At 42.4% G+C, this 45,215-nt stretch carries 36 protein-coding genes and 1 pseudogene; 19 read left to right on the top strand and 18 right to left on the bottom strand.

All coding sequences use genetic code 11. The features are described from left to right. Nucleotides 1-122: 122 nt before the first annotated feature. The gene (locus tag VB836_RS11025; protein ID WP_407659643.1) at nucleotides 123-1,037 is read right to left on the bottom strand and encodes a M23 family metallopeptidase; all 915 of its coding nucleotides are present in this window, start codon (nucleotides 1,035-1,037) and stop codon (nucleotides 123-125) included. Nucleotides 1,038-1,158: 121 nt separating this feature from the next. Here VB836_RS11025 and VB836_RS11020 point away from each other — a divergent pair, with 121 nt between their 5' ends. After that, nucleotides 1,159-3,492: a cation:proton antiporter domain-containing protein gene (locus VB836_RS11020; RefSeq protein WP_323219387.1), complete on the top strand. Its 2,334-nt coding sequence runs from the start codon at nucleotides 1,159-1,161 to the stop codon at nucleotides 3,490-3,492. A gap of 7 nt (nucleotides 3,493-3,499) precedes the next feature. On the opposite strand, the gene VB836_RS11015 is transcribed toward VB836_RS11020, so the two are convergent. Next, nucleotides 3,500-3,712, bottom strand: a complete 213-nt coding sequence (locus VB836_RS11015; protein WP_046280047.1) for an Hfq-related RNA-binding protein — start codon at nucleotides 3,710-3,712, stop codon at nucleotides 3,500-3,502. Nucleotides 3,713-3,805: 93 nt separating this feature from the next. Beyond that, nucleotides 3,806-5,038 (bottom strand): RNA-guided endonuclease InsQ/TnpB family protein, encoded by a 1,233-nt coding sequence (locus VB836_RS11010; RefSeq protein ID WP_323219386.1) that lies wholly within the window; start codon nucleotides 5,036-5,038, stop codon nucleotides 3,806-3,808. Nucleotides 5,039-5,305: 267 nt separating this feature from the next. Here VB836_RS11010 and dapF point away from each other — a divergent pair, with 267 nt between their 5' ends. The 3 genes from dapF to VB836_RS10995 all read left to right on the top strand — a co-directional run bounded on the left by dapF (nucleotide 5,306) and on the right by VB836_RS10995 (nucleotide 8,732). After that, on the top strand, nucleotides 5,306-6,166 hold the full coding sequence (gene dapF, locus VB836_RS11005; RefSeq protein ID WP_046280048.1) for a diaminopimelate epimerase: 861 nt from the start codon (nucleotides 5,306-5,308) through the stop codon (nucleotides 6,164-6,166). 165 nt (nucleotides 6,167-6,331) lie between these two features. Then, nucleotides 6,332-7,474 (top strand): hypothetical protein, encoded by a 1,143-nt coding sequence (locus tag VB836_RS11000; protein ID WP_046280049.1) that lies wholly within the window; start codon nucleotides 6,332-6,334, stop codon nucleotides 7,472-7,474. A 178-nt stretch (nucleotides 7,475-7,652) separates the two neighbouring features. Continuing rightward, entirely contained in the window at nucleotides 7,653-8,732 is a 1,080-nt protein-coding gene (locus VB836_RS10995; RefSeq protein WP_323219385.1) for an RNA-guided endonuclease InsQ/TnpB family protein, read from the top strand. 128 nt (nucleotides 8,733-8,860) lie between these two features. Here VB836_RS10995 and VB836_RS10990 read toward each other — a convergent pair whose 3' ends face one another. Next, nucleotides 8,861-10,126 carry an HhoA/HhoB/HtrA family serine endopeptidase gene (locus tag VB836_RS10990; protein WP_323219384.1) on the bottom strand — a complete coding sequence of 422 codons (1,266 nt, stop codon included), beginning with the start codon at nucleotides 10,124-10,126 and terminating at the stop codon, nucleotides 8,861-8,863. A 425-nt stretch (nucleotides 10,127-10,551) separates the two neighbouring features. On the opposite strand from VB836_RS10990, the gene VB836_RS10985 reads away from it, so the two are divergent. Beyond that, nucleotides 10,552-11,220: an SAM-dependent methyltransferase gene (locus VB836_RS10985; protein ID WP_323219383.1), complete on the top strand. Its 669-nt coding sequence runs from the start codon at nucleotides 10,552-10,554 to the stop codon at nucleotides 11,218-11,220. 196 nt (nucleotides 11,221-11,416) lie between these two features. Here the strand turns inward: VB836_RS10985 and VB836_RS10980 are convergent, their stop codons facing one another. Then, nucleotides 11,417-11,992 carry a Uma2 family endonuclease gene (locus VB836_RS10980; protein WP_323219382.1) on the bottom strand — a complete coding sequence of 192 codons (576 nt, stop codon included), beginning with the start codon at nucleotides 11,990-11,992 and terminating at the stop codon, nucleotides 11,417-11,419. Nucleotides 11,993-12,071: 79 nt separating this feature from the next. On the opposite strand from VB836_RS10980, the gene VB836_RS10975 reads away from it, so the two are divergent. Beyond that, nucleotides 12,072-12,710: a Uma2 family endonuclease gene (locus VB836_RS10975; protein WP_046279184.1), complete on the top strand. Its 639-nt coding sequence runs from the start codon at nucleotides 12,072-12,074 to the stop codon at nucleotides 12,708-12,710. A 163-nt stretch (nucleotides 12,711-12,873) separates the two neighbouring features. Here the strand turns inward: VB836_RS10975 and VB836_RS10970 are convergent, their stop codons facing one another. Both VB836_RS10970 and VB836_RS10965 read right to left on the bottom strand, forming a co-directional pair. Continuing rightward, nucleotides 12,874-13,968, bottom strand: coding sequence for a sensor histidine kinase (locus VB836_RS10970; RefSeq protein WP_323219381.1), 1,095 nt, complete (start codon nucleotides 13,966-13,968; stop codon nucleotides 12,874-12,876). Nucleotides 13,969-14,097: 129 nt separating this feature from the next. Beyond that, the gene (locus tag VB836_RS10965) at nucleotides 14,098-14,811 is read right to left on the bottom strand and encodes a response regulator transcription factor (RefSeq protein ID WP_046280660.1); all 714 of its coding nucleotides are present in this window, start codon (nucleotides 14,809-14,811) and stop codon (nucleotides 14,098-14,100) included. A gap of 927 nt (nucleotides 14,812-15,738) precedes the next feature. Between VB836_RS10965 and VB836_RS10960 the strand changes: the two genes are divergently transcribed. Next, entirely contained in the window at nucleotides 15,739-16,089 is a 351-nt protein-coding gene (locus tag VB836_RS10960) for a hypothetical protein (RefSeq protein WP_323219380.1), read from the top strand. Between the two features lie 151 nt (nucleotides 16,090-16,240). Here the strand turns inward: VB836_RS10960 and VB836_RS10955 are convergent, their stop codons facing one another. Further along, complete coding sequence (locus tag VB836_RS10955) at nucleotides 16,241-16,885, bottom strand: pentapeptide repeat-containing protein (RefSeq protein WP_323219379.1); 645 nt, start codon at nucleotides 16,883-16,885, stop codon at nucleotides 16,241-16,243. A 382-nt stretch (nucleotides 16,886-17,267) separates the two neighbouring features. Here VB836_RS10955 and VB836_RS10950 point away from each other — a divergent pair, with 382 nt between their 5' ends. Beyond that, nucleotides 17,268-17,993, top strand: a complete 726-nt coding sequence (locus VB836_RS10950; protein ID WP_323219378.1) for an HAD family hydrolase — start codon at nucleotides 17,268-17,270, stop codon at nucleotides 17,991-17,993. 14 nt (nucleotides 17,994-18,007) lie between these two features. Further along, on the top strand, nucleotides 18,008-19,135 hold the full coding sequence (locus VB836_RS10945; protein ID WP_323219377.1) for a TIGR03364 family FAD-dependent oxidoreductase: 1,128 nt from the start codon (nucleotides 18,008-18,010) through the stop codon (nucleotides 19,133-19,135). A 3-nt stretch (nucleotides 19,136-19,138) separates the two neighbouring features. On the opposite strand, the gene clpX is transcribed toward VB836_RS10945, so the two are convergent. The 3 genes from clpX to tig form a co-directional block, all read right to left on the bottom strand. Next, complete coding sequence (gene clpX / locus VB836_RS10940) at nucleotides 19,139-20,482, bottom strand: ATP-dependent protease ATP-binding subunit ClpX (protein ID WP_323219376.1); 1,344 nt, start codon at nucleotides 20,480-20,482, stop codon at nucleotides 19,139-19,141. Nucleotides 20,483-20,494: 12 nt separating this feature from the next. Next, complete coding sequence (gene clpP / locus VB836_RS10935) at nucleotides 20,495-21,214, bottom strand: ATP-dependent Clp endopeptidase proteolytic subunit ClpP (RefSeq protein WP_046280654.1); 720 nt, start codon at nucleotides 21,212-21,214, stop codon at nucleotides 20,495-20,497. Nucleotides 21,215-21,553: 339 nt separating this feature from the next. Continuing rightward, the gene (tig, locus tag VB836_RS10930; RefSeq protein WP_323219375.1) at nucleotides 21,554-22,996 is read right to left on the bottom strand and encodes a trigger factor; all 1,443 of its coding nucleotides are present in this window, start codon (nucleotides 22,994-22,996) and stop codon (nucleotides 21,554-21,556) included. Between the two features lie 315 nt (nucleotides 22,997-23,311). Here tig and VB836_RS10925 point away from each other — a divergent pair, with 315 nt between their 5' ends. The 3 genes from VB836_RS10925 to VB836_RS10915 all read left to right on the top strand — a co-directional run bounded on the left by VB836_RS10925 (nucleotide 23,312) and on the right by VB836_RS10915 (nucleotide 27,402). Continuing rightward, a complete protein-coding gene (locus tag VB836_RS10925; RefSeq protein ID WP_323219374.1) occupies nucleotides 23,312-24,355 on the top strand; it encodes an aspartate-semialdehyde dehydrogenase in 1,044 nt (347 codons plus the stop codon). A 123-nt stretch (nucleotides 24,356-24,478) separates the two neighbouring features. After that, nucleotides 24,479-25,369, top strand: a complete 891-nt coding sequence (gene dapA / locus VB836_RS10920; protein ID WP_323219373.1) for a 4-hydroxy-tetrahydrodipicolinate synthase — start codon at nucleotides 24,479-24,481, stop codon at nucleotides 25,367-25,369. Between the two features lie 158 nt (nucleotides 25,370-25,527). Continuing rightward, nucleotides 25,528-27,402 (top strand): ribonuclease J, encoded by a 1,875-nt coding sequence (locus VB836_RS10915; RefSeq protein ID WP_323219372.1) that lies wholly within the window; start codon nucleotides 25,528-25,530, stop codon nucleotides 27,400-27,402. Between the two features lie 484 nt (nucleotides 27,403-27,886). On the opposite strand, the gene VB836_RS10910 is transcribed toward VB836_RS10915, so the two are convergent. Continuing rightward, entirely contained in the window at nucleotides 27,887-30,640 is a 2,754-nt protein-coding gene (locus tag VB836_RS10910; RefSeq protein ID WP_323219371.1) for a phycobilisome rod-core linker polypeptide, read from the bottom strand. Between the two features lie 416 nt (nucleotides 30,641-31,056). Here VB836_RS10910 and VB836_RS10905 point away from each other — a divergent pair, with 416 nt between their 5' ends. Then, nucleotides 31,057-32,298, top strand: coding sequence for a class I SAM-dependent methyltransferase (locus VB836_RS10905; RefSeq protein ID WP_323219370.1), 1,242 nt, complete (start codon nucleotides 31,057-31,059; stop codon nucleotides 32,296-32,298). 117 nt (nucleotides 32,299-32,415) lie between these two features. Next, entirely contained in the window at nucleotides 32,416-33,069 is a 654-nt protein-coding gene (locus tag VB836_RS10900) for a GerMN domain-containing protein (RefSeq protein ID WP_323219369.1), read from the top strand. Nucleotides 33,070-33,241: 172 nt separating this feature from the next. Here VB836_RS10900 and VB836_RS10895 read toward each other — a convergent pair whose 3' ends face one another. From VB836_RS10895 to efp, 4 genes are all read right to left on the bottom strand, one after another. After that, nucleotides 33,242-33,583 (bottom strand): hypothetical protein, encoded by a 342-nt coding sequence (locus VB836_RS10895; RefSeq protein WP_323219368.1) that lies wholly within the window; start codon nucleotides 33,581-33,583, stop codon nucleotides 33,242-33,244. A gap of 204 nt (nucleotides 33,584-33,787) precedes the next feature. Then, on the bottom strand, nucleotides 33,788-34,036 hold the full coding sequence (locus tag VB836_RS10890; RefSeq protein ID WP_323219367.1) for a hypothetical protein: 249 nt from the start codon (nucleotides 34,034-34,036) through the stop codon (nucleotides 33,788-33,790). Nucleotides 34,037-34,651: 615 nt separating this feature from the next. Further along, nucleotides 34,652-35,188, bottom strand: a complete 537-nt coding sequence (accB, locus tag VB836_RS10885; RefSeq protein ID WP_046281532.1) for an acetyl-CoA carboxylase biotin carboxyl carrier protein — start codon at nucleotides 35,186-35,188, stop codon at nucleotides 34,652-34,654. A 132-nt stretch (nucleotides 35,189-35,320) separates the two neighbouring features. Next, nucleotides 35,321-35,878, bottom strand: coding sequence for an elongation factor P (efp, locus tag VB836_RS10880; RefSeq protein WP_046281533.1), 558 nt, complete (start codon nucleotides 35,876-35,878; stop codon nucleotides 35,321-35,323). A 190-nt stretch (nucleotides 35,879-36,068) separates the two neighbouring features. Between efp and VB836_RS10875 the strand changes: the two genes are divergently transcribed. Both VB836_RS10875 and VB836_RS10870 read left to right on the top strand, forming a co-directional pair. Further along, nucleotides 36,069-37,211 carry a peptidylprolyl isomerase gene (locus VB836_RS10875; protein ID WP_323219366.1) on the top strand — a complete coding sequence of 381 codons (1,143 nt, stop codon included), beginning with the start codon at nucleotides 36,069-36,071 and terminating at the stop codon, nucleotides 37,209-37,211. Between the two features lie 147 nt (nucleotides 37,212-37,358). Beyond that, nucleotides 37,359-37,676, top strand: coding sequence for a hypothetical protein (locus VB836_RS10870; RefSeq protein ID WP_046281535.1), 318 nt, complete (start codon nucleotides 37,359-37,361; stop codon nucleotides 37,674-37,676). A gap of 14 nt (nucleotides 37,677-37,690) precedes the next feature. Here VB836_RS10870 and VB836_RS10865 read toward each other — a convergent pair whose 3' ends face one another. Further along, the gene (locus VB836_RS10865) at nucleotides 37,691-41,179 is read right to left on the bottom strand and encodes a GAF domain-containing protein (protein ID WP_323219365.1); all 3,489 of its coding nucleotides are present in this window, start codon (nucleotides 41,177-41,179) and stop codon (nucleotides 37,691-37,693) included. Nucleotides 41,180-41,237: 58 nt separating this feature from the next. Then, nucleotides 41,238-43,166 carry an AAA-like domain-containing protein gene (locus VB836_RS10860; protein WP_323219364.1) on the bottom strand — a complete coding sequence of 643 codons (1,929 nt, stop codon included), beginning with the start codon at nucleotides 43,164-43,166 and terminating at the stop codon, nucleotides 41,238-41,240. Between the two features lie 353 nt (nucleotides 43,167-43,519). Here VB836_RS10860 and VB836_RS10855 point away from each other — a divergent pair, with 353 nt between their 5' ends. The 3 genes and pseudogenes from VB836_RS10855 to VB836_RS30495 all read left to right on the top strand — a co-directional run. Then, a complete protein-coding gene (locus VB836_RS10855; RefSeq protein WP_323219363.1) occupies nucleotides 43,520-44,464 on the top strand; it encodes an Npun_R2479 family HD domain-containing metalloprotein in 945 nt (314 codons plus the stop codon). Between the two features lie 67 nt (nucleotides 44,465-44,531). Continuing rightward, nucleotides 44,532-44,882, top strand: a complete 351-nt coding sequence (locus tag VB836_RS10850) for a hypothetical protein (protein WP_046281538.1) — start codon at nucleotides 44,532-44,534, stop codon at nucleotides 44,880-44,882. 218 nt (nucleotides 44,883-45,100) lie between these two features. Beyond that, nucleotides 45,101-45,215: pseudogene (locus VB836_RS30495) on the top strand (transposase); the annotation flags it as partial.

Here is a 45,215-nt window from a genome sequence, read left to right as displayed (position 1 = left end):
ACGCCTCCCGAGAGACTGACCTCTGCTTAAGTGGGGAAACCCAGTTGAGTAAGTCAACTCATAGAAAGAGGAAACCCAAACAGTGATGTTTGGAATCTCCGTCGTTTACGGCGGAGAGGATGTCAATCTACCCCAACTGATCGCCAAGGTACCGGATCAACGGCTTGAGCATGAACATACAATCCCCAGTGTAAATGTGGCCCTGTAGAAATCCCCGTTGAACCCACTCCGCCAATCACTTGACCTGCTTTCACCATATCCCCTTCTTTGACATCAATGCGACTGAGATGAATAAAAATACTGGTGACACCTTGACCATGATCAATTCCTACTGTATTACCATGCAGTTCAAACCCTTGAGACTCTAACCCCACCAACGCCACACGACCCCCCGCAGGCGCAACGACGGGAGAACCCGTTCCGGCGGCATAATCAACGCCTCTGTGATAATAATCTTCGGCAAATTCACCGTTATAATAGCGACGCACTCCATAAATCGTACTGACATAACCCTCACTCGGTCGCAGAAACGGGCCGTTCCAGTATTTTTCCGGCGTTACGAGGGCTTTAAAGGCATCCACTCGGTCAAACTCAAAATCAGTCCCCTCAATACTATTCTGCTCGTCAGAAAGCCAAATAGACTGGGTAGGGAAACTGCGATCGCGCACTTGTACGGTGATACTCTGTTGTTGAGTTCCGTCGCTAATTTGCAGTTGTCGAGTTCCCGCCTGATCGAGTGGTGTAGTCGGAATTAACGCTCGATAACGATTTCCACTCAGGGGAAACATCGGATAAGTCTTGCCATTTAATACAACGCTTGGGTTAGAACTCCCTGAATTTGCCGCCGCATTCAGGGTAACAGACAGGGTATCCCCTAACTGCGGAGAAGAGGGTGTCACCTGCACTTGAAAAGAAGCGGTTGCTGGAATGGCGATCGCCAAACAAGCCGTTATCAAGGCTAGCATCAAACTTTTCAGCCAACGTGATCTTCTCAAACCTCCTGTTCGAGAAGGGGAAAACTCGAATACATTTAAGATTTTCATTGAAAACACTGGTCACTGATAACTGTTCACTGTTCAAATAGCACTCCCATCATAAAGTTGCTACTCTAATATTTAATTAACACGTTGTTACATTTTGTCGCTAGATTGAAAATCCGTGCCAGAAGACTTTAGATTAATTGTTGATTTAGTTCTCGTTCTTGCAGCCGCTACAGCCGGAGGGTTGCTAGCCTCACTTCTCAAACAACCCGCCCTACTCGGTTATCTCATTGGTGGGATCGTCGTTGGCCCTTCTGGACTAGGTTTGATTAAACAATTAGTTCAAGTGGAAACTCTCGCTCAATTTGGGGTAGCGTTTTTGCTGTTTGCTTTGGGTGTGGAGTTTTCCTTCGCTGAACTGAAGAAAGTTCAAGCTATCAGTTTAGGAGGTGGGGGTTTACAAATTACCCTAACGATTATTTTAACGGCCGTTGTTTCCGTCGTTATGGGTTGGGTGAGTTCTCCAGTTCAAGGGATATTTTTAGGGGCAATTTTATCGCTGTCCTCAACGGCGGTTGTGCTTAAATGTTTGATGGAAGGCAACGAAACCAGTACCCCTCATGGTCAAGTCATGTTGGGAATTTTAGTGGTGCAGGATTTAGCACTAGGGCTAATGTTAGCCGTTTTACCTGCTTTAGATCAACCCATCGAAGCTTTGGGTTTAGCAGTCGGGCGATCGCTATTATTAATCGGATTATTTGCGGTGGGTGCCGTCGCAGCCGGAATTTGGATTATCCCCTCATTATTGCGTTTTCTGGCTCGTACTGAAAGCCGTGAATTGTTTTTATTAGGAGTAGTCGCTCTCTGTTTAGGAATTGCGTTATTAACTGAACATTTAGGATTTTCGATTGAAATGGGGGCATTTGTCGCAGGTTTGATGATTTCTGAGGTGGAATACGCCGATCAAACCTTGACTTATGTTGAACCCTTGCGGGATATTTTTGCAGCTTTATTTTTCGTCGCTGTGGGAATGTTAATCGATCCGGTTTTCCTCTGGGAACATTTAGAATTAATTTTAGGATTGGTTTGTCTGGTTGTCCTCGGAAAATCGCTGTTGATTATTCCAATTGTTCGCAGTTTTGGTTATACGATTAAAACCTCAATTATTGCGGGATTAGGATTAGCTCAAATTGGGGAATTTTCTTTTGTTCTCGCCAGTGCAGGGCAGACTTTAGGCTTAGTTTCTCGTCGAGTTTATCTGCTAATATTAGGAACAACAGCCGTTACTTTAGTGATTACGCCGTTTGTTTTGAAACTGATTCCGCGTCTATTAGACTGGATGGAAAATGTACCTTGGTTGTTTGCACTTTTAGAAGAAACCGCTTTACCCATTGCCATTTCTGACGATTTACCTCAACGAAATCATGTGATTGTTTGTGGGTATGGACGAGTCGGACGAAACTTGGTACAAGTCCTTAGAAATCATAACTATCCGGTTGTGGTGATTGATCATTCTGAACGAGCCGTTCAAGAGTTACGCAATGCTAAAATCCCCTATTTATACGGGAATGCAGCGAGTTCTCATGTGTTAGAAACGGCAGGTGTTGATCGCGCTGCTGCAATGGCAATTGCCCTTTCTGATCCGATGAATACTCGACTCTGTTTAAAGCGATCTTTAGGGTATTCACCCGCTCTCGATATCACCGTAATTGCCTATCGGGATCAAGATATCGAATTATTGTATCATTTAGGGGCAAAAGAAGTCGTTCAGCCGGAATTTGAAGCGAGTTTAGAATTATCAACTCATTTGTTAGTGAGTATGGGATTACCTCTCAAAGACATTCAACAGCAAACCCAAAAAATTCGCAATAGTCATTACCTTGATTTGCGCCCGGAAGAATCTCCTGAGAAAATTTCGCGTAACTTGCAGGAAGCCGCGCAAAATATGAATAGTAAATGGTACAGTTTACCCGAAGATTCTCCCCTAGAAGGAATGACGATTCAACAAACTGATTTACGTCATCTCAGTGGGGTGAGTGTGATGGCAATTCGGCGATCAAACGGCGAAGAAGTTGATTATCCCGATAGTAATACTCCCCTCAACAAAGGCGATCGCTTATTATTAGTCGGAGAACCGGAAGCCTTAGCTATTTTGGATCAACTGGCGAAAGGAGAGGTGCAACTTCCGTCTGAAAGTGTCTCTTGTCAGTGGTTGATCATTCTCGAAAATAGTCCGGCGGTGGGTAAAACCTTGGCTGATATTGATTTACTTAGTCGTTATAGTGTGCAGGTGCAAGCGTTACGCCGTCAGGGTAAATTCTTACGTTGGCCCCACCCCTCGATCGATTTGCAAGCGGGTGATCACTTGTTGCTGTGTGGTGGCTTTCAAAATCTCAATCAGGTGCGTTGTGATCTAATTCCAATTACGCCGCCTGTGAACAGCCAAAACGTGACGACTCCGACAAAGATTGAAAGTGAACCTTTAGAGGTTAAACAACCCGCCACTCTCTGAGTTGGGGTTAACTTTTGGGTTTGAGATAGGCGATCGCTTGTCGCCAAACTAAAATCGGTTGCTGACCTTCATCTTGCAGGCAAATACAGTTATGATCTTGCCAAAATACGGTTCCAACTAGAATATCATTCGTCAGCAGCTTGATTTCTACAGGCTGTTTGTCTTGGGTATAGGTTTGAACTTGTCGAATACTCGGTAAACCTGTGTCAAAGTCAGACATGGTGAGTTCGGGGTTTGAGGTGTAGATTTTCTGATTTCATTGACATCCTCCCTCTCTAAATCAGAGATTATAGAGAGGGATTCCCAAACATCGCTATTTGGGTTTACTGCTTTTGCGGCACTTATCTAGGCTGTTATCAACCCCCGACAGTACGCCTACACAGTCAATTTCTTCTACGATCTGCCCAACCGCAGTGACACCTCGGTTACAAATCACTTTTGCTGCTGCAACATCACGGTTGATTTCGTACTGGCATTCGGGGCATTTGTGAATACGTTCAGCTAGGTTTTTTTTGCCTGTATGCACTCCACAATTTGGACAGATTTGACTGGTATATCTGTAGTCAACCTTGCCAAAATAAACCCCCCTTTTCCAGCATACCCAAGCGAGTATATTGAAGAACTGACCGAACCCTGCGTCTAAAGTATGTTTACCTAACATTCCTTTAGCCCAGGTTCTAAAGTCTAAGTCTTCAACAAATATCATTCCAGCTTGGTCGCACAAATGAGCAGCCAGTTTGAAGTGAAAGTCTTTTCGAGTGTCTGAGATTTTTTTATGAAGTCTTGCTATCTTCTGGTTGAGTTTCTGTCTATTCGATGACCCCTTTGTTTTTAATTTAAGTCTACGTTGCAGTAATTTCAACTCGCTATGTAGTTGGTTTAAAAACTTCGGTCGTTCAATCAACTCACCATCAGAAGTTGCCAAGAACTTATCAAGTCCAACGTCAATCCCTAGCGGATACCCCGAAGCCGGGGTGTCTGGGATATTTACAGGACTTTGCAGAGATAACATGGCAAAATACCCACTTGCCCGCCTAACTACCCGTACCTGCTTTAGCTTGAATCCCTCGGTCATGGGACGAGATAATCTCATCCGAACCCATCCAATTTGAGGGAGTTTTATCCAATCATTAGAAACTGGATTTTTCTGAAATTGAGGAAATACGAATGACCGCATTCGGTACTTATTTTTAAAGCGAGGAAAACCGTAACCCTGCTCTTTCATCTTGTTAAATGCTCTCTCTAAAGTCTTCAAGACTTGCTGTAAAACTTGAGCATTTACTTTCTTAAGTTCTGGGTTGGTTTTCTTTGTTTTGGTTAGATTCGCGGCTTGTACGTTGTAGTTGGGGTAAGGGGTATCTGCTGAGATGATGTATTCTTGTTGCAATGAACAAGAATTAATTGCACACTTCCTACTATTTATCCAGTCTTTCCGCTCTCTTAAGGCATAATTCCACACCTTTCTACAGACCGCCAACATTTCTTCAATGATGACGATCTGTTCTTGAGAGGGGATTAACTTGTATTCGTAGGTTAGTGTCAGCATCTGAGCATAATACCATGCTTCTACCCCGCCATGTTAACCCGTTAGACTTTAGGAAAGGAAAACTTGAGACGGGCTTTCCCAAAACCGAGTCTTTTTTGTTGGTCGCAATTCACCTACGACCAAATCGAAGATTCTGGTCGCAGACAAGATTGCTCCATTACGATAGGCAATCATACACCAGTTATCCGTCACCCTCACGGGTGAGTGTAAACTGTCTGGCTCTCTCCCTATCTGCTAGACTAATCTTTGTGAGCCGTGGAGGATGCAATGGCTATTGAGTTTAGGAAATACCAGGGTTTGGGTAATGATTTTATCTTGATTGATAATCGTCATCAGTCAGAACCGATTGTTACTCCTGAAATGGCAATGCAGATGTGCGATCGCTATTTTGGCATCGGGGCGGATGGGGTGATTTTTGCCTTACCGGGAACCTCAAACACGGACTATACGATGCGGATCTTTAACTCAGATGGTTCAGAACCGCAAATGTGTGGAAACGGGATTCGCTGTCTGGCTAAATTTATCGCCGATTTAGAACGTCGTGACGGTAAAATTAACAGCACAGAATCTTCTCTAAGTTACAAGATTGAAACCTTGGCGGGTATTATCACCCCGGAGATTCTCCCAGATGGACAGGTCAAAGTCGATATGGGGAAACCTCGACTACTCGCCGCAGAAATTCCCACAACTTTGGTTCAAGCCGACGAAAAGGCTGTTAACGTGCCTCTAGTTGTCGCTGAACAGTCCTGGCTCGTCACTTGTGTCAGTATGGGTAATCCTCACTGTATTACCTTTGTTGAAGACGTGGCGGCGATTCCCTTAGCTCAAATTGGGCCGCTATTTGAACATCATCCGGCATTTCCTGAACGAACCAACACTGAATTTATCCAAGTGGTTAAACCGGATTATCTGAAAATGCGCGTTTGGGAACGAGGAGCGGGTGCAACCTTAGCTTGCGGAACAGGCGCCTGTGCCGTGGTTGTGGCGGGGGTATTAACGGGAAATAGCGATCGCCTCGTAACAGTAGAATTACCCGGAGGATGTCTAGAAATTGAATGGTCAGCCTCTGACGAACGGCTGTATATGAGTGGGCCGGCTGAATGGGTGTTTACAGGTCAGTGGCACTGAGATCACTAACAATTGGAATTTGAGACTGATATATTGAGGAAAGACCAAAAATTAAAAAAAGCTGGAATTATTAGCAACTCAAAATCAGTCTCAAAATTATTGATGGGTTGATGGGGTGAATCTCAAGGCTGAAATTTCAAAATTTATTATATTGGCAGAATAGCTATGGGTGGAGGGATATATCTGATCCAAGATGATGATCAGCTTGTGGAAATGATGGAGCAAGCTTACGACTCAGAAGATCAGCTTCAAGAATTGTTGGAAAGTTATCCGAATTTGTTAGCTGGGGATGAAATTGATCGGGCAACATCAAGACGATGGTTAGTGATTTCTCGGGAAGTGACGCTTCCGGCGGAGGAAGAATCGACTGGACGTTGGTCACTCGATCATCTATTTCTTGATCAAGATGCAATTCCGACTTTAGTGGAAATTAAACGCTTTCACAATGCCGAGACTCGTCAAAAAATGCTCGGTCAAATGTTGGACTACGCGGCAAATCTCGGGATTTATTGGCCTGTAGAATCAACGATTGCTCAATTTGAAGCCAATTGTCGCGATCAAGGTCGTGATCCGGAGCAAGTTTTTGAGGAATTTTTAGGTTCAGAAGCTGATGAAGAACGGTTTTGGCAAAAGGTAAAAACTAACATTCAAGCGGGAAAAATTCGTCTGATTTTTGTAGCGGATGAAATTCCTGCCCCCTTAAGACGTATTGTTGAATTTCTCAATGAACAAACTGATCCGGTGGAGGTTTGGGCGTTGGAAATTAAGCAATATGTTTCCCAAGAGGGTTTAAAAACATTAGTTCCCCGTGTTATTGGTCAAACCGCAGAAGCCCAACAGAAAAAATCAAGTGCAACGGGTGAAAGACGGCGTTGGGATGAGAATTCTTTCTTTGAAGAATTGAAGATCAGACGCGGTATTGATGAGGTGGAAATGGCTCGAAAAATTCATGCTTGGGCGCGGAAACAGCCTGAAACTGATGTTCAATGGGGAACGGGAGATATTTATGGGGGTTTTGCTGCAATTTTACATCAAAAAGGTAGAAAACCTCATAAGTTATTTAGTGTTGATATTTCGGGCCGCTTAGAAATTTCTTCGATTAAATATGGTTCTCAACCGCCTTTTGATCGAGAGGAAAAATGGGTGGAACTACGCGGACAATTGAGTTCAATTGGTTTATCACTTCCGGTTGATAAAACTGAGTTTAGATCGCCGGGAATTCGCTTATCGACTGTTCAAGATGACACCGCTCTCAAGCAAGTTTTGGATACGTTTGATTGGGTTGTTTTGCAAATTAAAAATTCCTGATAACCCGATAATTATTCATTTTAAAAAGGGCGCAAAACAGTTTGCAAAACAGGGCGCAAGCAAAAAAGGGCGCAAGCTTTGCGCCCCTACGAAAATGGGGTTAAGATTGGGGAGCAGTAACTTAGTAGACAATTTATGGTACAACACGGTACTATCCGTAAGATCAGATAATAGATCTATGCAACGAGCCTATCATACCAAGTTAAAACTGAACAACAAACAGAAGACTTTAATGGCGACCCACGCCGGATATTCTAGGTGGGTTTGGAACTGGGCGTTAGCGATGTGGAATGAAGCTTACAAACAGGGTTTAAAACCTTCAACGAATAAGCTAAAAAAGTTCTACACCAATCACATTAAGCCAAACTATCCCTGGCAGTCAACCCTAAGTTCTAGAGTTTATCAATTTGCTTTCATGCACTTGGGAGAAGCATTTAGCCGATTTTTTCAAGGCATTGCCAAACATCCTAAGTTCAAGAAAAAAGGCAGAAATGATAGCTTTACTCTCGATAATTGTGGCCAAGTAATGAGGTTTTCAGGGAGGAGGTTAAAACTTCCTTTTATTGGATGGGTTAACACTTACGAACCCCTTCCCGAAATTCAGACTAAACGAGTCACAATTAGTCGAGTCGCTGATTCTTGGTATCTGTCTGTAGCCTACGAATTTGAGCCAGAACCGACTGTAAAATCAAGAGAATACCTGGGTGTTGATGTTGGGGTTAAGGTATTAGCGACCTGTTCAGATGGTACTGTTTTTGTTAACCCAGCAGCCCACAAAAAAGCTCAAAAAAATCTAGCCCGACTTCAACGCGAACTCTCAAGAAAACAGAAGGGTTCAAATAACAGGAACAAAGCTAGACTGAAACTCGCAAAAGCTCATCAAAGAATTGTCAACATTCGCAAAGATACAATTCAAAAATTAACCTCATGGCTATGCAAAAACCACGCAGTCATCGGGTTAGAAGACTTGAATGTTTCTGGGATGTTGAAAAATCATAAATTAGCGGGTGCTATAGCCGATTCTGCTTTTTATGAAATTCGCCGCCAAGTCGAGTATAAGTCCTCGTGGTACGGTTCAAGAGTAGTGTTTGCTGATAGATTCTATCCGTCAACTAAAACCTGTTCAAATTGCGGTCACGTTCAAGAAATGCCACTGAAAGAACGGGTTTTCAATTGTAAGAATTGCGGTGTAAGCCTTGACCGTGATTTGAATGCCAGCCTAAATTTAGAACGTTTTGCCGAAGGCTATTCGGTTTAAGCCTGTCTGACCGGGTACTGCCGACAGTCCGGGGTGATGCAGCGCAAAGTCCGATCTCGGCGGTTTCCGTCGAGAAGGAACTTTGCAAGACAGGAACGAAACATTAATACGGTTTATACCGTGTTATATCAGTTTTCGATAGCAGACAATGCACCCGCACGCACATTGAGATTGAGGGGTTTACCGTTGCGACTTAACTCTAAGTTTAACTGACTGCCAACTCTTTCTCGGTTAACAGCTTGCTGAACTTGCTCGGAGGCTTTGACGGTTTCGCCGTTAACTTTTTCAATCACATCTCCTGCCCTCAAACCTGCATTCTCTGCGGGAGAATTGGGGACAACTCCCATAATTAAAACGCCTTGATCTTGATTAATTATGATTCCACTATTCGGATCACTGTTTAATTCATTCTTTAATTCTGGCGTTAAAGTTAACATTTGAATCCCTAAAAATGGATGTTCAACTTTGCCATTTGCGACTAATTCGGCGGCAATTTGTTGTACCGTATTAATGGGAATGGCAAAACCGAGTCCTTGAGCGCCTTGTAAAATTGCAGTATTTACGCCAATCACTTCACCGTTTTGATTGAGAAGTGGACCGCCGGAATTTCCCGGATTAATCGCTGCATCGGTTTGAATGAATTCTACTCGTTTATCGGGAACTCCGATTTGAGCGCTGGAACGTCCAGTTGCACTAATAATTCCAGTGGTTACGGTACTATCTAATCCTAATGGGTTTCCAATTGCGATCGCCCATTCTCCGGGTTGCAATTGTTCAGAATTTCCCAGTTTAACGGTGGGTAAATTCTCCGCTTCAATGTGAATAACCGCAACATCTGTTACGGGATCTTTCCCCACAACTTTCCCTTCAAATTGACGACCATCTTTGAGAGTAACTGTTACTTTACTCGCTCCATCGACAACATGAGCGTTTGTTATAATTTCACCTTTTGAGTCAATAATAAAGCCTGAACCTGTACCGGATTGAATTTGTCTCTCGGGAATATTGGGGATTTGTTCACCGAAGAAACGACGGAAAAAGGGATCGTTTAAAGCTTCAGGAACTTGATTTTCGACTGTTCGTTGAGCATCAATTCTTACAACGGCAGGGCCGACTTGTTGGACAACAGCCGCAACAAAATTAGAGGGAACTTGAATGGCATTTGCCGGACTAGAAATTGTTTCTGCCAATGGAAGAATAGAAGATTTTGTGATAGTTTCTGCACCCGATTTAGCAGTAAAAAATTGGGTTCCTCCAATCGCTAATCCGGCTCCTAATGCAATTAAGGTCGTTGAACTGACTAATTTTTGCACAATAGAGTTTGATGATTTGTTATCCTGAGATTTATTGTTAAAACCAGAAGAAAACTCAAAGTCTTTAATTTTGGTGGTCATAGTTATTTAGTCTATATAATGTCGTTGTTTTCTGCGATAACAGTATTAGGAAAAGTCAGCCCAAGGGTGTGAGGAGCTTGTCGAGGAACGTTTTGTGTTTTGGGCTGACATTTCTTAAGATAGGGGATGAATGTGACAGGGGTATGACAGGGAGTTGACAATTTTGTTACATCTGGCTCTAAACTCGTCGAACCCTTGTAGAATGGGCTTTTGTAGGAGTTAGGGTTCGTCAAATTGCTTCCATCTTTCCTCAGTTTAACGAGTTTGATCGTTTGATGCACTCTACCCGTCGAACCCTTGTAGAATAAGCTTTTGCAGCGAGTAGCAGATTTTTAGTCAATTTTTTCCTGGGCTAACACGCTTAATTTTATCCTTGTAAATCCTTTAAACTTCTGATAAAATATCTCTATTTTAGATGAAAAAATATGAGATATTTTGATTCGCTCGTTGAAAAATTTAAACAAGAACCTGAGTTAGAAACAGCTTTTGGTCAGCATATTCATTGGGGATTTTGGCAAGATCCACAACAAGCTACAGGAGAACTAAAGGACTTTGGCCAAGCTGCAAATAATCTCTCAAAACTGGTGTTAAAACTGGCTCAAGTTCCAGAAAAAGCTAACATTCTAGATACTGGGTGTGGTTTTGGAGGAACGATTAATTTACTCAATCAAACTTACAGTCATTTAAAACTGTTTGGTCTTAATATTGATCAGGTTCAAGTTGAGAAGGCGAAAGAAATCATTCAGCCTAAAAATGGCAATTCTGTAGAGTTTATTCACGGAGATGCTTGTCAGTTTCCTGATTTTTCCCAGAAATTTGACATCATCATAGCTTTAGAATGTATTTTTGCTTTTCCCAGTCGAGAACGGTTTTTTGATCAAGCTCATCATTTTCTCAAACCCGGTGGAAAATTAATTATCGTTGATTTTTTGATGAGTCCGAAAATATTGTTATTTTGGTCATTTTTTGAAACGCAAATCCTTAGCCGGATGATTACGAATACCTATGGCTCAAAGGCTACGCAAGTGGTGCAGTTTATAGGACTCGATAGTTACAAAAAAATTGCTCAAAAAACAGGATTTCATCTCGTTTAAAAACTGGATATCACCGGAAATGTTCAACCGACATACAAAGCAATCAATAAATTAATTATTGCCAATTCACAAGATTGGTTAACTGCCAAAGGATTAGAGTTTTTTAGTTTGGCAAAACTCATCACCTATGAAATTTTTATTTTTAATACAACAGATACAATTAATAAAGTTTAATCAGATCTGGCATTAACAGGTATTAAGCGGGAAAACTCAACCAACTGAACAAAGTATTAACTGAGAGTTGTAAATCTTCCAACACTTCAAGAACAGGTAAAACTTGTTCACTTTCAAAAAATTCTGGTTGTTGGTTGGGCTTAAAAACTAACACCAATCGTTCTTGAGGTTCCACTAACCAACCTAACTTTGTTCCCTGTTTAAGACAAAATAAAATATTATTAATCACCCGAGTTGTACTTTGATCGGGTGATAAAATCTCTATTATCCAGTCGGGTGGGATGTTAATATCGTTACTCATTTCACCTTGTTCATCTAGGGGAATATTTGCCCACTCAAACACAACAATATCCGGCACAATTGAACGTTTCCCAAACGAACAGCGTAACTCGGGGAAAGCACAGGCTAACTTTTGTTCTTCTCCGACTGTGCTAATGGCATTCATTAGACGACCTTGGAGTAAGCTATGTTTTCCTTTTGGCATGGGTTTTTGATAAATTTTGCCGTCGATATACTCGCTGGCGGGTGTCGTTTCGGGTAAGGCTAAAAATTCATCAACAGAGAGGTTTTGGGTTTGGGGTTTATCGGAAATTACCATAAGTATTTTATTTTGAACTCATACTACGACTCGGAGAAATGATAGAATTATATTAGCATAAATTGAGGTAAAATTAACGATGAGTCAAGCTACATCAGAGCGTCAAATTTTATCAACGCCTAAAGCTTTGAGCCTAGAAGAATTTCTAGATTGGTATCCCGATGGCTACGGTCGTTTTGAATTGCACGGAGGAACAGTTATCGAAATGCAACCTACAGGAACTCACGAACAAGTCGCAGGTGAAATAGCAGCAGAGCTAACGTTAGAGATACGCCGTCTTAAATTGTCCTATTTGATTCCTCGACAATGTATTATTAAACCCATTGGTTCCGAAAATACGGGTTATAGTCCTGATATTGCGGTCATTGATAAACAGGCTTTAACTGAGGAACCCCTGTGGAAAAAACGCTCAACTTTAACCCGAGGCGAAAGTTTGAAATTAGTTGTAGAAGTGGTGAGTACAAATTGGCAAGATGACTACTCCGTGAAATTGGGAGAATATGAAAAACTGGGAATTGCTGAATATTGGATTATTGATTATTTAGGATTGGGGGGAAGGCGATATATTGGCAATCCCAAACAACCGACAATTTCAGTTTATCAAATGAGCGAAGGCGAATATATGGTAAAATTATATCGGGGAAGCGAACGCATAGAATCTCTCATTTTTCCTGAGTTAAATTTAACAGCAGAAGATATTTTTCAAGTTGGGCAGTAATTTAAGATTTGATTAGTATTTTTCGTTATCGAAGCCGGTTTCTCAGCCTGATTGAGATGATCATTCTGTAGGGGCGGGTTCGACAATATCTTTACTACTACTCGGAGATTTAGATAAACCCGCCCCTCCCCATAACAGAATTAATAAACGGACATCATATTATCTAAGTTATCGGTAAACAAAAACGGAATGTACTCCCTTTTCCGAGTTCACTTTCAACTTCTATTTTACCGCCTTGTAGTTCAACTAAACGTTTTGTAATGGCTAACCCGATTCCGGTTCCACCCCATTGACGCGAACGCGATCTTTCTCCTCGCCAAAACCGTTCAAAAACATGGGGTAAATCCGTTTCTGAAATTCCAAAACCCGTATCAATAATAGCAATCCAAACTAAGTTTAATTCTTGCCAAGCTTGAATGGTAATTGAACCTGTGTCAGTATAACGAATTGCATTTCCTAACAGATTCACTAAAATTTGTTCAGTTCGATCTAGATCAGCCAAAACAAGCGGTAAATTCGACTGATAATCTAATTTTAAAACAGGCCCATCTTCTAACAGTTGATCGCCAAAACGAGCAACTAAAGACTCTAAAAGTGGACGGAGGTTGATCGGTTGAGGATTGATCACCAAATATCCGGCTTCGGCTTTAGAAAGTTCTTGTAAATCATTCACTAATCGTTCTAAGCGGCGAGTTTCTCGAATTAAACGCTGATAAAGTTCATCAGAAGGTTCAATTCTCCCCTCTGACATTTCTTCTAAATAGCCTCGTACAACCGTTAAGGGTGTTCTCAATTCGTGGGTCATATCACTAATTAATTCTCGGCGTCGCTGTTCAATTCCCTCGATACTTTCCGCCATTCGGTTAAAGCTTAAACTGAGTAGATTCAGTTCAGGAATTTCACTTTTTACCATGCGTTCATCTAAGTTTCCGGCTGCAAACTTTTGAGTAATTTCTCGCATTTGAGTTAAAGGTTGAGTAATCCGTTTAGCCACCCAATAACTCAACGCACCCGCCGCCGTTGCACCCACACCAACCGACCATAAGGTACTACGATTCCAAGTGATTTCAAATCCCCGAACCAGATAGGTTTTCACAGAACGAACATTAAAAAACTGGGTTTGTTCAAGGCGTTCGAGTTGTAAAACAAATAGACGAGGTGAGTAGACTTTACTCATTAAAATAAAACTACCCAATCCAACTCCCATGACTAACAGATGAGACAACAGTAAACGCGATCGCAAGTTCAGTTTAGCCATAATTAATTATTTCCATTCTCCCAGAGTCAGGGCGGGTTGGGTTCAGTTTACAGTTATGCAGTGACCAGTGACCAGTTTTTTCAGCGATCGCCTGTAACCTGTAACCTGTAACCTATTTCCTATTCCCCATTACCGATCTGTTGTAGTATCTTCAAATTTATATCCCGTTCCGACAACTGTTTTAATAAACTGAGGATGAGTGGGATCAGGTTCAATTTTTTTTCGCAGTCGGGCGATATGAGTATCAACAACTCGTTCATCCCCAAAAAAATCATCTCCCCAAAGTTTATCAATCAATTGAGTTCGGTTCCAAACCCGACCCGGATAACTCACTAAAGTAACCAGCAAATTAAATTCTAAAGGACTTAAATCTAGGGGTTCTGAAGTTTGAGAGTCCAGTTGACGGTAAGCTAAATGTTGATCAAGGTCAACGGTAAAATGGGTTGTACGGTAAATTTGGCTTTGTCCCCCATGACGCAAACTGCGACGCAACAAAGCCCGCACTCTAGCAACTAATTCTCTGGGACTAAAGGGTTTAACCAGATAGTCATCCGCCCCCGTAGATAAACCAATCACCCGATCAATTTCTTCTCCTTTCGCCGTCAGCATCATAATATAGGGATCTTTAGCCCCGGGTTGCTGACGAATACGGGCGCAGACTTCTAAGCCATCTAGACCGGGAAGCATCAAGTCAAGAATGATCAGGTCTGGCTGCTGGCTTTGAAACCATTCTAAAGCGCCCCAACCGTCGCGGGCCGTTTCGCAGGAAAAACCCTCATTTTCTAATGTTTGTTGGATGAGTTGGGCGATTTCCCAGTCATCCTCCACAATCAGAATTTTCATCGGATTTGTCAGTGGAGAGATATAAGCATTTTATCCAAAGATGGATGTTGCAGGTGAAAAAGTATCAAGTCCTGTCTATCCGATCCGGTACTCTGCTACTTCTTTCGATAGTAAACAGAAATCTATTTTAATGCTATTGTTAGCGTTTGCTAACAGGGTCAGCCAAAAAATTGACAATGTTGCTTGAGTATGCAATTATCTGACATAAATCTTATCAACTTATTGTTTGTTACTGATCAACAAACATTATTGGCGGTTTAGATCAAAAACTTTAGTAAGGGAGTGGTTCAGATCAAACTCAATAGCTTTACATAACCCCCTCTGGTGTGAAGTAATGTTTTCTAGACTACAATTTTATTGTAAAGATTTGGTCAAGGTGAGATGACATGAGTTGCTGCAATTGAGTTTTTTGTATTAGTATCTTGTGTGTTAAGTCTCATATATTGTTCTTTCAAGCCAAAAAGAAACATTCACAGATAACTGGGCAAATTCTACTCATATGGAGTTGCATTCAAAGAGCATTGATAGTGCAATCATCTGGCTCCCACGGGTGACAACACTCGCACATCTTGATTACACCTTGGAACGCAATTTTGATACAAGCCCAGGAAAATCATGAGAGTATTCTCATCAAATTAAGCGTATGTAAGCTGACCTTTTGATAGAGATCAGGTTGCTCAGATTTTCAATTGAACTCAATGATCAGCCTGACTTTATGAGAGATCGGGAAATTATCCTCTCTACGGTGTATGTAACTAAATAATCGATTCTATTGACCGGATAACTTCAGTCAAGCGATTTTTTAATTTGGTCATCAAGATTGTCAATCGAATCTGAACTAGGAGTCAGTTGCAGTCAAGCAGCTTTTACTTCCTATTTCATTATTTCATTTCTAGTCAACATCTACTGAATTCTGAGAACCCGCTTATGAAGACTCAAAATCTGCTCTCTCAAGTTGTTGATACTGTTAATACTCGATCTGCCTTGTCCGCCACCTGGACGACTTTCCCAAAAACAGAGGTTCATCATTCCTCAAAATTGGACTGGAAAGAACAAGACCATACTTGTCAAGCGACTTATAGCGATGAATTCGGAACCATTGAACTCCACATCGAAAAGGAAACTCACAACCCCAAAAATGAGAAACATCATTATCGAGTCACCTATCAATATCGCTCACCAGAAGGACACTTAATTGCACAGGGAATTTGGGAACCCAAAGAAACCATTGCTCAAGCCAAGCAACTCGCCGAATTTCAATGGCGACAATTTTTATAATTCAAAATTCAGCAACACTTACAGATAGTTTGATGCTTCTATGTTTGTGGAAGCACCCTAACTATCTGCTGAATATTCATCTCGAGCTTGTGATCTTCTCAGTGAATGGGAACTCAACACCTGACAACTTTTCATCCGGTTAACCATTTCCCTAAAATTCTATCCGGGGAGGAAAAGGAATTGAACTCGGATCACGATTGACTTCTAAAGGCTCAAAAACTTCATTGAGATATTCTGTTGTATATTCAAACTCGTTCTGCTCCTGTCCTCCTACCGGAAAGGTAAGCTGAGATTCTTGTCTTTCAATACTTAACTGCTCTTGCTGTCCTAATTCTTCTGCTGAACCCAGAGGAGACAGTTGAGCTTCTTCGAGAGATTCTACCAAGAAACTCGCACCATTAAGATTAGCTCCTATTAGGTTTGTTCCCTCCATTCGAGCTTGAATTAAGTTCGCATCGGTTAAGTTTGCTAGAGACAAATTAGCATCATCTAATTCCGCACTATTCAAAAACGCCCCTTTTAAATTCGCTTCTTCAAGATTGGCTCCTGATAGATCCGCTCCCTCTAAATTGGTGTATGCTAGATTTGCCCCTGAGAGATCGGCTTCTCTTAAGTCCGCCCCTATCAGGTGAAGTTTGCTTAAGTCTGCTCCCCGCAAATCACATCCTGGACAGATACCCGTTTCGATCAATTTTTGAACATTCCCAGGGTTCTCGGCGATCGCTGAAGTCGATAAACCTACAGAAAATAGAATAGAACTGGCAACGACGAGTGTAACTTTGGAGAAGATGCTCATTTTTTTATCCTCCAGAATTCTTGAAATGGAGAAACTTGTATTTAAGTCTCTCTACATCTAGAATAAGCGATATTTCGGACGATGACTTCCTCCAAGGGAAGGATAATCTTTGAGGAAAGTAAAAAATGATGGAAGCTGTTACGGCGAATCAACGTTGTGGTAAAATTAAGAATTAAGCTAAAAACCGTAGGGCGGGTTCACATCAATTTATCCATCTTAACAATAACATTACTCAACCCGCCCCCCAACACTGTGGGGATTAAAAACCCGGTTTCTGACAATTCTTAAAAAATCCTGTGATTTCGGCGATTTCACAACCCAATAAACTTTAATCTGATTAAAAGCTTGATCGTCTAATTTAGCCCTATTTTGTGACTATTCAATGGCGAGTATTCAATTAGTTGTCTTTGACATGGCAGGGACAACGGTTCAAGATCAGAACGAAGTTCAACAGTGTTTTTTTCAAGCCGCAGAAACCACAGGCTTAAAGACTAACGCTGATCGGATTAATTCCATGATGGGATGGTCAAAAAAGCTCGTTTTTCAAACCCTTTGGGCTGAACAAATTGGCACAGATAATCCGAGTTATTCCGCTCAAGTTGAACAGTCCTATACCTTATTTAAAGAAATCTTAGAAACTCATTATTTAACTCAACCTGTTGAACCCACAGAAGGCTGTCTAGAACTCTTTAAAGAGTTAAAATCCCAAACGATAAAAATTGCGTTGAATACCGGATTTTATCGAAAAGTTACCGATATTATTTTAAATCGTTTAGCTTGGGATAAAGGTTTAGATAATAACTATATTGGCTCCGAATATTCTATCATTCAAGCTTCTGTAACACCCGATGAAATTTATAATAATCAAGGTCGTCCCGCTCCTTATATGATTCAAAAAGCTATGTACCAGCTCGGAATAAAAGACTCAAAAACAGTCATTCATATTGGCGATACTCCCGTTGATTTAGCCGCAGGAATCAATGCAAATTGTTTATTATCTTTAGCTGTTACCAACGGCACTCATACCCGAGAACAATTACAACAATACCCCAATGATGGTTTACTTGATTCTCTCCGGGAACTTGCCAAAATCATCACTAACTTATAAAAAATTTTTTAAAAATGACTCAAATTAAATCAACAGAAGTTGCAATTGTCGGGGCGGGAATCGTCGGTTTAGCCCATGCTTTAGCCGCAGCAAAACGCGGATTAAAAGTTGTCGTTTTTGAACGCAATCAACAAGCAATCGGGGCTTCTATTCGTAATTTTGGCATGATTTGGCCGATTGGTCAACCTCAAGGTTTGTTATTGAATCGCGCCTTAAAATCAAGAGAAATTTGGCTACAAATTGCCGACAAAGCCGGATTTAAAACAGATTGTTGTGGTTCACTTCATACGGCTTATCGTCAAGATGAATTAGCGGTTTTAGAAGAATTTATCGCGACCACAAATCTGGATACAGTGGCTTTATTAACACCCGAAGACACAATTCAAAAAAGTTCAGCCGTCCAGACAGAAGGGTTACTGGGGACGCTGTGGAGTTCAACGGAAGTGATTGTTGATCCCCGAGAAGCGATCGCCAAAATTCCAGCTTTTTTATCGGCTGAATATGGGGTAGAATTTAGATGGGGAACTGTTGTGACTGAGATTAATTATCCTCAGTTCATCGCCGGGGGAAAAACTTGGAAAGCCGATCAGATTTTTGTCTGTAGTGGGAGAGATTTTGAAACTCTTTATCCCGAAATTTATGCAGAAAGTGGGATGACTAAAGTTAAACTGCAAATGATGCGAACCGCCCCACAACCCCATCAATTTCAAATAGGAACTTCTCTCTGTGGCGGGTTAACATTAACCCATTATGCAGCATTTTCTCATTGTCACTCTCTAACTGCATTAAAAGATAGAATTCAAAGCGAAACCCCTTATTTTCCCCAATGGGGAATTCATGTGATGGTTTCCCAAAATTCTCAAGGGGAATTAACCATTGGAGATTCTCACGAATACGGTTTAAATCCTGATCCGTTTAATAAAGCCGAAATTAACCAATATATCCTTGATTATCTCAAAACTTTTGTACAGGTTCCCTCATTTGAGATTGCGGAAACCTGGAATGGAGTCTATGCCAAAATCCCCGGAAAAACCGAATTCATCGCCCAAGCGGAAACAGGCGTTACCCTGGTTAACGCTTTAAGTGGTGCTGGAATGACGCTTTCTTTTGGTTTAGCCGAAGACCTGTTTGCTTCTGTTTAAAAGTTAAGCAGACTCGGGTGTAGGTAACGAAGACGGATGAACTAACAACTCCGCCGTTGATCGTTTTTCAACCATTTCTTTTGTCACCTGACAGCGTTTCACATCTTTACGAGAGGGTAACTCGTACATGACATCCAGCATCAATTCCTCGACAATTCCCCGCAACGCCCGGGCGCCGGTTTTCCGACGATAGGCTTCTTGGGCGATCGCTTGAATGGCATCAGGTTCAAATTCTAGCTGCACATTATCCATTCGCAGTAGTTTTTGATATTGTTTAACTAAAGCACTGCGAGGTTCAGTTAGAATTGCCATCAATGCCTTTTCATCTAACGGATCAAGTACCGCAACCATTGGAATTCGGCCAATTAATTCAGGAATTAACCCAAATTTAACCAAGTCATCGGGTTCCATCTTCTTCAGGGTATCGGCTGACTGTTTTTCTTTGACTTCTTCCTTTTCCCCTTGAATAAAGCCCATTGACTTTTTACCCGTTCTCTGCTCGATAATTCGGTCGAGTCCCACAAAGGCCCCCCCGCAGACAAACAGAATATTACTGGTATCAATTTGAATGCAGTCTTGGTAGGGGTGTTTACGTCCGCCCTGGGGAGGAACATTGGCGACGGTTCCTTCTAACATTTTCAGGAGAGCTTGTTGAACCCCTTCTCCGGAGACATCGCGAGTAATGGAAGGATTTTCACTTTTACGAGCAATTTTGTCAATTTCGTCGATGTAGACAATTCCTCGTTGAGCTTCTTCGACATCAAAATCTGAAACTTGTAACAACCGTAACAGAATATTTTCGACATCTTCGCCCACATATCCCGCTTCCGTCAAAGTGGTTGCATCCGCCACCGCAAAGGGAACATCCAACATTTTGGCCAGTGTTTCGGCTAACAGGGTTTTACCACTACCCGTCGGGCCAACGAGCAAAATATTAGACTTTTGCAACTCAATGTTATCTTCTGTGGACGGGCGACCTTTCCCTTGGATAAAACCTAAACGTTTGTAGTGATTATAAACCGCTACAGAAAGCACTTTTTTGGCTTCATCCTGACCAATGACATGACTATCAAGGTAGGTTTTGATCTCGACAGGTTTAGGAACCTGGTTGAGTGCAACGCGACTGGGACGGGAACGACGCTTAGGCGGAGGAGCGGCTTGAGGACGAGAAGTTTGAGGAGGTGCAGCTGTTGCACTCGGATCGAACAACTCCTCATCTAAAATCTCATTGCATAACTCCACGCATTCATCGCAGATATAAACCCCCGGCCCCGCTATCAACTTACGGACTTGCTCCTGAGATTTTCCGCAAAAGGAACATTTTAGATGGGAGTCGTATTTAGACATAATTGCCTCGTCTTATGTGGCTGCTTGGACAGATTCTCCAGGAATAGGACGATTCTGTTTAGAGATCACCTGATCTATTAGACCATATTCTTTAGATTCTTCGGCGGACATGAAGAAGTCGCGTTCAGTATCAGCCTCAATTCGTTCAAAAGGTTGACCTGTATTTTCCGCGAGAATTTCATTGAGGATGCGCTTGTGATAGAGAATTTCTCTAGCTTGAATCTCAATATCTACCGCTTGTCCTTGAGCGCCGCCGAGAGGTTGGTGAATCATAATCCGGGCGTTGGGAAGCGACATTCGTTTTCCTTTGGCACCAGACGAAAGCAGAAATGCTCCCATACTAGCGGCCAAACCATAACAGATTGTTACCACATCCGGGCGAACTTGCTGTATGGTGTCGTAAATTCCCATTCCGGCTGTGACAGAACCGCCTGGAGAGTTGATATAGAGTTGGATATCTTTTTCGGGATCTTCAGCATCAAGAAACAACATCTGGGCGCTGACAGCGTTTGCGATCTCATCGTCAATTTCTGTTCCCAGAAAAATAATTCTTTCTCTGAGTAAACGCGAGTAGAGATCAAACGCCCGCTCTCCCATCCCTGACTGTTCGATCACCATAGGAATCATTACGTTAGCCGGATGGGTAGAAGCCGAGTTTCGTTGGCTAACGCTAATGACATCGCGATTGTTAAAACTCACAATTGGGCAAGGAGAAGACTCAGATGTAATCATGGGATAGATAACTAGGTTTTAAATGATCGATTGCGTGAATTAACCCCTGTATTTTAAAACAGTGCCTTCTGCACCTTGGGCAATTGTTGAATCCGTTAAGCTTGATACGATCTATTATGCCTTAACTCGACTAGAACGGCTCGAGAGAAACTGAGATTTACCCAGAAAACGAGGGATTAGAATGGGTGAACGGTTTCCGGTGTCAGGTGTAAGGCGATCACGTCTGAGATGGGCGATGTCAGAACTTGCTGACTTCAGCCTTTCCAAAGGCTAGCTGTCCCCTTTCCCCGTTAACAGGTTAGGGGATTAGCCCTTTCTAGTCCTTAAACGTTAAAGAAATCACTCAGAAACGCTCTCTGACTCAGCAGAAGTTTCTGTAGACTCAGAAGTCAAGACTTCGACTTCCACCTCAGAGGTTTCTTCTGAAGTTTCCGGCTGCTCAGACTCCTCTGACTGAGTTAAAGACCCTTCCGGAACCAACTCTATTGTGCAGTTTTCCTCTAACCAAGCATAGGTCTTTTTCTTCAGTAAGTCTTCTGTGACCACTTCGCGCAACCGATCTAGATCAACCTCTTGTCCCTGCAATTGTTCCATTGCTTTAGTTTCTTCGGCTTTAATATCTTCCTCAGAAACCGTAATAGATTCTTGCTTGGCAATTTCCTTGAGGGCCAAAGACTGCTTAAGCTGTTCAATGGCTTGGGGACGAGAACGCTCCCGCATTTGAGGAATCATCTCTTGGGTAAACAGCCGTTTAATATCGACTCCCATTTGACTCAACTGCATGGCTTGCTGGGTCAGCACTTGATCAACTTCTTGTCGAATCATCGTTTCCGGTATTTCGACCTCAAGATCTGCGACAATTGCCTCAATTAAAGCCTTATGTTTGTTGGCAGTCGTTTGATCTTCGGCTTCCTGTTGAAATCGCTTCTCTAAGGACTCGCGAAGTTCGGCTAAGGTGCTAAACTCACTGACTTCTTCGGCGAATTCATCATCAAGCTCGGGAAGTTCTTTTTCCTTGAGTTCGTTTAAGGTAACGGTAAAAACTGCCGGCTGTCCGGCTAATTCCTCATCGCCATAATCATCAGGAAATTTGACCTGAAGTTCTTTGGTTTCACCGGGGTTCATGCCAATCATTCCTTCGGTAAAACCGGGAATAAATTGTCCTTCTACTAACTCAACTTGGAAGTTTTCCGCTTGACCCCCTGGAATTTCCTGGGGTTCTCCGTCTTCGCCAACAGTCTCTAATACACCTTTGAAGTCCACAAATGCCATATCACCCGTTTGAGCGGGTCGGTTTTCCACCGGAATTAACGTGGCTAACTTGGCTTGTTCCTGTTCTAACACTTGATCCACCCGAGCCGGATCGGATTTGATTTCTTCGGCTTGTACCGTTAAGCCAGTATATTGGCCAAGTTTGACTTCGGGGGCGACATCAACCGCCGCTTTAATGGTTAGAAGTTGTCCGGGTTCGTACTGGGCGACCAATTGTTCAACATCACCCCGGAGTTCAAAACTCCCAATGGCAGGGATGTTTTCCTGTTCAACGGCTTTGGGTAAGCACTGCTGCATCAAATCATCCAAAGCCGCCGCTTTAATTCGATCAACTCCTAAGCGTTGGACGAGAATATGGCGGGGGACTTTCCCTTTCCGGAACCCAGGAATATTAACCGAACGAGCATATTGACGAATCACCTGCTCGTAAGCGTTCTTGGACATTTCCGGTGAGATTTCGATATCTAGCCCAATCTGGCTAGCGGGAAGTTTTTCCTGGGTAACTTTCATAATTGTGGTATTCTGAACTCAATAACCCCTCAACACACTTTGATTCTGGGGAACTATAATTTGGGATGAGTTAGTCTATCGACTAGATGTGCAATTGTATCTTATCTCGCGATCGCAACGGGTTGTGAGCGACAAGCTGCCCCTCAGTTTCCTCTTTAGAGATAGCCAATCTCGCTCTTGGTAGCGTTCAGTGGCTCTGAGAAGCGATTTTAGATCCAGATTCCTATTGTAGATTACTGATTTTGTTTGTTATTAATTTTGATATTGAAATTTCAGGTTGATTTTAGAATTGTCGATGGCGGAGGGTTTTGAACTTTGTCTAAGTCTTACCGAGTTGCTATTTTAGGCGCGACAGGTGCAGTGGGAACTGAATTGCTGGAATTGTTGGATAGTCGCAACTTTCCAGTCGCCGAGTTGAAGCTGTTGGCCTCGCCGCGTTCGGCAGGGACTCAACTGCGGTTTAAGGAGGAAAAAATAGCGGTAGAAGCCGTTAACGAACAGTCATTTGACCAGGTAGATTTGGTTTTGGCTTCGGCCGGTGCAACGACGTCTAAACAGTGGGCGGCGCAGGCGGTAGAAGCCGGGGCTGTGGTGATTGACAACTCCAGTGCGTTTAGAATGGATGCACAGGTGCCCCTGATTGTCCCGGAAGTCAACCCCGAGGCGGCGGCCTCTCACCAAGGTATTATTGCCAACCCCAACTGTACAACGATCTTGATGGCCGTGGCGGTTTGGCCATTGTATCAAGTGCAGCCCATTCGCCGCATCGTTGTTTCGACCTATCAGTCCGCCAGTGGTGCCGGGGCTAGAGCGATGGATGAACTAAAAGCCCAAGCCCTCGCTATTTTGCAGGGAGAAACTCCTCAGACGGAAATTTTTCCCTATCCCTTGGCTTTTAACTTATTCCCTCATAATTCTCCCTTGAATGAGTCGGGATATTGCCAAGAAGAAATGAAAATGGTGAATGAAACTCGGAAAATCTTCGGAGTCGAAGACTTGAGAATTTCTGCAACTTGTGTGCGGGTTCCCGTACTTCGCGCCCATTCTGAAGCGATTAATCTAGAGTTTGATGAGCCTTTTAGTGTGGCAAAAGCGCTCGAGGTTCTCTCTCAAGCTCCAGGGGTCGAACTGCGAGAAGACTGGCAGGCCAATTATTTCCCCATGCCCATCGATGCAACGGGTCGAGATCCCGTATTAGTCGGTCGTATCCGCCAGGATATTTCTCATCCTTGTGGGTTAGAACTATGGCTCAGTGGCGATCAAGTTCGTAAAGGAGCAGCATTGAACGCTGTACAAATCGCTGAGTTATTAGTCGCAAAAAATCTTTTAGGGCGTTCATCTTTAGTCGCGAGTCATTAAATTGAGGTTTGCACCCCGACCCGGAAAAGCTTGGGAACGCTCCAACAGGTCAACCGCAACTCAAATAAGTGAGGCGATTCGGAAAGATAAACAGAAGAAACAGCACAACTGATCTTAAGGCAGATGGTAAGTTTTGGAAAGGTGATGACGGCGATGATTACGCCGTTTAAGGAGGATGGAAGTGTCAACTATGAAGTGGCAGAACAGTTGGCAGCTCATTTGGTTGAGCATGGCACAGATACCCTAGTTGTCTGTGGAACAACAGGGGAGTCTCCCACACTGAGTTGGTCAGAAGAGTACGAACTCTTTAAAGTTGTGCAGTCATCGGTTTCTTCCAAAGCCAAAGTTATGGCCGGAACCGGATCAAATTGTACTTCTGAGGCGATCGAAGCAACCCAAAAAGCTGCTAAACTAGGGTTAGACGGATCGTTGCAAGTGGTTCCCTATTACAACAAACCTCCCCAAGAAGGGTTGTATCAACATTTTAGGGCGATCGCACAAGCCAGTCCCGATTTACCGATGATGCTGTACAATGTCCCCGGTCGGACCAGCCAGAGTCTACAACCGGAAACAGTAGCTCGTTTAGCGGAAATCTCTAACATTGTCGCAATTAAGGAAGCGAGCGGCAGTTTAGACCAAGTGAGTCAAATTCGACGCTTGACACCACCAGAATTTAAGATCTACTCTGGAGATGATTCTCTAACATTGCCTATACTGGCAGTGGGTGGTATTGGAGTGGTGAGTGTTGCGAGTCATTTAGTCGGAGATCGATTACAGCAGATGATTCAGGCCTTTGAAGCAGGAAGCGTGCAAATCGCCACTGAAACTCATCTAAAACTCTTCGGACTATTCAAGGCACTTTTTGTCGTGACGAACCCCATTCCGGTGAAAACAGCCCTGAAGCTGCAAGGCTGGAAAGTCGGTCATACTCGCCCCCCCCTGTGTGACCCCCCTCCTGAAGTAACCCAACAATTGCAGCAAGTCTTAAGTGAACTCAATTTGCTAAAAGCTTAAAGGCAAAATAAAAAAAGTAAAGTTTCAGACAACTGAATATCTATGAACATTTTGTCGTTAGTTGATAAAAGTTTTATTGATCGAGTTTTTGACTCAGATTAACTTTCAGCTATCGAAGTTCATCGTTAAACCATAAACTTTCACACCAAAAGGAAAACATGATTAAAAGCGGAACAACACCCATCATTAAAAGTAAAACTTCAGTAAGGAAACCGATCAGCAAAAGCGATGGTACTGGCTTAAAGATAATTCCTTTAGGCGGTTTGCATGAAATTGGCAAGAATACCTGCGTGTTTGAATATGACGATGAAATTATCCTTTTAGATGCCGGACTTGCCTTTCCGACTGATGGAATGCACGGCGTTAATATCGTCCTCCCAGATGTCACCTACCTGCGGGAAAATCGCCATAAAATTAAAGGCATGATCGTCACTCACGGTCACGAAGATCATATCGGTGGAATTCCGTTTCACCTCAAACAATTTGATGTTCCGGTGATTTATGGCCCTCGACTAGCGATGGCATTACTTCAAGGAAAATTAGAAGAAGCAGGAGTCTCAGATCGCACCGAATTAAGAACCGTTCGTCCCCGAGAAATTGTCAGAATTGGCAAGAGTTTCTTAGTTGAATATATCCGTAATACTCACTCTATTGCTGATAGTTTTACCGTTGCTATTAATACCCCGGTCGGAGTTGTTATTCATACGGGAGACTTCAAAGTTGATCACACGCCTGTTGATGGCGAATTCTTTGACTTTCAACGACTAGCAGAATACGGCGAAAAAGGCGTTCACTGCTTGTTGAGTGATTCGACTAATGCAGAATCTCCCGGATTTACCCCGTCTGAAAGTTCAGTTTATCCTAACTTAGAGCGGATTTTTGCACAAGCACCTGGACGCATTTTAGTGACAACCTTTGCGTCTTCGGTACATCGGCTAAATATTATTCTCAGTATTGCCCAAAAACAAGGTCGTGCAGTGGCCGTTGTCGGTCGGTCGATGTTGAATGTGATCGCCCATGCCCGAAATTTAGGTTATATCAAATGCCGGGATGACTTATTCATTCCTCTGAACTCATTGCGAGATACACCAGATGACAAGGTGTTAATTCTGACGACTGGATCACAAGGAGAACCCCTATCCGCTTTAACTCGCATTGCTCACGGCGCTCATCGACAAATTAGCATAAAAAGAGGCGATACGGTTGTCTTTTCTGCGAACCCGATTCCTGGTAATACTATCGCTGTTGTTAACACCATTGATAAATTAATGATGTTGGGGGCAAACGTGATTTATGGCCGTGATAAAGGCATTCACGTTTCGGGTCATGGCTGTCAAGAAGATCAAAAATTAATGCTGGCTTTAACTCGTCCGAAATTCTTTGTTCCGGTACACGGTGAACATCGGATGCTGGTTAAACATTCTCAGACGGCTCAAAGTATGGGAATTCCAGCAGAAAATATGATCATCATTGACAATGGGGATGTCGTCGAACTGACTCCAAATTCTATTGCTGTTATTGACAAAGTAAAAGCGGGAATTGAACCTGTTGATTCTTCTCGCACAGGGGTTGTTAAAGATGATGTCATGCGGGAACGGCGTCAATTGGCTGAAGACGGCGTGATTACCGTAGCGGTAGCTATTGATTTGAATGGTCAGTTAATCGCTAAACCCAAAATTCATTTCCGAGGGGTCGTCACATCCGTCGATCACGAAGTGCTGAACAAGTCGATGACTCAGGCGATTGAAAACACTTTGAAAGATTATTGGTCAGAGTTGGCTCGTAGTTTTGAGGGTCAAAAAGAAATCGACTGGGTGGGTGTAGAAACTCAAGTCGAACGGGCAATTGAGCGATCGCTAAAACGGGAATTGCAGCCCAATAATCCCTTGGTGGTCTTGCTGATGAATACTCCAGAGGGGAATATTATTCTTTCAGATGAGAATACTCCCGAGGAGGAATCTGCGACTAGCACGACAGCACCCCAAGCAACGGGACGGCGACGGACTCGCACTGCGGCTAGAGTCGCGTCTTAAACCGTTAAATTCGTCTAAATAAACAGAGGGTGGGTTTTTATTAACCCACCCCCAACTGTGTTTTAATTTCTCAAAGCCTTTACATCATTAGGTTGACTCCCAACCAGTAAAGCAATAGAACACCAATCACAATAGACCAGGGAAGTAATCGGTTAGCAAAAGGGAATTGAGATTTTGCCATAGAAACTCACCTCTGTCACAAACATCAAAATTCAACTTTGGGTTTAAAAACAGATTCTTATCTGTTAACTTCACAGGAGATTATGTAACGACTCCTCACACCTTATTTTTTGATGTTAGCGTATTTTAACTGTTTTGACGACCAACTGATTTAGCAAAAGGGAATGGGGTAATAGGGAGACAGTTTCAAACCTGGTCAGGTGATTACTGTTGACTGTAAACTGTAAAAAAATCCCCCATTCAGTTGAACAGGGGAAAATCATCTAACGCTAAAATTTAGCGGTTAAGTCAACCCAATATTTGATTAACTCCGATCAGTAGAAACCACAGGCTCAAAACTGGGAATCACAATGTCACCATTTTGCTTGGTCAACTGATTGTACAAGCGTTCAGTATTGGGGAAATTCGCCGCAGGTAACGTCGGGAAACGACGGTAAGGTACTGTATCCTCTCCAAACACCTGAGAATATTCCAGACTATTAACCATCGCCCCAATAAACGCTTTCAAGCCTTGAGACGCTAAGATTTGGTTATACTTGCGAATTTCGGCTTGATTTTGAGGCGCCCGCCCTAAGAAGTGCTTCGTTCCTAACTCAATCACTTTAGTATTCGGATAAGGCGTGTAGAACTCGCGGATATACAGAGAAGTTCCACCCAACGCTTCAATAAACTCTTTCACCGCAATTTCTCGGTTTCCGAGCTTACTTTCTAAAGCGGTAAACTCATTCTTGACCACATACGGATCAACATCCCGTTCAAAAATCTGACGATAAGCCGCTTGAATTAAAGTCTGTAATGCAACTTTATCTGCGGTATTCGTCAGCTTGAACATCTTCGTTTGTTGGCGACGCTGACTCACCCCTTGAGCCACACGATTTTGCAGTTCCAGTTCACCCTTCATCAAGTCAGGGGTACCCAGTTCTACAAAGCGCGGAGCAACCGCTTGCTGAACGATAATCTGCGGCATTTTCTCGGGTAAAGAGCCTGCCCGCATGGTTCGCAGCGAAACACCGCCAGGGGTCAAATAGCGCTCGTAGGGAACCGTATCTTCCCCGAAGGAATCGTTATATTCTTTCGAGTCGATAATGGCATCGACCAAAGCATAAAAACCCTTCTTGGCGCAAATATCAAAGTAAGAATTGATTTCAGCACGCCCATAGGTCGGTCGTCCTAACAGACGGCGATGAATATACTCAATCGCTTTACAAATATAGAGCGATGTCCAGTACATCTTACGGAAAGTATCAGATTTCGCCAACATTCTGATAAATTCGCGTACCGGGATGTCGCCGTTTTCCAGCTTAATTTCAGCAACCTTGAGGCGTTGACCTTCGTAAACTTCCCGGCCAAACACCTGCAAATAAGCCGCTTTAATCACCGCTTGGGTTGAGCTTTCGGAGAACTTAACGCTCTTACCGTTACTGCCTCCAGAGCGCTTAAAGCGACTGCTGATATAACCCCCAGGAAGCTGATCGAGCTTGAACACCTTCGGCCCTAAAGAACCCGGATCGTTCGGACGGGCGGTGGGGTTGCTGAGTTGGTTATCAATTCCCGCCCCATTACGAATGAGAATTCGGCGGGTATCCTTGGTAAAGGGTGCAGGACGGTTTTTCGGGTTGCGAGTCTCTTTGGGGAAAATCGCCCCAAACTGAATCTCTAGCGGGTCGTTTCCTTTACCGTAAACGTGTTGATCGGGTAAGGGTTGGTTGTAGTCCGCAAACAGGGTGACAAACTGAGGCACCTTGCGGAAGGGAGCGCTGTAGTTAAACAGATCAATTTGCGGCCCCCAGTTGCGACATTCTTGAGCTTCTTGACCCAATCCTCGCAGGTAAGGAACGGTTTCTTCGCCGAAGTAGTCGGAATACTCCAGAGAGTCTACCATCGCATCGACGAGTTTAGATAAACCGCCCGAGGAAATGATCGAGAAGTATTTGCTAAATTCTTCAGGAGAGGATAAACCCCGGCCTAAGAAGTGACGCGCCGCCAGTTCCACCACCCGACTATTAACAAACGGTTCATAGAACTGTTTGCGATAGAGGGGAGATTTACCCAAGCGACGAATAAACTCCTTCATGGAGATTTCGCCATTCTTGACTTTGGATTCTAAATCCGAAATACTTTGACTATAAGCACGGGTAATATCCCGCTCAAACACCTGGCGATAAGCGGCTTTGATGATGTCTTGTCTTTCGGACGTAGACAAACCGGGCTTCATCACAAACTTTTGACGGCGTTCGGCGGCGTTAAAGTAAATTTGCGGTAATTCTAGGCCTTGTTGGTCGCTACTTGGACGCTGACGCACCTTGTTAGAAGGAGTCGCCCCTTGAAACTCAGAAATCAGCACTTCAAAATATTTCGTGACAATTTCTTGAGCTTCTGCACTTTGCTTGAAGTAGCCGAGTGAGGCTCGTCGCATTTCCTGCAATGCCACAAGCGTCGCTGCACTTGAACAGGCGTTTTCGATGATTTCTCGCAGTCCCCGCACGTTCACCGCGATGATATTCGGATCACCTGCGACGATCGAATAAGTCAAATAACGCAGGAACCAGCTTAAATCTCGCAGGGATTTAGCCATGTTACCTGGGCCGTAACGAGAGACGTTAATCGGCTGGAACCCCGATGGAATAAACACAGCAGGGCCACTACCCGCATCGGCAAACAATGACCTTAAGCCCGAGAAAATTCCGCCGCCACTGCCTTTATTGTCAACGTATGAGATCGTTCCTAACTTCATCCCTTGGGCAACGCTCGTATCCCCTGAACCAGCGCCAGCCATTGCCATTTCAGGTTCTTCAGGCTTTTCCAGGAATGCTAGAGGAGAACCCCCAGTAAAAATCCGGTTCGCTGCACGGGACACGATCAGTTCTGAGTTTTGAGTCAGAACCTGAGCAATTTCAAGACGTTGCGCCCCTGAGCTAAAGAAGGTTGCCAGTTCGCTCAGTTCACCTTTTGCCAAGAAGCGATCTTGTTGCTCGGCTTGAGAAATCGTTGCTATCGGTAGAGTTTGATAGAGTTGCGGACGTGCAACAGAGCTTCCACCACTTGCTTTAACACTCATCTGAATCTAATCTGCTCCCTACAATAGAATCAATGACAGCTTTTAACCTGATGGCTCTCAAACCACAAACGGGTCAGGTAAGCAATGATATTTGCTAACCTTCCCCAGTTAGGATTGGAGTTCTTAGCCAAATCGTTCTTTCAGATTAAAATGTTTTGGGTTGATTACTCAGTATTTTTTTAAAAGCGTATCGAAACTTATTGTATAGATTTAGGAGGAGTTATCTGAGAAAAAAGAATAAGTTTTATTACAACGGTTGCAGACAGAGGGGATCTAGAGGACGGAGACAGCCAACAGAGCCAAGATGCTCAACATCCCTTAAACTTGGGAAAACAGCAATCTTGCTGCTACAGTTCTCTGTTGTCAACCCATTTTATGAGATCAATCTCAGCAGACAGCCACAACGAGGGTAAATTATGGAAGAGATTAGCACTGCGGTTCAACGACTTTACGATACTTACCCTTTCCCACCAGATCCCTTACTCGATGAACCCCCACCCGGATATAACTGGCGTTGGTGTTGGCAAGCGGCTTATAATTTTTGTACGGGTCGCACTCCCCCCAAAGACAAGATTCGCATTCTAGACGCAGGCTGTGGGACGGGTTCGAGTACCGAATATTTGATTCAGCTTAACCCCCAAGCTTCTGTCATTGGGATCGATCTCAGTGAAGGGGCGATCCGAGTGGCTAAGGAACGGACTCAACGCTCCGGTATCTCTACGCCGGGAACTCCGGTTCCTGAGTTTCGCTGTCTCAGTTTATATGATGTTGGTCAACTCACGGGTCAATTTGATTTAATTAACTGTGTGGGAGTGTTGCATCATTTAAGCGATCCGGTGCGTGGACTGCAAACTTTGGCGTTAAAATTGGCTCCCGGTGGCTTAATGCACATTTTTGTCTATGCTGAGTTGGGACGCTGGGAAATTCGTCTGATGCAGCAAGCGATCGCCCTGATCCAAGGTGAACGTCGGAACAACTACCCAGAAGGGGTTAAAATCGGTCGTGAGATTTTTGAAGCTCTCCCCCAAGATAACCGTTTAGTTCAGTATGAAGCTCAACGTTGGGCGTTAGAAAATCAACGGGATGAATGTTTTGCGGATATGTACGTCCATCCCCAAGAAATTGACTACAATATTGAGACGTTGTTTGAATTAATTGATGCTTCAGGTTTAGAATTTGTCGGGTTTTCTAATCGCGGTTATTGGCAGATTGAGCGTTTATTGGGAAAATCGCCCGAATTAATAGAACGAGTCAAAGGACTTAGCGATCGCGAACGTTACCGTTTAATTGAATTGCTTGATCCGCAAATTACTCATTATGAATTCTTCCTCGCTCGTCCTCCCCTAGCTCGTTCTAACTGGTCAAATGATCAGATTTTACTCGCCGCAATTCCTCAATTGAGTCCCTGTCTTAATGGCTGGCCGAATCAAACTTTATTTGATTACGACTACCAACTGGTAAAGTTATCTGAGGAGGAGTTTGAGTTTATGCAAGCCTGTGAGGTGAATACCGATTTAATGCAGTCGGAACAATCCCAAACCTCCGAGCGTCCTCAAAAAACGGTTAAAGAGATTTTGTCTGAAGTCAAACTTGACTTGGAAGGGGTACGTTCACTGCGATCGCGACAGCTTATTTTGTTGACTCCGAACCCGTCTTAATTCGCCTTCTCAACTCAAGTTCTTGATAAAAATGTCGGAACCCGTCGGGTAACAGGCTGTAGATATTTTTAGGATTGTTGCCCGAAAACGAGGGCTTATTTTAATCAGAAAATAGCGATGAGAGATCCGATGCAAGAGAATACTAAACCTGTTGGTATGATCGCTGCGATCGCCGCATTATTGATCGCAGTCGGGGGAGGAATAACCTGGTGGACGCTGAGTACCCGTCAAACCGAACAACCGGATGTGGTTTCACCCGTTCCCTCTCCCATTCCGGGGGAAACATCACAACCTTCCCCCCTACCGCCACCAAGCGCCGAACAACCGGGAACTGTTGAAAAAACCGTTGAAATTTACCGAGTTCAAGATCAAAATGGTCAAATTGAGTGGGTGGCTACGCCTGTTACCGTTGAGGTGAGCGAAGACGATCCGGGGGTGGTTTTAGAAGCTGCGTTCCGGCGTTTATTGGCTCAACCAACGGACGAAAATCGTTTTAGTGAGATTCCCCCCCAAACCCAACTTCTAAGCGTTCAGGCTTATCCTAGTGAGGTCTATGTGAATCTTTCGCCGGAGTTCACCACAGGGGGCGGCAGTGCTTCGATGATTGGACGTTTAGGACAAGTGATTTATACTGCAAGCAGTCTCAATCCCGATGCTAAGGTGTGGATTTCTGTGGGGGGTCAACCTTTGGAAATACTCGGAGGCGAAGGTTTAGAAGTGCCACAACCTGCAACTCGCAAAAACTTTGAGGCGGAATTTCAATCGAATTAATGTTAGCTGTAGTTGCTTGCAAACAAGAACGCTCATGCTCGCAAGCAAGACAATTTCCTGCTCACATTAGTTGCAAATATAAATGGCTTTATGCTCAGATTATTTTGCAAACTGGCTCACATTTAACTAATAAGAGTTGTGGGTGTGTATTCCACGAAATCCACATTTGGGATCATGTATGACCGCCAACTTGTAGAATAGTAACTATTTCGTTTTCGTCATCAACCAAAAATGTAGCCCGCTCTCGTCCACTTAATCTAATTTGAAATTGATTTCCTTTTAGTTGCTTATAGTCTGTATCTCCGGCTTCTTTAGCAGCATCTTTCGGATGCAATCCGTGGTTGTGAATTTCATCCTGAAATATATCAAACTTTGCTTGTTCTGCCTTTGTAAGTTGGCCAAATTCAGCATTTTTTTTGTTTACAGTCCAGGCAAAAGCTTTGCCAGGAAAACTCAAAAAACTAGAAGTCAAAACAAAAAACAAAACGAGAAGCAGTAAGAATTTCTTTTTCATTGACTTTTTGTGATTTTATGTACAACTTTGCACTTCACTTTTATGGCGTTTGAGTAGCAAGCGTGCAAGAAGTCACGTTAAGGACTTTACGAATTAAACCCAGGGTTAGATACAAAGCTTCACAAATACTAGAGTGTGAAACATCGTCATAGCAAAGATTTCAGCCTTAGCGGGGTTTTCTGTACAGTTGCTACTCAAACCTGTTTATTGCGTCCTTACGGTAATATCCTCAAGAGTTAAATTTTTTACAGCTAATAATACACCTCCAAAGGAGCGCTGAAATTCATTTCGCCCTGGTCTAAGGACATTAACTTCAGTGCCTGAACCACCAGCTGTCATCTCAAAATTACCATCGGCTTGAGCATCAACAATTACCTTAGTTTGTCTTCCACCACCCCAGGTTGGAATTCCATCTTGTACTTCTTCTGGTGCAAGTCTAAATGGGCCAGCCATAATTAAAAACCTCCAAATTATTATTCATTAAGTATCGGTTTAAGCGTTATAGCCAACCTAAATCATTCGTGAACAGAGATCAGCTTGAAACTCAAGCACAGCAATGATCGAATTTGAAAAATCAGATAGAATCGCTATATTTGTTGAAAAAATTATTGATACAGCATAACAATTTTAAACTGAAACAATCTCTATCTTTAGATACATACTTTTGTTTGAATCCTTCCCGTAAAAGTCTGACTTAAGGAAGAAACAACTGGTTTGCCATCTGTCTTAAGCTCGACAGGAGTTTGAAAATAGTTGAGATAGCCTTTGTGCGTAGTAGGTTACAGCCTATTTGCACTTAATGTGAGCATTAAATCTTGTTTGTGAGCAATTTGCAATAATGTGAGCCAGTTTGCAAAATAATCTGAGCATAAAGCCATTTATATTTGCAACTAATGTGAGCAGGAAATTGTCTTGTTTGCGAGCATGAGCGTTCTTGTTTGCAACCAACTACAAGTAAGCAGTGACCTGTTTTTTCAGTTGTCAGTTATCAGTAACTTCTGAACTCCTGAACTTCAGAACTTCTGACTGCCTTTTGCAAGATTGCCTTTTGCAAGATTGCATGATTGCCTATTCTGGGTTAATTCGCATTAAAACTTGACCGTATTCGACGGGCGAACCATTTTCGACTAAAATTTCAACAATCTGACCCGAGAATTCCGATTCAATTTCATTCATTAATTTCATTGCTTCAATAATACAAACCACCTGTCCGACTGTGACGCGATCGCTTTTTTCGACAAAAGGCGGCTCATCAGGAGCAGGAGAACGGTAGAACGTTCCCACCATTGGAGAAGTCACCTCAACCCATTTAGAATCAGTTGCAAGTGTAGTTGAGCTAACCGATGAAGTTGTACTACTACCCGATGGGGTGACTTTTTCAGTGACAGAACTTCCTGATGGTGAAACAACAGGAGACGATGCCAACTCGGAACTGCGAACTCCACCAGTTAGCATAGAACCCATAGGTGACAATGAGCGATCACTGTTGAGAAGTTCCTTACGAACCGTCAGTTCAAAATCGGCACTCTTGAGTGTGAGTTCAGAGATATTCGTTTTGTCAATGTCAGCCAACAGTTCACGGAGCTGGTTGAGATCAAGTTGCACAGTTGGTATGTCTCCCTGCGATTGATATTGGATATTAGAGATTGAATTGAGCCTGTTTCCCCTGATATTGATTAGTGTGAACCAACTGGGATTCAAGTCGGAATCAGACAACCTGCTGAGAAGATTGCCGATCTACTCCCGGCCCAAGTATGTATCGTTGCGAGTATCGATCTTAATACGTTCTCCGATGGAAATGAACAGTGGCACCATTACGGTTGCTCCGGTTTCTACAATGGCAGGTTTTGTGCCTCCAGTGGCTGTATCCCCTTTAACACCGGGATCGGTTTCAGTGATCTCTAAGACAACGGAGTTAGGCAGTTCCACTTCTAATACTTGCTCACCCCAGCGCACGACACTGACTTCCATCCCTTCTTTGAGGTATTTAACGCCACTCCCAATTTGATCAGGGTTTAGACGAGCTTCTTCGTAACTCTGCATATCCATAAAGACGAATTGCTCGCCTTCTTTGTAAGTATGCTGCATGACGCTCTTTTCCAAGTTGGCTTGAGGGACTGTCTCACCAGCCCGGAAGGTGCGCTCTAGTTTGTTACCTGTTTGCACATTTTTTAGGGTTGTCCGAACGAATGCAGAACCTTTTCCGGGTTTGACGTGGAGGAATTCTACCACCCGCCAAACTCCCCCGTCTAATTCTATCGTGACACCTGGACGAAAATCGTTACTGGAAATCATGGAGTTTCTTTTGGTGCAGAAACAATCGGCATTTTATTTTACCTCTCAACGGGCGCTCATCTGTAGTGTTGTGGTTGAGTTCTTAATATTCACATCAGAAATTGAACGAAGAATCCTCGTCGCTTGATTCGTGAGGAGTGTCAAAGGTCTCTACAGTAGTAATATGAGAAAGTGAATCAATCGGAGACTTATGCTGCATTGGCCTGATTCTATGATAGAGACTTGCAAGCGTTGGCTGAGAACGGGAGTTGTCCTGGTGCTATTGTGTTCACTCTCTATCGGTTTGAGTGGTGCTTGGTGGGATGGCAACAGTAGTCAACCCAAACGGGAGAGTGTTTTACCCGCAGGAAATGCGATCACGGATGGCAAAGCGTTATTACGTTATGCCCTGCCTATTGATAACGAACCTGTGCGGAAGATGCAACGGAGTCTAGAAGAAATTGCCACGCGCATTCGGGGTAAGCGCTGGAGTCCGATTAGCGGCGATATTGCGATCGCCTCGCGGGTTCTGACTACCCAAGAATCTCAATTGTTGGCAAGTATTCCCGAAGGTCAACAACCCGAAGCTGAAGCTATCATTAGTCAACTGCAAGGGGGAATGGATATTTTACGGGAAGCGTTGGAACTCAAAGATGGGGAAAAAATCCTCGAAACCCGAGCCAAACTCCTCGAACAAATCAGTCAACTCGAAGAGTTAATGGTGCAAGAGTTTCCCTACGAAATTCCCTCAGAATATAGCAATTTACCTCAACTCAAAGGGCGAGCTACCGTTGAGTTCAAAACCACTAGAGGCGATATTACCATTGTTGCTGATGGCTATAGCGCACCGATTACAGCCGGGAATTTTGTGGATTTGGTTGAGCGGGGATTTTATAATGATTTAAAATTTGTGCGTGCTGAAGAATCCTATTTCCTACAAGTCGGTGATCCACCCGGAAAAGAAGAGGGATTTGTTGATCCTAAAACGGGTAAAGAGCGCAATATTCCCTTAGAAATTTTAGTGCAAGGGGAAACAGAACCCCTATATGGTTTCACATTAGAAGAAATGGGTCGTTATCGAGATCAACCCGTTTTACCTTTTTCGGCTTACGGAACTGTGGCTTTAGCCCGTCCTGAACCTTTACCGAATGGCGGTTCTTCTCAGATTTTCTTTTTCTTGTTTGAACCTGAACTGACTCCGGCTGGATTAAATATATTAGATGGTCGCTTTGCTGCGTTTGGGTATGTGACTCAGGGCAAAGATGTTTTAGAGAATATTCAGCAAGGAGATGTGATTCAGTCTGCTAAAGTCATTAAAGGGGCAGAACATTTAATTGTTCCTCAAGGGGCTTAAGCTCAAAAATTTAAACCCCATCAAACAAAATCAAAGTGCTAATGGCTAATGCCAATTTTGCCTGGAATTAGCCGTTAGCCGTGATAAAAATATAAAAAAATTAAGAGCGGTTAACTGTTAGTTGAAAGTTTATCTAATTGTAAAATTATGGCTTTTATCGAATTATTTTTTGTTGGAGGATTAGGAGTTCTAATCGGTTTACTGATTGTTCAAGTGGGTGGAAATCAAGAAGCAAAGCGCCGACTTGACAACAGCTTCTACCAATTATTAGAAGCCCAAGATAGCCGCATTTCACTGATTCAACTGGCGGCGATCGCTCAAGTCAGTCCTGAAGTTGCTCAAGAATATCTCGAACGACAAGCAAAAGTATTTTCGGCTTTACCGGATTTTGATGAAGAAGGGAATACATTCTATCAATTTCCCAGGTTGAATTTACCGAAAAAACTCAATCAGCAAGAATGGTAAACTGTGTAAAATCCCTACCGTTCTGACTGAAATTTTAAGGTTTCTTCCTGTTGTTTCAAGGCTGCCAATAATTCGGCATTTTGTAAAATCACACCGACTTGATTATTGAAAATCTGCATATATTTTTGGTCACTTGTGGTAAAGCTTGTTTGAAATAAATCGGGGACGGGATCATGATATTTTAAGCAAACACTCATTTCATCACTGTATTTCTTTTTATTAATCAATTGCGTGACTCCAATTAAATCCCCATCCGGATTAAAAACAGGCATACAGAGTAAACTACAAGTCCGATATCCTGTTTTTTCGTCGGTGTTCTTCGCGGTTTCTGAGTCTGGATATTCATACAAATCAAAGGGAATATTTAACGGAACTCCCATTTGAGCGACTTTTCCGGCATAACCTTGTCCAATTTTAATCCGAAGTTCTCGTTCTGAACCATCATCAAAGGTGACTTTTGTCCACAATTCATCGGGTTGATTACGGTCGAGTAACCATAATGTACTACGGTCTGCATTCATTAAGTTTTTAGCCGCATCCATGACCCGTTTGATAATTTCATCTATTTCTAAGCTACTCCCTTGAATTGAACGGGTTGCTGCCATTAATGCTGCTGCAACTCGTCGTCCTTGAGCGGTTTTATGGAAAGAACAAAAGCTTTCTAAAATCATGCGAATTAAAGCCGCATTTTCCGCAAATTCTTGTTTATCTTCTTCTGTAAAACCCTGACAATCTATTTTATAAAAAAGACTATCTGTTTTGCGAGAATCGGGCTTTAATTTATTAATCGCTTGCACAACCGCCACGAGTTCACAAAACTCATTTAATAACGGAATTGCTAACATTGAGTAAGTGCGATATCCATTTTTTTGATCCTGTTCTTTGGCGGTTTCTGAACGCGGATCATCATAAAAATCATAGGGAATATTAATTGCTTTTTTCGTCGCAGCGACTTCTCCCACTATTCCTTTATTTGCTGGAACTCGAATTTCTAAAGAGCGATTTTCCTCACTTTCGGCTACAATAGACCAGAATTCATTTTGCTCCTCATCTAACAAAAAGATAGTCGTGCGGTCTGCATTTAAAGACTTACCTGTTTTCAGGGTAATTGACCGTAATGTTGCGTCTAAAATCTCATCAAATCCCTGACCATCCATGACTTGATTGAGCATGGCTAGGGTCTTACTGACGATGCTTTGAGGACTATTTTCTGCCCGTTGTTTCATTTCTTCAAATTGTCGGACATTTTGCAACGCTACGCCCACTTGAGAGTTGAAAATTTGCATATATTTTTGACTATTTACATCAAAACTTGCCTCAAAACATTCTGGGGCTTCTGGCCAAGTATTGGGGTCATATTCGGGATATTCACCGGGTTTGCGGCGATTAATTAATTGAGTGATTCCTAACAATTCTCCATCGGGACTATGAACAGGCATACAGAGTAAACTACAGGTGCGATATCCGGTTTTTTCATCGGTTTTTCTGGCGGTTTCTGAGTCGGGATGATTGTACAGATCAAAGGGAATATTCAGGGGTTTTCCGGTTTGGGCAACTTGTCCAGCAAAACCCTGTCCGATGTGAATTCGTATTTCTTTGACTGAACCATCTTCAAAGGGAATTTTTGTCCAGAGTTCATCGGTTTCTGCATCGAATAACCAGAGGGTACTCCGGTCAGCATTCATCAGTTTTTTGGCTGCATCCATGACCCGTTGAATGATTTCTTCTGCATCTAAACTACTGTAAGAAACGGAACGAGTGGCTTCTGAGAGAGCTTCTGAGACTTGTATTTTTTGCGTTAGTTTATAACTATCGTAGCAACTTTCGAGAATGCGTTGTAGAGACGGAGCATATTTAGAAAACTGTTGTTTATCTGTGTCTGTAAATCCGAGTGAATCGATTTGTTCACTCAAAGGTAAATTGGAATGATTAGGCAGTTTTAACTTGTTATTTAGCTGTACAAATGCACAAAGGGTTTTGGATTCATTTAATAAAGGGACGGTGAGTTGATGATAGATTTTATAGCTTGTCCATTGATTTTGCTCTTGAGCGATCGCAGAATACCAATTTTCTGAAAAGTCTAGGAGAGGATTGAGCGGTTTTCTAAAGATTGTGACTCGTCCTGTGGCTTGATTGTTGGCAATAATTTGTAGTTTTGTAGATTGACCTCCTGTTGTTTTTGCGTTCATAATCCAAATTTCGTTTTTCTCGCGATCTACTAAATAAATCGCGATCCGATCAACGCTCATTAGTTCAATTAATTTCAAGACAATTGAACCCAGAATTTCGCTGAGAATGTCATCAAATCCTTTATCTTCCATCTTTTTCAACAAGAACAGTAATTTTTTCTCTTGCTGAGTAATAATTTGATGAAAGTCAGGTTGCTGTAAACTAATGGATTTACCAACCCATTTTAAGTTAAAAACGGCTGCATAGATCGGATTATAAACTTGAAGTTTATTGTCGGTTTGAACGACTAATCCAGAAAGTCTCAGATCCATTTGTTCCAAACTAGAATCTGATAAAACTGTTTCATGTTGCAAAATTTTTTGATAGAGTTTTAGACGAATCATATTTTTTTCATCGGCTCTGAGGAGACGATCTCGAATGGTTTTTAGGTGAGGTGGTTCGTCTAAGGCTTCCCAATTATGAATCAGTTTTTTGTGAACTAAGTCAGTAATCCATTGCTCAATATTTTCAGGTTGTATCTTGATAGTTTTGCTAGTTTCTTCAAAATTTTTGTGGATATAATTACATATTTTTTGAGTTAAAAAAGGTTGCCCGCCTGTCCAATAAAGAATTGATTTCATTACTTCTTCAGGAAAGCTTATTTTATCTATCAATCCTTGAATTAAGGGTTGTACTTCACTGTATTGAAATCCATGTAATTCAATGGCTTGACCGACATTAAACGGCGTACAAGTTTTATCTTGAATCAAATCTGAAGGTGTGGCAACTCCCAGCAACGCAAAGGCGATTGAGCGATAGCTATCACAGTTACGGATGAAGGCAAAAAAATCATCAGCACAAAAATTCAAACTCAAAATACTGTCAATTTCATCAATAAAAATGACAATTTTCTGTTGAACAGATTCGAGTAAAATATCTTCAATAAACTCATTTAAACGATGTAAAGGGGGAAGATATTGACGATCTTCTAGCCAAGGTTGTAATTGAATCGAAAGCTTAAAACTCCTGACAAGCTGTCGCATGATTCCAGCATACCATTGATCTGGGGTAATATCTTGAGAGCCAATTTTAGTCAGATCAATAGCAGCACAAGCAAATCCTTCTGCTTGTAAACGGTGCATTGTTCGCACTCTTAAACTGGTTTTTCCCATTTGTCGAGAATTTAACACATAACAAAACTCACCCGCTTTTAAGGCTTTATAAAGTTCTCGATCTGCTTGTCGCACGACATAGGTCGGAGCATCAAAGGGTAAATGTCCTCCTACTTTATAGCTATAAGTTAAGTTCATGGGTTGGGGAAGTGTAGATGACATATAAAATCAGAAAGTAGAGAATAAATTAGGATGGAGTAAAGTGTTGAAAACCGTTTTTTTATAAAAAATCTACTGTTTCTGAGGTTAAACGATGAGAAAAATACTGGCGATATAGATCAAATCGTGGTGTGACTCTATCCCCTTGTAAATTAACTAATCCCATACTATGCAATTTGAAGGCAAGAACTGATTTTAACTCGACCAATTCGTTAACTGCCACAACTCGAGTTAAGGCTTGTAATAGTTCAGGATGTTGCTGTAAATTCCACCAATGTCGGCGTAAATGATCGCCATAAATTCCGGCTTCTGTTGAGGCGGTTTCGGCTAGGTTTTCTAGGGTTAAATGTTCTCGAACAATATGATACATTGCGACTCTCACTAAGTAAGGATGACCCCCAACTATTTTCATCAATGTTTGGATCTGTTCTTCTTGCCAATTCAGTCCATGTCGATGGGCTAAATCTGCGACTTGTTCAGGGGAAAATTCGGAGAGTTCAATGGGTAATCCCACGTTAAACGGTGATTGATTAATATCTAGAGGAATATAAACTTCTGTAGAATGAACAATCACTAAACGGAGTTTTTCCCACAGGTTACTGTCTCCGCTTCCATAACCCGCTTCTTCATACCACGCTCTCAATAAACTAAAAAAGTCATCGGCGATATGAGGATGTTGAAAAACTCGATCAACTTCATCTAAACCAAGGACAAGCGGTGTTTCCATTTCCGGTAAAATACAATCTTCAAAAAAAGCTGTACAGTTATCTTTACTCCCAAACATATCCGCCCAATAATCATCAACTTTATAGGGTAAACGTAACTTGCGTGCAATCCGAATACAAAACCAGCGCAACAATTGATTTAAGTTCGTAAAAACGCTTCCATCTGCGTGTTGAAAACTCAGAGGGACTGTATTCAATCCTTGCTCTTTGGCTTGATATAATATTCTTGCCATTAAAGATGTTTTGCCCATTTGTCGAGGCGCTTTAATTCTAATTAATGCACCGGGAGAATTAATTTCCTGATAACATTGTTGTTCATAGGGATCTCTTTTAATGTAAAATGCTGAAGCTAAACGGACTTGACCTTGGGGAAGTTCAGGTTCAGCAACAGGTAAAGGTGAGGGAATTTCTGCTATTGATTTTGATTCATCGGGAAGAAGATATGAATCTAAAGTTTTGCTGGAAATTTGACTAATTTCTTGCTCCCATTCTTCAATTCCTACGGTTTTCCATTCTTCCCAAGTGGGCAGAGAAAATTCGCGGTTTTCCCAATGAATATTCTGGGATAAAAACATTCTAATTTCTTGAATAATCACGGCAGTATCGACGGCTGATTTCCATTCTCGCTGACAGGTTCCTAATAGATAGCTTCGCAAGTCATGGTTAAACAGTAAGCAAGCCGGACAATTAACGCGAATCGGTAAAATAATGGGTGTGTGACTGTTCCGAATCTCTCGCAGTTCTTTGATTTGTTTCAGTTGTTCTAAGACAATTTCACTGACGGTTGCCTGGGGAGATAACAAAAGTAAAAAATAGTCACAAAGTTTCAGTTGACTATCAATTTTCGAGAACCAATCTGTTGTTTTTTTTGATAAATTAAAATCATGAATTTCGACTGGAGTGATAAAAACTTGATGTCCATCTGCGGCAATAGCTTTTTCAAATTGAGCGGCTAATCTTGCATCAGGTTCCTGATTTTGGTAACTAATTAACACGGTTTGATAAGACTGATTTTTGATTTTTCTTTGAATGGCTCCCTTAAAACTTTTTTTGCTCACTTTTTCATTTAAAACCTCAGAAATTTTTTGCCATAATTGGTAGCCTACTAATTTTTCAATATATTCAGGACTAAGCGGATGAATCTCTTTATAGGTTTTATCTTGCCAAGATCCAATAAAAACGTCTCGTTCTAAATCATTAAGATGCTTGCCAAACTTAGCAAAGATTAGATCATCAATATAGTCTAGTGCTTCTTGAGCGTCCATGAGTATTCCAATTTTGCGAACGGGAATTTCAAACCTAAAGTATACTGAGTTTACCCAGATAAACGATTGATATGAATTTTTGCTTTTAATTTTAGAGGAAAATCAAACTCGGGTTGTGATAGAAGTCACAGTTTGAAAAAGAGATGAGGGTTTATGAGGTTTTATGAGGTTTTAAAAAACGCTCAATTCCCCCCTAATTTTTTGGCAAAATGCGGAAGAAAAACGAATCTCTATAACTTATGAGTTTTTTTGGTTTTCATTAGAACTAAAGTTTAATAAACTGTAAATAGATGAAAAAACCCTGATCCCATTAACCCCGTATCTTTTAGCCTCGTCAAGTAGGAGTGTCTTTCATGTCTCATCCTTGTACATCAGCCCTCGTTCAAACCTGTAACAAGCAACTGCAAAAAGCCTATACTGACCTTTACGGTTGCTTTGAGTCTGAGTCTATTGATAAAATTTGCTCGGTTGCTGATATTGTGTTGGCAAAAATTGCCTCGACTGATGCACCCTATCACGATCTCGAACACAGTATCTTAGTGACTTTAACGGGACTAGAAATCCTTCGAGGCAAACATTTGAGCGAAGGTAACGTTTCCCGCAAAGATTGGTTGAACACAATAGTTTCCCTATTATGTCACGATATTGGTTATCGTAAGGGAATTTGTCGTGCTGATCGCATTCAACAACAGCGCTATGCGATCGCCTCTAGTCAGGAAACCATTTATTTATCTCCTAAAACGACTGATGCGAGTCTAGCTCCCTATCATGTTGATCGCGGTAAATTGTTTGTAGCGGAAAATTTTAGCCACTGTAACTGGCTCGATATTGACACTGTTCAGGATAATATTGAACTCACCCGTTTTCCGGTTCCCCAAGCGGCAAAATATCAAGATACCGTTAATTATCCGGGTTTAGTTCGAGCGGCTGATTTAATTGGTCAGTTAGCTGATCCTGATTATCTTGTTAAGATGACAAGGCTGTTTCGGGAGTTTGAAGAAATTGGCACTCATCAATATTTAGGTTATCGGAACCCCCAAGATTTACGCAGAGCCTACCCCAACTTTTTTCATAATGTTGTGTTTTCTTATATTCAAGATGCACTGCATTATTTGAATTGTACCTATCATGGACAAAGAATAATTAAAGCTCTCTATCAGAATGTAACAACGGTAGAGAATGAGGGGGTTGAGCAACAGGAGTCCAAATTCACAATTGAAAATTCACAATTGAGAATGCCGCCAACAGGTGACTGGCCTACAGGCATCGCACCCAACGTTTCAAGATCGAATAACTGATCGCGATTTACCGTTGAGTGATCACTGATTTGCTGTTCAATAGAGAGTGAAACTATCGCAAAAATCTATGGCATCCTCTTCTTCTAAGACGGCTGGATTCTCTACTGGATTTATCCTTGGCGCCCTGATCACCCTTGGCTTTTTTGGGTTGGGATATTCTTTAAACTTAAGCCTTTTCTTAGGGGTAATCAGCAGTATTTGCGGTTACTGTCTGGGGAGTTGGTGGCAAATCGATAAACTTCCTAGTTCTCCCAAAAAATCCCCGCTCGAACCCCTGGGAAAAGGTTTTACAGAGATTTTGATCAAAACCAAACTGATTAAACCTGATGCTAAAACCTCTAAACGTCCGACTCGACCCCTGTCGGTTTTCGAGTGGGTGTTGAGACAACATAAAACGCCTCCCAAGTCGAGAAGATAATTTTTCTTGATGTCTTCTGTGCTGATCTACACAGGAGTAAACGACTTGTTGGTTCACAAACCCGGTTGATGCGTAACTCCGAGTACAGATGATTGTGGTTAGTTGTCTGACCGAAAAAAAGCGGGATGCAACCCCCGTCGTTTACGACGGTTAACTTACTTTCTGCATATAGCATCTATGTGGTATGATAATATTATACGCCAAGCAAGCTAGCGTCAATGATAGTCTACGAATTCAAAGCAAAAGGGAAATCACACCAATATAAAGCAATCGATGAAGTAATCCAAACATCTCAGTTTGTTCGGAACTCATGTCTGCGGTATTGGATGGATA

The organism is Limnoraphis robusta BA-68 BA1 (assembly GCF_034932365.1).
GTDB lineage: Bacteria > Cyanobacteriota > Cyanobacteriia > Cyanobacteriales > Microcoleaceae > Capilliphycus > Capilliphycus robustus.
Note: the sequence above shows the minus strand (reverse complement) of the source record. Positions and strands in the feature narration are given on the sequence as shown.

Coding starts and splice junctions, on each gene's coding strand:
- VB836_RS11015 (WP_046280047.1), bottom strand. CDS start 3,712: ATGTCTGACTTTGACACAGGTTTACCGAGTATTCGACAAGTTCAAACC.
- VB836_RS11010 (WP_323219386.1), bottom strand. CDS start 5,038: ATGCTGACACTAACCTACGAATACAAGTTAATCCCCTCTCAAGAACAG.
- dapF (WP_046280048.1), top strand. CDS start 5,306: ATGGCTATTGAGTTTAGGAAATACCAGGGTTTGGGTAATGATTTTATC.
- VB836_RS11000 (WP_046280049.1), top strand. CDS start 6,332: ATGGGTGGAGGGATATATCTGATCCAAGATGATGATCAGCTTGTGGAA.
- VB836_RS10995 (WP_323219385.1), top strand. CDS start 7,653: ATGCAACGAGCCTATCATACCAAGTTAAAACTGAACAACAAACAGAAG.
- VB836_RS10990 (WP_323219384.1), bottom strand. CDS start 10,126: ATGACCACCAAAATTAAAGACTTTGAGTTTTCTTCTGGTTTTAACAAT.
- VB836_RS10985 (WP_323219383.1), top strand. CDS start 10,552: ATGAGATATTTTGATTCGCTCGTTGAAAAATTTAAACAAGAACCTGAG.
- VB836_RS10980 (WP_323219382.1), bottom strand. CDS start 11,992: ATGGTAATTTCCGATAAACCCCAAACCCAAAACCTCTCTGTTGATGAA.
- VB836_RS10975 (WP_046279184.1), top strand. CDS start 12,072: ATGAGTCAAGCTACATCAGAGCGTCAAATTTTATCAACGCCTAAAGCT.
- VB836_RS10970 (WP_323219381.1), bottom strand. CDS start 13,968: ATGGCTAAACTGAACTTGCGATCGCGTTTACTGTTGTCTCATCTGTTA.
- VB836_RS10965 (WP_046280660.1), bottom strand. CDS start 14,811: ATGAAAATTCTGATTGTGGAGGATGACTGGGAAATCGCCCAACTCATC.
- VB836_RS10960 (WP_323219380.1), top strand. CDS start 15,739: ATGAAGACTCAAAATCTGCTCTCTCAAGTTGTTGATACTGTTAATACT.
- VB836_RS10955 (WP_323219379.1), bottom strand. CDS start 16,885: ATGAGCATCTTCTCCAAAGTTACACTCGTCGTTGCCAGTTCTATTCTA.
- VB836_RS10950 (WP_323219378.1), top strand. CDS start 17,268: ATGGCGAGTATTCAATTAGTTGTCTTTGACATGGCAGGGACAACGGTT.
- VB836_RS10945 (WP_323219377.1), top strand. CDS start 18,008: ATGACTCAAATTAAATCAACAGAAGTTGCAATTGTCGGGGCGGGAATC.
- clpX (WP_323219376.1), bottom strand. CDS start 20,482: ATGTCTAAATACGACTCCCATCTAAAATGTTCCTTTTGCGGAAAATCT.
- clpP (WP_046280654.1), bottom strand. CDS start 21,214: ATGATTACATCTGAGTCTTCTCCTTGCCCAATTGTGAGTTTTAACAAT.
- tig (WP_323219375.1), bottom strand. CDS start 22,996: ATGAAAGTTACCCAGGAAAAACTTCCCGCTAGCCAGATTGGGCTAGAT.
- dapA (WP_323219373.1), top strand. CDS start 24,479: ATGGTAAGTTTTGGAAAGGTGATGACGGCGATGATTACGCCGTTTAAG.
- VB836_RS10915 (WP_323219372.1), top strand. CDS start 25,528: ATGATTAAAAGCGGAACAACACCCATCATTAAAAGTAAAACTTCAGTA.
- VB836_RS10910 (WP_323219371.1), bottom strand. CDS start 30,640: ATGAGTGTTAAAGCAAGTGGTGGAAGCTCTGTTGCACGTCCGCAACTC.
- VB836_RS10905 (WP_323219370.1), top strand. CDS start 31,057: ATGGAAGAGATTAGCACTGCGGTTCAACGACTTTACGATACTTACCCT.
- VB836_RS10900 (WP_323219369.1), top strand. CDS start 32,416: ATGAGAGATCCGATGCAAGAGAATACTAAACCTGTTGGTATGATCGCT.
- VB836_RS10895 (WP_323219368.1), bottom strand. CDS start 33,583: ATGAAAAAGAAATTCTTACTGCTTCTCGTTTTGTTTTTTGTTTTGACT.
- VB836_RS10890 (WP_323219367.1), bottom strand. CDS start 34,036: ATGGCTGGCCCATTTAGACTTGCACCAGAAGAAGTACAAGATGGAATT.
- efp (WP_046281533.1), bottom strand. CDS start 35,878: ATGATTTCCAGTAACGATTTTCGTCCAGGTGTCACGATAGAATTAGAC.
- VB836_RS10875 (WP_323219366.1), top strand. CDS start 36,069: ATGCTGCATTGGCCTGATTCTATGATAGAGACTTGCAAGCGTTGGCTG.
- VB836_RS10870 (WP_046281535.1), top strand. CDS start 37,359: ATGGCTTTTATCGAATTATTTTTTGTTGGAGGATTAGGAGTTCTAATC.
- VB836_RS10865 (WP_323219365.1), bottom strand. CDS start 41,179: ATGTCATCTACACTTCCCCAACCCATGAACTTAACTTATAGCTATAAA.
- VB836_RS10860 (WP_323219364.1), bottom strand. CDS start 43,166: ATGGACGCTCAAGAAGCACTAGACTATATTGATGATCTAATCTTTGCT.
- VB836_RS10855 (WP_323219363.1), top strand. CDS start 43,520: ATGTCTCATCCTTGTACATCAGCCCTCGTTCAAACCTGTAACAAGCAA.
- VB836_RS10850 (WP_046281538.1), top strand. CDS start 44,532: ATGGCATCCTCTTCTTCTAAGACGGCTGGATTCTCTACTGGATTTATC.